At 63.0% G+C, this 55,400-nt stretch carries 50 protein-coding genes, 1 pseudogene and 1 riboswitch (1 of these 52 only partly in view); of the genes and pseudogenes, 32 read left to right on the top strand and 19 right to left on the bottom strand.

Annotated features, from left to right (window positions below):
* Positions 1 to 379: 379 nt before the first annotated feature.
* Complete coding sequence (locus E8A46_RS13505; protein WP_291561363.1) at positions 380 to 1,579, bottom strand: amidohydrolase family protein; 1,200 nt, start codon at positions 1,577 to 1,579, stop codon at positions 380 to 382.
* Between the two features lie 268 nt (positions 1,580 to 1,847).
* On the opposite strand from E8A46_RS13505, the gene E8A46_RS13500 reads away from it, so the two are divergent.
* The 5 genes from E8A46_RS13500 to E8A46_RS13480 all read left to right on the top strand — a co-directional run bounded on the left by E8A46_RS13500 (position 1,848) and on the right by E8A46_RS13480 (position 6,768).
* Positions 1,848 to 2,408, top strand: coding sequence for a gluconate 2-dehydrogenase subunit 3 family protein (locus tag E8A46_RS13500; RefSeq protein WP_291561361.1), 561 nt, complete (start codon positions 1,848 to 1,850; stop codon positions 2,406 to 2,408).
* Between the two features lies 1 nt (position 2,409).
* A complete protein-coding gene (locus E8A46_RS13495) occupies positions 2,410 to 3,978 on the top strand; it encodes a GMC family oxidoreductase (RefSeq protein ID WP_291561359.1) in 1,569 nt (522 codons plus the stop codon).
* 214 nt (positions 3,979 to 4,192) lie between these two features.
* Positions 4,193 to 4,414 carry a hypothetical protein gene (locus E8A46_RS13490; RefSeq protein ID WP_291561358.1) on the top strand — a complete coding sequence of 74 codons (222 nt, stop codon included), beginning with the start codon at positions 4,193 to 4,195 and terminating at the stop codon, positions 4,412 to 4,414.
* Between the two features lie 793 nt (positions 4,415 to 5,207).
* Entirely contained in the window at positions 5,208 to 5,495 is a 288-nt protein-coding gene (locus tag E8A46_RS13485) for a hypothetical protein (RefSeq protein ID WP_291561356.1), read from the top strand.
* Between the two features lie 91 nt (positions 5,496 to 5,586).
* Positions 5,587 to 6,768: an amidohydrolase family protein gene (locus E8A46_RS13480; protein ID WP_291561354.1), complete on the top strand. Its 1,182-nt coding sequence runs from the start codon at positions 5,587 to 5,589 to the stop codon at positions 6,766 to 6,768.
* Positions 6,769 to 6,777: 9 nt separating this feature from the next.
* Here the strand turns inward: E8A46_RS13480 and E8A46_RS13475 are convergent, their stop codons facing one another.
* The 4 genes and pseudogenes from E8A46_RS13475 to E8A46_RS30445 form a co-directional block, all read right to left on the bottom strand.
* On the bottom strand, positions 6,778 to 7,488 hold the full coding sequence (locus E8A46_RS13475; RefSeq protein ID WP_291561352.1) for an ABC transporter ATP-binding protein: 711 nt from the start codon (positions 7,486 to 7,488) through the stop codon (positions 6,778 to 6,780).
* On the bottom strand, positions 7,481 to 8,260 hold the full coding sequence (locus E8A46_RS13470; RefSeq protein WP_291561350.1) for an ABC transporter ATP-binding protein: 780 nt from the start codon (positions 8,258 to 8,260) through the stop codon (positions 7,481 to 7,483). The genes E8A46_RS13475 and E8A46_RS13470 overlap by 8 nt, the downstream gene beginning before the upstream one ends.
* A complete protein-coding gene (locus E8A46_RS13465; RefSeq protein WP_291561349.1) occupies positions 8,257 to 9,201 on the bottom strand; it encodes a branched-chain amino acid ABC transporter permease in 945 nt (314 codons plus the stop codon). The genes E8A46_RS13470 and E8A46_RS13465 overlap by 4 nt, the downstream gene beginning before the upstream one ends.
* A gap of 112 nt (positions 9,202 to 9,313) precedes the next feature.
* Positions 9,314 to 9,997, bottom strand: a pseudogene (locus E8A46_RS30445) (branched-chain amino acid ABC transporter permease); the annotation flags it as partial.
* Here E8A46_RS30445 and E8A46_RS13455 point away from each other — a divergent pair.
* A complete protein-coding gene (locus E8A46_RS13455; RefSeq protein ID WP_291561345.1) occupies positions 9,908 to 10,096 on the top strand; it encodes a hypothetical protein in 189 nt (62 codons plus the stop codon). The pseudogene E8A46_RS30445 and the gene E8A46_RS13455 sit on opposite strands and share 90 nt — an antisense overlap.
* On the opposite strand, the gene E8A46_RS13450 is transcribed toward E8A46_RS13455, so the two are convergent.
* From E8A46_RS13450 to E8A46_RS13425, 6 genes are all read right to left on the bottom strand, one after another.
* Positions 10,077 to 11,213 (bottom strand): ABC transporter substrate-binding protein, encoded by a 1,137-nt coding sequence (locus tag E8A46_RS13450; RefSeq protein ID WP_291561343.1) that lies wholly within the window; start codon positions 11,211 to 11,213, stop codon positions 10,077 to 10,079. The genes E8A46_RS13455 and E8A46_RS13450 overlap by 20 nt on opposite strands.
* Positions 11,214 to 11,394: 181 nt before the next feature.
* Positions 11,395 to 12,813 (bottom strand): cytosine permease, encoded by a 1,419-nt coding sequence (locus E8A46_RS13445; RefSeq protein WP_291561342.1) that lies wholly within the window; start codon positions 12,811 to 12,813, stop codon positions 11,395 to 11,397.
* A 67-nt stretch (positions 12,814 to 12,880) separates the two neighbouring features.
* Positions 12,881 to 14,077, bottom strand: a complete 1,197-nt coding sequence (locus tag E8A46_RS13440; protein ID WP_291561339.1) for a 2Fe-2S iron-sulfur cluster-binding protein — start codon at positions 14,075 to 14,077, stop codon at positions 12,881 to 12,883.
* Complete coding sequence (locus E8A46_RS13435; protein WP_291561337.1) at positions 14,074 to 14,913, bottom strand: FAD binding domain-containing protein; 840 nt, start codon at positions 14,911 to 14,913, stop codon at positions 14,074 to 14,076. The genes E8A46_RS13440 and E8A46_RS13435 overlap by 4 nt, the downstream gene beginning before the upstream one ends.
* Positions 14,910 to 17,297, bottom strand: coding sequence for a xanthine dehydrogenase family protein molybdopterin-binding subunit (locus E8A46_RS13430; protein WP_291561335.1), 2,388 nt, complete (start codon positions 17,295 to 17,297; stop codon positions 14,910 to 14,912). Before E8A46_RS13430 ends, E8A46_RS13435 begins: the two co-directional genes overlap by 4 nt.
* Before the next feature lie 35 nt (positions 17,298 to 17,332).
* Positions 17,333 to 18,610: an amidohydrolase/deacetylase family metallohydrolase gene (locus E8A46_RS13425; protein ID WP_291561331.1), complete on the bottom strand. Its 1,278-nt coding sequence runs from the start codon at positions 18,608 to 18,610 to the stop codon at positions 17,333 to 17,335.
* A gap of 167 nt (positions 18,611 to 18,777) precedes the next feature.
* On the opposite strand from E8A46_RS13425, the gene E8A46_RS13420 reads away from it, so the two are divergent.
* The 14 genes from E8A46_RS13420 to E8A46_RS13355 all read left to right on the top strand — a co-directional run bounded on the left by E8A46_RS13420 (position 18,778) and on the right by E8A46_RS13355 (position 32,163).
* Complete coding sequence (locus E8A46_RS13420; protein WP_291561329.1) at positions 18,778 to 19,263, top strand: MarR family transcriptional regulator; 486 nt, start codon at positions 18,778 to 18,780, stop codon at positions 19,261 to 19,263.
* Between the two features lie 289 nt (positions 19,264 to 19,552).
* A riboswitch (guanidine-I (ykkC/yxkD leader) is annotated at positions 19,553 to 19,659 on the top strand.
* 93 nt (positions 19,660 to 19,752) lie between these two features.
* Entirely contained in the window at positions 19,753 to 20,649 is an 897-nt protein-coding gene (locus E8A46_RS13415) for a nitroreductase family protein (protein WP_291561327.1), read from the top strand.
* Positions 20,650 to 20,728: 79 nt separating this feature from the next.
* Positions 20,729 to 21,583, top strand: a complete 855-nt coding sequence (locus E8A46_RS13410) for a transporter substrate-binding domain-containing protein (RefSeq protein WP_291561325.1) — start codon at positions 20,729 to 20,731, stop codon at positions 21,581 to 21,583.
* A 27-nt stretch (positions 21,584 to 21,610) separates the two neighbouring features.
* On the top strand, positions 21,611 to 22,258 hold the full coding sequence (locus tag E8A46_RS13405) for an amino acid ABC transporter permease (protein WP_291561322.1): 648 nt from the start codon (positions 21,611 to 21,613) through the stop codon (positions 22,256 to 22,258).
* Entirely contained in the window at positions 22,255 to 22,911 is a 657-nt protein-coding gene (locus tag E8A46_RS13400; RefSeq protein ID WP_291561320.1) for an ABC transporter permease subunit, read from the top strand. Before E8A46_RS13405 ends, E8A46_RS13400 begins: the two co-directional genes overlap by 4 nt.
* A gap of 9 nt (positions 22,912 to 22,920) precedes the next feature.
* Entirely contained in the window at positions 22,921 to 23,706 is a 786-nt protein-coding gene (locus tag E8A46_RS13395; protein ID WP_291561318.1) for an amino acid ABC transporter ATP-binding protein, read from the top strand.
* Positions 23,707 to 23,732: 26 nt separating this feature from the next.
* Positions 23,733 to 24,125, top strand: coding sequence for a RidA family protein (locus E8A46_RS13390; protein WP_291561316.1), 393 nt, complete (start codon positions 23,733 to 23,735; stop codon positions 24,123 to 24,125).
* 9 nt (positions 24,126 to 24,134) lie between these two features.
* The gene (locus tag E8A46_RS13385) at positions 24,135 to 24,767 is read left to right on the top strand and encodes an urea carboxylase-associated family protein (protein WP_291561313.1); all 633 of its coding nucleotides are present in this window, start codon (positions 24,135 to 24,137) and stop codon (positions 24,765 to 24,767) included.
* The gene (locus tag E8A46_RS13380; RefSeq protein ID WP_291561311.1) at positions 24,764 to 25,582 is read left to right on the top strand and encodes an urea amidolyase associated protein UAAP1; all 819 of its coding nucleotides are present in this window, start codon (positions 24,764 to 24,766) and stop codon (positions 25,580 to 25,582) included. The genes E8A46_RS13385 and E8A46_RS13380 overlap by 4 nt, the downstream gene beginning before the upstream one ends.
* A gap of 12 nt (positions 25,583 to 25,594) precedes the next feature.
* Positions 25,595 to 26,248, top strand: a complete 654-nt coding sequence (locus E8A46_RS13375; RefSeq protein ID WP_291561309.1) for an urea amidolyase associated protein UAAP2 — start codon at positions 25,595 to 25,597, stop codon at positions 26,246 to 26,248.
* Between the two features lie 274 nt (positions 26,249 to 26,522).
* Positions 26,523 to 27,626, top strand: coding sequence for an ABC transporter substrate-binding protein (locus E8A46_RS13370; RefSeq protein ID WP_291561377.1), 1,104 nt, complete (start codon positions 26,523 to 26,525; stop codon positions 27,624 to 27,626).
* Between the two features lie 3 nt (positions 27,627 to 27,629).
* Positions 27,630 to 28,499, top strand: a complete 870-nt coding sequence (locus tag E8A46_RS13365) for a branched-chain amino acid ABC transporter permease (protein ID WP_291561307.1) — start codon at positions 27,630 to 27,632, stop codon at positions 28,497 to 28,499.
* The gene (locus E8A46_RS13360; RefSeq protein ID WP_291561305.1) at positions 28,496 to 30,931 is read left to right on the top strand and encodes an ATP-binding cassette domain-containing protein; all 2,436 of its coding nucleotides are present in this window, start codon (positions 28,496 to 28,498) and stop codon (positions 30,929 to 30,931) included. The genes E8A46_RS13365 and E8A46_RS13360 overlap by 4 nt, the downstream gene beginning before the upstream one ends.
* Positions 30,931 to 32,163 (top strand): amidohydrolase family protein, encoded by a 1,233-nt coding sequence (locus E8A46_RS13355; protein WP_291561303.1) that lies wholly within the window; start codon positions 30,931 to 30,933, stop codon positions 32,161 to 32,163. Before E8A46_RS13360 ends, E8A46_RS13355 begins: the two co-directional genes overlap by 1 nt.
* Before the next feature lie 127 nt (positions 32,164 to 32,290).
* Here E8A46_RS13355 and E8A46_RS13350 read toward each other — a convergent pair whose 3' ends face one another.
* Complete coding sequence (locus E8A46_RS13350) at positions 32,291 to 33,307, bottom strand: formamidase (RefSeq protein WP_291561301.1); 1,017 nt, start codon at positions 33,305 to 33,307, stop codon at positions 32,291 to 32,293.
* 271 nt (positions 33,308 to 33,578) lie between these two features.
* Between E8A46_RS13350 and E8A46_RS13345 the strand changes: the two genes are divergently transcribed.
* Positions 33,579 to 34,409 carry an aspartate dehydrogenase gene (locus E8A46_RS13345; protein WP_291561300.1) on the top strand — a complete coding sequence of 277 codons (831 nt, stop codon included), beginning with the start codon at positions 33,579 to 33,581 and terminating at the stop codon, positions 34,407 to 34,409.
* Between the two features lie 13 nt (positions 34,410 to 34,422).
* Here E8A46_RS13345 and upp read toward each other — a convergent pair whose 3' ends face one another.
* From upp to E8A46_RS13330, 3 genes are read right to left on the bottom strand one after another with little or no spacing between them, the layout of a single operon-like run.
* Positions 34,423 to 35,052: a uracil phosphoribosyltransferase gene (gene upp / locus E8A46_RS13340; RefSeq protein ID WP_291561298.1), complete on the bottom strand. Its 630-nt coding sequence runs from the start codon at positions 35,050 to 35,052 to the stop codon at positions 34,423 to 34,425.
* Between the two features lie 18 nt (positions 35,053 to 35,070).
* Entirely contained in the window at positions 35,071 to 36,309 is a 1,239-nt protein-coding gene (locus E8A46_RS13335; RefSeq protein ID WP_291561375.1) for a URC4/urg3 family protein, read from the bottom strand.
* An 18-nt stretch (positions 36,310 to 36,327) separates the two neighbouring features.
* Positions 36,328 to 37,584: a GTP cyclohydrolase II gene (locus tag E8A46_RS13330; protein WP_291561296.1), complete on the bottom strand. Its 1,257-nt coding sequence runs from the start codon at positions 37,582 to 37,584 to the stop codon at positions 36,328 to 36,330.
* Between the two features lie 342 nt (positions 37,585 to 37,926).
* Between E8A46_RS13330 and E8A46_RS13325 the strand changes: the two genes are divergently transcribed.
* The 8 genes from E8A46_RS13325 to E8A46_RS13290 all read left to right on the top strand — a co-directional run bounded on the left by E8A46_RS13325 (position 37,927) and on the right by E8A46_RS13290 (position 48,161).
* On the top strand, positions 37,927 to 38,820 hold the full coding sequence (locus E8A46_RS13325; protein WP_291561294.1) for a LysR family transcriptional regulator: 894 nt from the start codon (positions 37,927 to 37,929) through the stop codon (positions 38,818 to 38,820).
* A gap of 148 nt (positions 38,821 to 38,968) precedes the next feature.
* Complete coding sequence (locus E8A46_RS13320; protein WP_291561292.1) at positions 38,969 to 41,062, top strand: hydantoinase/oxoprolinase family protein; 2,094 nt, start codon at positions 38,969 to 38,971, stop codon at positions 41,060 to 41,062.
* Positions 41,059 to 42,948, top strand: coding sequence for a hydantoinase B/oxoprolinase family protein (locus E8A46_RS13315; protein WP_291561291.1), 1,890 nt, complete (start codon positions 41,059 to 41,061; stop codon positions 42,946 to 42,948). Before E8A46_RS13320 ends, E8A46_RS13315 begins: the two co-directional genes overlap by 4 nt.
* A 39-nt stretch (positions 42,949 to 42,987) precedes the next feature.
* Positions 42,988 to 44,082 carry a ring-opening amidohydrolase gene (locus tag E8A46_RS13310; RefSeq protein WP_291561289.1) on the top strand — a complete coding sequence of 365 codons (1,095 nt, stop codon included), beginning with the start codon at positions 42,988 to 42,990 and terminating at the stop codon, positions 44,080 to 44,082.
* A gap of 117 nt (positions 44,083 to 44,199) precedes the next feature.
* Positions 44,200 to 45,144 (top strand): ABC transporter substrate-binding protein, encoded by a 945-nt coding sequence (locus tag E8A46_RS13305; RefSeq protein ID WP_291561286.1) that lies wholly within the window; start codon positions 44,200 to 44,202, stop codon positions 45,142 to 45,144.
* 7 nt (positions 45,145 to 45,151) lie between these two features.
* Positions 45,152 to 45,976, top strand: a complete 825-nt coding sequence (locus tag E8A46_RS13300) for an ABC transporter ATP-binding protein (protein ID WP_291561284.1) — start codon at positions 45,152 to 45,154, stop codon at positions 45,974 to 45,976.
* A gap of 7 nt (positions 45,977 to 45,983) precedes the next feature.
* The gene (locus E8A46_RS13295) at positions 45,984 to 46,739 is read left to right on the top strand and encodes an ABC transporter permease (protein ID WP_291561281.1); all 756 of its coding nucleotides are present in this window, start codon (positions 45,984 to 45,986) and stop codon (positions 46,737 to 46,739) included.
* Positions 46,740 to 46,751: 12 nt separating this feature from the next.
* Positions 46,752 to 48,161, top strand: a complete 1,410-nt coding sequence (locus E8A46_RS13290) for an amidase family protein (protein ID WP_291561279.1) — start codon at positions 46,752 to 46,754, stop codon at positions 48,159 to 48,161.
* Here the strand turns inward: E8A46_RS13290 and E8A46_RS13285 are convergent.
* The 4 genes from E8A46_RS13285 to E8A46_RS13270 are packed head-to-tail and all read right to left on the bottom strand — an operon-like array spanning position 48,152 to position 52,732.
* Complete coding sequence (locus E8A46_RS13285; protein WP_291561277.1) at positions 48,152 to 49,012, bottom strand: NmrA family NAD(P)-binding protein; 861 nt, start codon at positions 49,010 to 49,012, stop codon at positions 48,152 to 48,154. The genes E8A46_RS13290 and E8A46_RS13285 overlap by 10 nt on opposite strands.
* Positions 49,013 to 49,034: 22 nt before the next feature.
* Positions 49,035 to 51,377, bottom strand: coding sequence for a xanthine dehydrogenase family protein molybdopterin-binding subunit (locus E8A46_RS13280; protein WP_291561276.1), 2,343 nt, complete (start codon positions 51,375 to 51,377; stop codon positions 49,035 to 49,037).
* A 4-nt stretch (positions 51,378 to 51,381) separates the two neighbouring features.
* On the bottom strand, positions 51,382 to 51,864 hold the full coding sequence (locus E8A46_RS13275; RefSeq protein WP_291561273.1) for a (2Fe-2S)-binding protein: 483 nt from the start codon (positions 51,862 to 51,864) through the stop codon (positions 51,382 to 51,384).
* Positions 51,854 to 52,732 carry a xanthine dehydrogenase family protein subunit M gene (locus tag E8A46_RS13270; RefSeq protein ID WP_291561271.1) on the bottom strand — a complete coding sequence of 293 codons (879 nt, stop codon included), beginning with the start codon at positions 52,730 to 52,732 and terminating at the stop codon, positions 51,854 to 51,856. Before E8A46_RS13270 ends, E8A46_RS13275 begins: the two co-directional genes overlap by 11 nt.
* 325 nt (positions 52,733 to 53,057) lie before the next feature.
* Between E8A46_RS13270 and E8A46_RS13265 the strand changes: the two genes are divergently transcribed.
* The 3 genes in view from E8A46_RS13265 to E8A46_RS13255 are tightly spaced (each overlapping or abutting the next) and all read left to right on the top strand, a layout consistent with a single transcriptional unit that may run on beyond the window.
* Positions 53,058 to 53,882, top strand: coding sequence for an ABC transporter ATP-binding protein (locus E8A46_RS13265; protein ID WP_291561269.1), 825 nt, complete (start codon positions 53,058 to 53,060; stop codon positions 53,880 to 53,882).
* Positions 53,872 to 54,798 (top strand): ABC transporter permease, encoded by a 927-nt coding sequence (locus tag E8A46_RS13260; RefSeq protein WP_291561267.1) that lies wholly within the window; start codon positions 53,872 to 53,874, stop codon positions 54,796 to 54,798. The genes E8A46_RS13265 and E8A46_RS13260 overlap by 11 nt, the downstream gene beginning before the upstream one ends.
* Positions 54,795 to 55,400, top strand: partial view of an ABC transporter permease gene (locus tag E8A46_RS13255; protein ID WP_291561265.1) — the 5' portion only. Its footprint extends 519 nt past the window's final position; the window shows 606 of its 1,125 coding nt (coding positions 1-606); it begins with the start codon at positions 54,795 to 54,797; its stop codon lies beyond the right edge, outside the window. The genes E8A46_RS13260 and E8A46_RS13255 overlap by 4 nt, the downstream gene beginning before the upstream one ends.

Below are 55,400 nucleotides of genomic sequence, written 5' to 3'. Positions count from 1 at the left end.
TGAACTCGCTGTGAATACTCGTGTGCATCTACCACTACCATGCGCACACGAGGCTGCGGGTGCACTGGGCACCCGGCATTCCCCACGCCCTCTGTTGTCGAGGGCGAGAGGTTTCGGAACAACTCGGGCGCGTCGCGTCGCGGGAATGCGAAGTCATATCTGAAACTCGTCTGGCTGTTTGGAAAACTGAATCCGGAATAAAATTGATGTCGTCCCGGCCAAGCGAAGCGCGAGCCGGGACCCATAACCACCGATACTAATGTTATGGCAGGCCGGAGCTCCAATCTCTTTCGCTTCCAACATCAGTGGTTATGGGTCCCGGCGTTCGCCGGGACGACGAAGGCGATGACACGTGGCGCGCGTTATCGTCGAAGATCGACTAATGCCCAGCGACAATCTGCGGCACCTTGGTTGCCGGTGGCGTGTTGCGGCTGCGCTGGGTGCGGACGATGCCGTCGATGATGGTCATGCCGATGCCGGGGAGATCGCCGAGCTGCACGCTGTCGAGGATGTTCTTGCCGGCGGAATGTTGCGCCTTGTCCATGATGACGAAGTCAGCCGAACGTCCGACTTCGATCAGGCCGCAGTCCAGCGCGCGCATGCGGGCGGTGTTGCCGGTGGCAAAACAGAACGCGAGTTCGGCGGGCACCTCGCCGAGCGACGACAACAGCGACACCATGCGCAGAATGCCGAGCGGCTGCACGCCGGAGCCGGCGGGTGAATCGGTACCGAGGATGACGCGGTTGAGGTCGCCCATCTCGCGCGCAATGCGCAAGGTGTAAAGTGCCGAACGTTCGTTGCCGTTGTGGACCAGTTCGAGGCCGCGCTTGCAGCCCTCGCAGATGCATCGGATCTGGTCGTCGGGCAGCGCGGTGTGACCACCATTGATATGGCCGATCACATCGGTGTCGGCTTCCAGCACCACGTCCTTGTCGATCAGGCCGGAGCCGGGGATCGACGGACCGCCGGTGTGGATCGTGCTCTGGATACCGTATTTGCGCGCCCACCCCACCATCTTGCGCGCGGTCGGGCCGTCCTTGACGCCGCCGAGGCCGACTTCGCCGAGCAGCTTGACGCCGGCCGCGGCCAATTCCCGGAAATCGTCCTCGACCATTTCGCATTCGATCACGGGCGCGCCGGCATGAACCTTCACGCCGCCGGGACGCAGCGTCCAGAACGCGCGCTGCGCAAAGATCGCCATCGCCTTCAGGCCGACGACGTCGCGCGGCCGGCCGGGCATGTGAACCTCGCCGGCCGAGATCATGGTGGTGACGCCGCCATGCAGGAAGCTGTCGATCCATCCGATCTGGTTCTGCCGCGGCGTCCAGTCGCCGGCGACGGGATGAACATGGCTGTCGATCAGCCCGGGCGCCACCGTCGTGCCGTTGGCGTCGATGAGGGTGGTGGCGCCTTCGCTATCGACATCCTTGGCGCGGCCGATGGCCGTAATCTTGCCGTTGACGGCCAGAATCGTGTCGGCGTCCAGGATCGGCTTCTCCAGCGCGCCCGAGAGCAGCAGCCCGATATTGCGGATCACGAGCTTGGTCGGGCCGGCTGCCTGGGGCTCATCGTGGGCCATCGGTTTTTCCTTTTTGTTCAATGCGTTCGCGGCACAGGCGGGCATTTTGCGCGCGGCTCGACGCCGGGATCAAGCCGGTTTTTCATTTGTATACGAATAAATAGACACGGGGCAGCTTCAATCAGGAGCGTATTCCCTGTTTTCGCAACGCTCCTCTGACGGGATTGCCGGATTGATCCTCTTGACTCGGAGTCGGAGCTCCCCAGTAATGCCTCAAATTTCGCAGTCTGCTGCGAAAACAAAAAGCGAGCTCCGGGAGGAGAAGACCATGACGAACATGGGTCGACGCGGCTTCGTCAAAGGCGCGACCTTGGGGGCGCTGGCTTTCACGGTGGGTGGCGTCGAAGCCATCATGGCGCCTGGCGAGGCGCGGGCGCGCAACGTGCCCTTCCGGCTTCTCGATGCCCATCAGGGTGAGACCCTTGAGGCGCTCGGCGAGACACTGGTGCCCCAGGCGCGCGAGGCCGGGATCGCGCACTACATCGACCAGCAGCTTTCAGTGCCGCCGCACGAAGCTCTGCTTCAGGCCCGTATCTTCAACGTCCGTCCGCCCTTCGCCGATTTCTACCGAACCGCCATCGTTTCGATTGACGAGAGCAGCCGCAGGATTCTTGGACGGGATTTCGCCCAATTGTCGGCCGCCGACCAGCGCGAGTTCGTCGGTCGCATGCGGCAAAACAAGATCGAAGGCTGGACGGGTCGGCCGGGCGCGGCCGTCTACGCGGTGTTGCGCGCGGACGCCGTCGATGTCGTCTACGGGACGATGGAAGGCTACGAGGCGCTCGGCATCCCCTATATGCCGCATATTACACCGGAAAAGAGGTGGTGAGATGACCAACGAAAAAGTAGACGTCGTCATCGTCGGCGCGGGCGCTTCCGGCTCGGTCTATGCGTCGGTTCTCGCCAAGGCCGGCAAGAAGGTGGTCCTGCTCGAGTCCGGCCCGGACTGGCAGCTGACTGATCTCATCAGCTCCGAGATCTGGGGCCGCCGGGTCAAACCGGCCGGCGCGCCGATCCTGCTCGAAGGCAAGAATCCGATGGCTTACGCCGCGCAGGGCGGATGGGGCGTCGGCGGCGCGGCACTGCATTACTACGCCAATTTTCCGCGGCTGCTGCCGACCGATTTCCGGATGAAGAGCGAGCACGGCCGTGGCCACGACTGGCCGATCGCCTACGAAGACGTCGCGCCGTTCTATGACAAGGTCGCGCGCGAGATCGGCGTTTCCGGCGACGCCAGGGCCGAGGAGAAATGGCGACCGGCCGGCGAGGCCTATCCGATGCCGCCGATGAAGACTTTTCGGAACGGCAACATCTGGCTCAAGGCGTTTGAAGCGTCGGGCATTCCCATGGTACCGGCGCCGGTCGGCATGAACTCGGTCGAATTCAAGGGACGGCCGGCGTGCCTGTATGACGGATGGTGTCACGTCGGCTGTCCGATCGGCGCGCTCGCCAATCCGCAAGTGACCTATCTGGGCGAGGCGCGGAAGGCCGGCGCCGAAGTTCGCGCCTGGTCCACGGTGACGCGCGTTCTGACCAATCCGGCCGGCACGCGGGTGACTGGCGTCGAATATTACGACGACAAGCATCAGAAGCAGACCCAGGAAGCAAGCGTGGTGCTGCTGGCGGCATGGTCGGCGCAGAATCCGCGGCTGTTGCTGAACTCCGCGACCGACAAGCATCCCAAGGGTCTTGGCAATGCGAGCGGCCTGGTCGGCCACTTCATGATGTCGCATCACGTGGCCTCGACATGGGCGATGTTCGACGAGGATGTTCAGAACCACATGGGCACGATTGCCGTGCAGTACATGTCTTACGAACGCTATCCCAAGAAGAGTCACGACGGCGCGTTTGGAAGTTCGTTCGTCACGGCGGGGTTCGCGGTCAAGACGACCGATCTGGCCAATTCCCGGGCCGATCTGTACGGGCCGGAGCTCGCGGATTACATGAAGCGGGCCGCGCGCAATCTTGCGGGCATCAAGACGTTTGGCGAAGAACAGCCGAACGTGGAAAATCGCGTCGAGTTGGCCAGCGAAAAGGACGAATTCGGCATGCCGCTGGGCAGGCTGATCCACAGTTTCGATTCCGACGCGGTGGCGCTGTGGAATGCCAATTTCGAAGAGGGACTAAATGTCGCCAGAGCGAGCGGGGCGAAAGAGGCGTGGTCGGCGCGCGGAACGATGCCGACCAGCCATCTGCTGGGCGGCACCATCATGGGAACGAGTGCCGCCAATTCGGTCGTGAATAGCTACGGCCAGAGCCACGAACTCCCGAACCTCTGGGTTGCGGGACCCGGCATCTTTCCCACCGAGGGCGCTTCGAATCCGACGTTTACAATCTTTGCCCTGTCGCAGCGCGGCGCCGAGCGCATGGCGTCGCAATGGGGCACGTTGACGAATTGAACGATCTTTCGGATAGCGGCCGCTCCAACTGTCGGTCTCTCGACGGTCTCGGCCCCGGTCGATCCCGCGTCAGGATTTTCGCTGCCTCGATACCTCCAGCTTATCTCGGCGGGGCTGGCAGGAACATGTTCGCGTCATAAAAGCATTAAATGCCGGGAATAACGCTGCCCCCGCTGGAGTCTATAGGAGGCCGATAGTTCTGCTCGACTCTCCCATGAACCTGATCGTCGCAGTTAGCCTAACCATGAGCAAAGACAAACAACACGGGTCCGACAGAGTTGACCGGGAAATCCGCGCGGCAGATGCGTTGGAGCGGGCCCGCCTGCTGCCCCCGGGCCCGGAACGCAACGAAGCGCTCAAGCTCGCGGGCCTGCTGCGCAGCACGGTGGATTCACAGGGCCTCGTCTTTGCAAAGCGGGGCCGGCCGCGGAAGTGAATGCAAGGCAGCGGCGCGGGCGCAGACCCCGTCGTACCACGGTACATGTCAGCAGCCGCGGCAAATCCCCTTGATAATGCGGTCGACGTTTGGGTCTTCCTGGTCGAGAGTCTGCTCCGACGGAGGCGGCGATGCAGGAACATCATCTGCCTGCGGCTGGCGATGGTCGACCGGCGCGGACCAGGGTCGGGTTGTGGTTTCGCATCCTGCCGGCAGCGGCCGCGCGGATGGTGCTGGTGCCGTAACGCCGGCGGCGCCGGGGTCAGCGGCGCCGACTCCCGGCCCCAGAGATGAAAGAGGGCCCGCGCCTGACTCCCGGGTAACCGGTCGTGCGAATGCCGGCGTAGCTAACGTTACGGATAGAATTGCAGCGGTCCCAACTAGTGTAAATCTGGCCATCGTGTGTCTCCGAACAATTGCACGCTGCGCGTGAGCGCGCTCAGCAGACGGACTCCCGCTCGAGTCTTGAAATTCCTCCGAAGATCGAACGTTGCGAATTGTTAAACCGGTGCAGAAGGCCCGCCGCGCGCATTCACATTGATGCGTTGCCGGGAATAAAACCAGGCAGGCAGGGAGACTCCTCGATCAGCTTTGCCGCACGAGAAGAGCGTGGTTCCGCATCAACGCTCGGTGTTTATCAAGTGTTGTCCCGGTCCCCTTGTGCCGCGCCCCAGAGCGTCGCTGTTCTGCGATCCGATTTCCTCAACAGGCCCGCGGTGAAAATATTGGACGGAGCATGCAATGGATGCAAAATCGATGTGGCCACAGGAAAAACCGGACGAAGGGGAATCTAATGGTATCGATTGATCCGCTGACGGCCTCTGCCGTGCTAGTTGCAACAGCCGCGACCGATGCGGTCTATGTCATGTTCACCTCCGCCGTGGTGGCTCGAAGGCGGGTGCCGGCGGCGAGTTGGAGCAGCGTCTGGTATTTGCTCTCTTCCTACGCCGTCATCAGCTACACCGAAAACTGGGCCTATGTCGGCTTTGCTGCGGCCGGCTCCTGGATCGGGGCGTTTGTTTCAATCTCGTTTCTGCACCGGCCGCCGGGCGGCCCGCCGGTTGGTGCAGGTCCGGAATGAAATAATGACCATGGCTTTGCTCCTTGGGCCGAGCTTAGTCTGGCAGCCATAAAACGGACCTTTAGAGTCCCAGCGAGGGAGGATGTCGACCATGATGAACCGACGCCAATTGGTCTGCGCCACCGGCGCCGCGCTGCTTGCCAGCATTCCAAAAGCGCTTGCGGCGACCTATGACCTGATCATAAGGGGTGGACGCGTGGTCGATCCGTCCACCGGGCTCGACGCGACGCGCGACGTCGCGATATCGGGCGGCAGGATTGCGGCGGTTGAAGGCAGCATTTCAGCCGACGCCGCGGAGACGATCGATGCGCGCGGCAAGATCGTCGCCCCCGGCCTGATCGACATCCACACCCACGCCGGCCGCAGCAAGGAGGGCCCGCCGATGTGCCTGCAGGACGGCGTGACCGGCTGGGTCGATGCCGGCACGGGCGGAGCGGACAATATGGATGCGGTCGCCGCGATTGCCCGGGGCGCGCCGCAGATTGGCCGCTGCCTGGTCAACATCGCGCGCACCGGCGTCATCGCTCCCGGCGGTGAGTTGCACGACATCAACGCTGCTAACGTCGCGTTGGCCCAGGCCGCCATCGCACGCAATCGTGACGTCGTTGTCGGCGTCAAGGCCCGCCTGTCGGACAATGTCACGGGCGCCAACGACCTCGAAGCGCTGCGCCGCGCTCAGGAGGCCGCGGCACCGTTCAATCTGCCGGTCATGGTCCATGTCGGTCAGAATTATTCGCCGCTGCGCGCGATCCTTGCGCTGCTCAAGCGCGGCGACATCGCCACGCACATCTACGCGCCGGGGAAGAACGGCATCCTGGACGACAAGGGCATGCTGTTGCCGGAGGTCATGGCGGCGCGCCGCCGCGGCGTCATCTTCGACTTCGGCAACGGCGTCACCGATCACTTCGATTGGGACACGGTCGAGAAAGCAACCCGGCAGGGCTTGTGGCCTGACACCTTCTCCACCGACTGGAGCACGGCGTCGAAGACCACGGGAGTGGTCGATCTGCCGAACGTCATGTCGAAATTTATCATGTTCGGCATGCCGCTCAGCCGGATCATCGCTGCGGCGACGATCAACGCGGCGCGCTGCTTCCCGGCGTTCGACGACCGCGGCACCCTCAACGTGGGCGCGCCGGCCGACTTGGCGATCATGGAACTGCGGGACGGTACGTTCGAATTCCTCGACAACTACAAAGGTACGCGCACCGGCCGGCAGAGGTTGTTCCCGTCCGAGACGGTGCTCAACGGCAAGCATGTCCAACATGCCTGAGGCCCGATATCAGCCGCCAAGATAGGCTTCGCGGATGCGGGGATCGTCGGCGAGGACGGCTGAAGGTCCGGACAGGGTGATGACCCCGGTCTCGAGCACGAAAGCGCGGCTCGCTATTTCGAGCGCCATCGCCGAATTCTGCTCGACCAGCAGCACGCCGAGACCGGTGCGCCTGTTGAGTTCGCGGATGCGGTCGAACACCTGCTCAATCACGATCGGCGCAAGCCCCAGTGACGGTTCATCCAGCATCAGCAGGCTCGGGCGGCCCATCAGGGCCCGGCCGATCGCCAGCATCTGCTGCTCGCCGCCGGACAACGACCAGCCGCGTTGTTTCAGCCGTTCCTTGAGGCGCGGGAACAGATCGAACACCAGCGCGAGGTCTTGATCGACTTCGCGCCGGTTATGGGAGCGCGACGCGGTGCCCGTGATGAGGTTCTCGCGCACGGTGAGACCCGGAAAAATGCGCCGTCCCTCGGGGCAGTGGGCGAGGCCTGAACCGACGATGGCTTCGGCCGCGGCATTTTGGATGTTCTCGCCTTTCCAAGAGATGGTGCCAGCGCTAGGCCGGATCAGTCCGGAGATCGTGCTCAGCGTCGTGGTCTTGCCGGCGCCATTGCCGCCGATCAGGGCGACGATTTCGCCCATCTCGACGCTGAACGAAATGCCCTTCAGCACCTCGATGTGGCCATAGGACACTCTCAAGTTTTCGACCTTAAGCATGCCGGTGCCGCCTGCCGAGATAGGCCTCGATCACCAGCGGATCGCGCTGGACTTCGGAAGGCGCGCCTTCGGCGATCTTCTTGCCGAAATCAAGTACCGTGACGCGGTCGCTGATACCCATGACCAGCCGCACATTATGCTCGACCAGCAGAATGGTGATGCCGCGGCTCCTGAGCCTTGCGATGGTGTCCAGCAGCGTCATGCTTTCGGTCATGTTCATGCCGGCGGCCGGCTCGTCGAGCAAGAGAACACTCGGCTTTGAGGCCAGCGCCCGTGCGATTTCCAGCAGGCGCTGCTGCGCATAGGGCAATCGCGTGACGCGATCATCGGCGCGCTTGGCAAGGCCGACAGTTTGGAGCGCCTCGCGCGCGTCGCGATCGATTTCGGCCTCCAGCTGCCGTTGCCGATCATTCGATGTCAGGATATCGAACAACGACGCCGGGTTGTTGCAGGCCGCCGCCACCTTGACGTTCTCGATCACACTCAGAGTATCGAAGATCCTGATGTTCTGGAACGTCCGCGCCAGGCCAAGCCGCGCAATCCGGTGCGGCTTGAGACGAAAAATCTCGTGGCCGCCGATTCGAATCGAGCCGATGTCAGCATGCGAGGCTCCGCTCAGCGCGTTGAGCAATGTGGTCTTGCCTGAACCGTTTGGACCGATGATCGCCTGCACAATGCCCTTGGGCACGTCGAGGTCGATACCGTCGAGTGCGACGAGCCCGCCAAAACGCCGCGTCACACCCCGCGCGGAGATGATCGGTTCCGGGCTCAACGCGCGCCCGCCCGGCGTAGCTGCAGTTGCGATGCGAGCGATGCCAGACCTCCTGGCGCCAGCACGATGACGGCGATGACGCCGAGGCCGTAGAGCACGAGATACCACTGACCGAGAAATCGCAGCGCCTCGGGCAGGATCGTCAGGGCCACCGCGCCGGCGACGCAACCGGCGATCGAGCCCATGCCGCCGACGATGAGCATGGTCATCAGCAGGATCGCTTGCGTACCGGAGAAGCTGTCGGGACTGATGAAGCGGATCGAAGACGCATAGAGACAACCCGCGATCCCCGCATAGACCGCACCGATCATGAAGGCAACCAGCTTGGTCCGGGTGGTATCGACGCCGCACTGCTCCGCCGCGATCTCGCTGTCCTTGGTCGCGATCATCGCGCGGCCAAGAACCGAATGGCGAACGTGTGCTGCGACAATGATGGCGAGCACCAGCGTTGCGATCAAGAGATAGTAATGCTGTATTTGTCCCTGTGGTCCGATTCCGAAAATGCTGATGCCGGGGATCGCCCGCAAACCGGAGGTGCCGCCGGTGACCGGCTCCCAATGCACGATGATCAGCCGGATGATTTCGCCGAACCCGATGGTCGTCATCGCCAGATAATAGGTGCGCAGGCGCATGGTCGGCAGACCAAGCATGAGGCTCGCCGCGATCACGACGACGACCGACAAAAAGGGCGTCGCAACCCACGGCAGGCCGGACTTGGTTGCGATCGCCGTGGTGTAGGCGCCCAGTCCATAAAATGCGGCCTGTCCGAAGTTGATCTGACCGGTCCAACCCGTCACAAAGTTCAGCCCGAGCACGACAATCGCATTGAGGATGGCGATATTGAGGAGCTGGAGGATGTATCCGTCCTGAGCGATGGCGGGGACCGCCAAAGCAGCCGCGATGCCTGCCGCGAGAAGGGGCCAGGTCCTGTATTTCTTCATCCCAGACCTTTTCGCTGCTCTTCTCGCCGAACAGGCCGCGGGGCCACGCGATGAGAACGGTGATCATGACCATGAAGGCATAGGCGTCGCGAAAGTTCGACGAAATGTATCTGGCGCCGAAGGTTTCAATCAGGCCTAGAAACAATCCGCCGATCACCGCGCCCGGCAGGTTGCCGAAGCCACCGATCACGCTGACGACAAACCCTTTGAGGCCGAGACTTCCCCCCATGGTCGGTTCGGCGAGGAAAATCGGCGCCGCCAATAGCCCCGCGATCCCCGACAAAGCCGCGCCAAAGGCGAAAGCGACGGCGATGGTACGGTTGACGGGAATGCCGACCAGCCGCGCGGTGTGCAGGTCCTGCGCGGTCGCCTGCATCAGGATTCCGAACCGGGTCCTGGTCAGGAAGAAGTATTGCAGCAGCAGGATCACGGCGAGGGTGGCGAAGATGAAGAGTTGATGCATCGAAATGACGACGCCGGCAAAGCGTAGCGGTGGGCCGCGGACCGGGGATGGCAGCGATACCGGCAGCGGTCCCCAGATGATCAGCGCCAGGTTTTCCAGCACGATGCCCATCGCGATCGTCGTCAGGATGACCAGAAATGCCGGCCGCCCGCGCAACGGAAAATAGACCAGCACCATGAACACGACGCCGACCAGCGCCATGGCCACCATGGTGATGGCCCAGGCGGCCGCCACCGGCAATTCATGGGTCACGGCGCAGCTGATGCCGATGAAAGCTCCGAGCATCAAAAGCTGGCCTTGCGCGAAATTGACGATCTGCACCGTGTTGAAGATCAAGAGCAGGCCGAGTGCGACGAGAGCATAGATGCTCCCGAGCGCCAGGCCATTGATGACGAGCTGGCCCATGAAGCGATCAGTATCCGTTCTCTTTGATGGGGCCGGCTAATTCGGGCGTCTTGCCCTTGTTGCGATAGATGCCAAGCGTATGCGCAAGATCGCCTCGCGCATCGGCCTGATAGGAGATCAGCATGCCCTTCCAGTCCCTGGTGGCTGCCAGCGCATCGCGGATCGCCGGCTTGTCGCAGCCGACCTTCTCGATGATCGATTTCAGCATATGGACGGTGTCGTAATACGAGACCGTGAAATTGTCCGCCGGGACCTTGTATTTTTCCTGAACGCGCTTCGACCAATCGAGGATCTTCGCATCCGTCGAGGTTTGCGGGATCATGCCGCCGATAGCGTAGGTGCCGTCGGCCTCTGCGGCCGACAGGTTGTTGAGCGTGGTTTGCGCCACGATACTGGAGTTGCCGATCGTGGTCAGCTTGATGCCGAGATCACCCATCTGCTTGACGACCAGCGTGACGTCGGCAGGGCGGCCGAACAGGATCAGGCTGTCGGCGTCCTTGTCCTTGATCTCGAGCAGCTGCGCACTCATGTCCTTGTCGGACGGCGCATAAGAGGTGACCGCTACCGGCGATACCTTGAGCTTGGCGAGCGAGGCCTGGATACCCTTGGAGGCACCGAGGCCGTAATCATCCGCCACCGCCATGATGCCCGGCCTGGTCTTGCCGAGCGACTTCACCAGATATTCCGGAATGAGATCGGCGAGCTGGCCATCGTGAACGTGGGTGCGGAACAGCCATTTGCTGCCCTGCGCGGTTACCTTTGCATTGGTTGCGCCGACCAGGAAAGGCGTTTCCGATTTGGTGACGACGTCGGTTTGGGCAAACACGTGCGGGCTGATCATTGAGCCGAAGATGACAAGTGGCTTGCCTTCGAGAATGCGGTTCATCGCGTTCAGCGCATCGGTGCTGGAGGCTCCGGTGTCCTCCGTGGTCAGCGCCAGCTTCTTGCCGCTGATGCCTCCGCCGGCATTGATTTCATCGACCGCGAATTCGACGCCATTGCGCGCTTGCGTGCCGAGCAGCGCCAAATTGCCGGTGAGCGCCGTCGTCAGGCCCAGCGGTATCGGGGAGGGACAGCTGGCCGCGTCCGCTTTCGACTCGTGGGTGATGGCCATCGACAGGCAGATCGCAGTCGCGCCAATCATGGAAGTTTTTAGGGAAATAAAAGACATCATGTTCCTCTGTCAGAATAGCGCAATGAGCGTATAGCCAACGCCGATGGCAGGCTTGTCACGATTGTCTGACAAGCCCGCCATCTGCTTGTGAACCCCTGTCATCAGCCGATAATTCCCGGGAGCGCATCGCTGCGCAGGGAATTATCGCGGCTCACTTTCCGACAGCTCCGGTTGCGGCCAATGAGGGCGCAGCCACCGCTCGTCCACCAAAAGCCAGGTACACACCGCCGGAAACGACGATCCCGAACAGCCAGCTGAGATCCGCCCCACCCAGCAGTCCGGAGATTGGTCCCTGCAACGCGGGAACGAGCCCGTCCTGTACCGACCAGCCGGCGACCAGTCCTGCAAGAAACGCAATGATGCCACCCCAGTTGATGTCACCATAGGCGCTGGTTTCCGGCGAAGCGTAGAGTTCGGCGACATTGACCTGGCTCTTCCGCTTGATGAAGAAGTCGGCCATCACCACGCCGGCCCACGGACTCATCCAGAGCAGCAGGCTGATCATCCAGTTGTCGAACGCCTTGGCGAACGAGGGTGCGAAGATGAAGTAGATGGTGACGAGGTAACCGGCGATACCGACGATGAGCGCCAGCGCGGTCCGGGACAGCCGGATGCCCATGCTGAGTGCGGCGAGCGCCGCCGAATAGACGTTCAGGATATTGGTCGCGATCGGGCCGTGCAGCACCATCAGCAGCACCAGCAGACTGGCCACGCCGCCGAACACCGCGCTGACCATCTTGGCCGGGTCGGTGTCCAGGGTCACGCTCGCGATGGTTGCTCCGAGGATGGCAAGCCAGACCGACGGGACGAACATTCCGATGTAGCTATACCAGAAGACGGAGGTCGAAGAGACGCTTCGGGGCACGAAGCGGGAATAGTCCGATGCCCATGTCACCCAGGAGATTCCCCAGCCGACCCCGATTGCGGACATCAGGAGCGTCAGCATCGCCAGATGTGCGCCAGGCGGAAGGCTGCTGGCAAGATTCCAATTGACGACTCCGGGCTGGCTCCAGGCGAGAACGCTCATCAGCACCATGATGGCGACGGTTGCCGGCACCGTGTACTTCTCGAAGGTGCGGATCGCGTAGAAGCCGTAGATTCCGATGACGACCTGTATCACCATCACCAGGGTGATGACGATGAAGGTCGCCACCAAGGTGTCCGGTATCCCAAACTGGCCCAGAATCGCCATCGAGATCTTGACCGGGAAGTAGGTGTTCACGCCGATCCAGCCGAGCGTCATCAGGAACATCAGCAGGCTCGGCAGATACGCGCCGCGGCGGCCGAAGGCGGAGCGGCTAAGTACCATCTGGTTGACCCCGGTCTTGTGGCCCATCACCGTGAACGCGGCGAAGATGGCGCAGCCGAACAGGTTGCCGATGACGATGACGGCGATGGTCTCCCACAGGCCGAGTTTGAGGATAATGCCGAGCGCACCGAGCGCCCAGTTGACCGGCGCGATGTTGGCACCGGCCCAGATCCACATTTGCTGTGGACCGGTTGAGTCACGGTCGGCATCCGGGATCGGTTCGATACTGTGAACGTCGGATCGCAATTCAGGATTTGTCATGACGCCCTCTCTTTTCAGGAAATTTCCCGATCAGATCGAGCAAGAATCGTACCAAGGAGCGCGGTGATCACCTCGCCAGAAACCGGCGAATGGCTGTCGATACACGCTTTCGCAAGATGTCGATCAACATCGTCATGCCGTTTAGCTCTTGTCGTCCCTCCGTTATTACTGCCGTCTGATCGCCCGAAAGGTGGCGATCAAGGTTGCGCGCGAAATCCGCGGTCAGTCGTGCGGCAAGATCGCGCACCAGGCCGTCGCGGGCGATCTGGGCCAGCATCCCTTTGAGGCTGTAGCCGATCGAAAGCTCGACTCGTGTTGCCGCGCCTTGCTCCGATGGCACGAGGCGATAGCGGATCTCACCCTGGGTGGAAGAGCGGCTGCGCTGATCGCTGCCGATTCCGACGATCCGGCCAGACAAAGTATCGACGTCGCGCTCGATGCGCGCGGCGCCGCGGAAGTCGGCCGAAATCGGCCCAAGTTTTACGCGGATCGCGCCTTCCACACGCTCCGGCGTCGGCATATCGGTCAGCGATGCGCCGGGCAGGCAGGCGGCAACCTGCCTGACATCGCCGAGCATGTCGAAGACCTTGTCCGGAGGGTAGGGGACCGTGAAAGTCTCGCCGAAAGTCTTCGCGGGCGTAAAGTCCGGGATGGCGCTCGCGCCGCTCATTGGCTGCGGCGCTTCGGGCTTTGCCGTCGTTCCCCTTGCGCCGTCCGGCTGAGCAGAATTCGTGGCGTTGCCGGATCCTACGGGACCGAGCGTTTGTCGACCTCCACCCGCAACAGGCGCTATTCCCCGCCGGCGCCTTTGCTCGATAACCGCGCGCACCGCGCGTACGATGCCGACATATCCGGTGCAGCGACAAAGGTTGCCGCTCAATCCGGCGCGAACACTGCGCTCGTCGGGCTCGGCCAGGCGAAGCACGAGGTCACGCGCCGATATCAGCATGCCCGGCGTGCAGTAACCACATTGCAACGCGTGTTCGCGGGTGAAGGCCGCTCGAAGCTCGGCCGTGATTTCATCGTCATCGAGCCCTTCGATCGTGGTCACTTTTGCGCCGTCGCAGGCGACCGCGTAGGTGATGCAGGAGCGCGCCGGCATGCCGTCGATCAGCAAGGTGCACGCCCCGCACACGCCGTGCTCGCAGCCAAGATGGGTGCCGGTCAAATCGAGATTGTCGCGCAGGAAATCGGCCAGATGGGTGCGAGGCTCCACGGAGGCTTCGACCGGACGCGCGTTGACGGTGAGTCCGATCATGGTCATGCCGACGCCGCCTCACCGATCGCGCGGCGCAGCACGGCGACATGGATGTGCCGGTCGGCGGCGTTCGCCAGGCCTGCCTTCGTCAGGATGGCGTCGGCCACGCGCGCATCGAATTGTCGCTCGAAGTCGCCTGTTATTCGCCCGCCAAAGAGCGCCGCCGCATCAGCGAGGACGATGGGAGCGGCCTCCACGGCGCCGATGACCACACGCGCGGTCGCCTGTTCCGGATCGATCAGCACCGCCGCGATGGCATGGGCGAACTCGCCGATCTTGCGGCAGGCCTTGACATAGCCCCAGCGCGCCGACGCTGCCATCGCAGGCACGCGGACGGCCTCGACGATCTCGCCGGGCCGCAGCGCGGATTCGAGCGCCCCGGTGACGAACCGCTCGACAGGGAGATCGCGAGCCCCCGCAGCGCTGCGCAACGCGACCTGGGCGCGCAGCGCCGACAGAGCCGAAACCCAGTCCGCGGCCGGATCGGCGTGACTGAGCGATCCCCCGATCGTGCCGCGGTTGCGCACAGCCCGGTAGGCGATGGCACCCGCGACCCGTTGCATGGCGCCGCGGGTTACATCGGGTATTCGGCCATCCTCGATATCGCCATGCGTGACGCAGGCGCCGATGACAAGTTCATCGCCGCGGCGGTCGGCCCATTTCAGTTCGGAAAGCCCGGATATGTCGATGATCAGATCCGGCTCGACCAGCCGCAGGTTGAGCATCGGCCCCAGCGACTGACCTCCGGCAATGAGTTTGGCGGTTCCGTTTGCCCTGGCCATCAAGGCCAGCGTGGCGCTCAGGTCGGTGGGACGTTCGTAGGCGAACGCTGCCGCTTTCATGCGGCCGGTCTTTCCGCGCGACGCGCCGCCAGCACGGCCTCGACAATCCGGCGCGGCGACATTGGCGAGTGCAGGAGTTCAACCCCAAGCGGGCGCAGCGCATCATTCACGGCGTTGGCGATGGCCGCGGGGGGAGCGATCGCACCACCTTCGCCGATGCCCTTGACGCCGAACATCGTGTAAGGCGAGGGCGTTTCCATATGATCGAGGCGGGGCTCCGGAACCTCGGCGGGCCCCGGAAGCAAATAGTCGGCGAGGGTCGTCGCGAGCGGTTGTCCGGCGCTGTCGAATGGCATTTCCTCGTAAAGCGCGGTGCCGATGCCCTGCGCAAGGCCGCCATAAATCTGGCCGTCGACGATCATCGGATTGACCAGCACGCCCCCGTCCTCGACGATGACATAGTCGAGGATCTCGACCTCGCCGAGATCGGGATCGACCGCGACGGTCACCGCATGGGCCGCATAGCTGAAAGTGCCGCTGTCGCGCTGCGGCTTGTAGCCGCTCGTCGATTCCAGCCCGCCCGGATCGACATCGGGCGGCAAATCCTGCGGACGGCGGTACCAAGTATGGGCGACTTCGGCGAGCGCAATGCTGCTATTGGGTCCGCACACCCGGCCGTCGCGCAGCGTAACCATCGCCGGATCAAGCTGAAGCAGTTTGGCGCCAATGCGCTTGGCGCGTTCGCCGATCTCGATGCATGCGGTCGCAACGGCGCCACCGGCCATCACCATCGAGCGCGAACCCCAGGTACCGGTCGAGTAGGGCGTCAGCGCGGTATCGCCATGCACGACGCGCACCTTATTGGTCTCGATGCCGAGGATTTCGTAGGCGATCTGAGCGAGCGTGGTCTCCAGACCCTGACCGTGCGAATGCACCCCAACCCGGATTTCGAGCCCGCCGTCGGGCGTCATGCGCGCATTGGCCTGCTCGTGTCCGGGCACCATGGGAATACCCCAGCCGGCATAGACCGAGGTGCCGTGCGCGGCCTGCTCGCAATAGATCGAGAGGCCCACGCCGATCAGCCGCCCATCGGCCTCCCTGGTGCGTTGGCGCGCCCGAACCGACGCGATATCAATCGCGGCGAGGGCGCGCCGCATCGCTTGCGGATAGTCGCCGCTGTCGAAATGCTTCCTGGTGATATTATCGAACGGCATTTCATCCGGGCTCACCAGATTGCGCAGCCGGACCTCGCCGGGTTCGATTCCGGCCGCAACCGCCACGGCATCAAGCATGATTTCCAGCGCGAAGCAGACGCCGGTGCGGGCGACGCCGCGATAGGGCAGGATCGGGCACTTGTTGGTCGCGACCGAGAAGGTCCGGCAGCGATAGGCCGGCATCCGGTAGGGACCCGGCAGGATGCTTGCGACCTGCGCGGCCTCCAGACAGGCGGAAAACGGATAGGACGAATAGGCCCCGGAATCGACGGTCGCTTCGCAGTCGATCCCGCGCAGGCGGCCATCGCGATCGGCGTAGACCGTGATCCTGTAGTGGTGCTCGCGGCAATTGGCGCTCGCGGTCAGATGCTCGCGCCGGTCCTCGATCCAGCGCACGGCGCAGCCTTTGCGCATAGTCAGCCAGGCCAGGCAGACCTCTTCGGGCAGCAGAATTCCCTTGTGACCAAATCCGCCACCGATATCAGGCGAAACGATGCGGATCCGGCCCTGCTCGATATCGAGACAATCGGACAGGCCATTGCGAACGATGTGCGGCATCTGCGCGCCGGTATAAAGCGTCAGTTGATCGAGGCGGTGATCGAAGGTGGCGACCACGCCGCGCCCTTCCAGCGGCGACATGCATTGGCGCGCGGTCGATATTTCGCGCGTTACCTTGATCGGCGCATCGAATGCGCGGGTGATATCGACCTCGAAGGCGCTTTCGAGAAAGACATTGTCGCCCCAGTGCTCATGGACCAGCGCCGTGCCTGCGTCGCGTGCCCCAAGCATATCGTAGACCGCCGGAAGCTCTTCGAGGTCCAGCGTCACCGAGGCCGCGATATCCTCAGCCTCCGCCCGGCTCGGCGCCACGCACATGGCGACGAGCTCGCCGACGTGACGTACCTTGCCGGTCGCGAGAACAGGTTGCTCGGAGATCTTGAAGCCGGGCAGGCCGGATACGGCGCGGATCGGCTTGACCCCAGTCAGATCCGCAGCCGTAAAGACGACATCGCGAAAACGCTCCAGCACGTGGATGCCCCTGATCCGGGCATGCGCCAAAGGGCTGCGGACGAAGGCTATGTCCTGCAGGCCCGCGATCCGGATATCGGCCACGTACTGGCCGCGCCCGCGCATGAAGCGATCGTCTTCCTTGCGGGTTAGACGCGCACCTACGCCTTGCGCGATGCCGGCAGTTGCGTCCGAGGGGAGATGGCCTTCAGCATGCGACATAGACTGCCGTCTCCACTCGAACCCGCCATCGGCGGCTACGCAGCCACCGCACGCGGCAAGATCGGAGCGATAGCATCATGGCGCTCGCCCGCGCGCAAGCAGAACGCCGGCTGCAGCAGGCTGTCGGCAACCACTTCCGTATTCTCATTGTCACGCAGCACATAGCGACCGCGCATCTGCGTGAGCACCGTGACGTCGGCATCCATGCCGGGCCGCAGTGCGCCGATGACATCCGAAAGCCCGAGCATTTCGGCCGGATGCGACGTCACCATCGGCACCACCTGCTCCAGCGTCAGGCCCAGCGCCATCATCGAGCTCATCGCCTGCACCAGGCTGAATTTGGCCTGGCCCGCGAAAGGATGGTTCTCGTCGTCGGCAGGCTGATCGGGCGTTCCGGCCGGCGCCGGCACGTGCGTGTTGTAACCATGGATATCGGCGCCCAGCGTGGTCGGAACGATACCTGCGGCGATCGCCTTGCGGGCCAGGCGGTAGGAAAAGTGGCTGCCATGGCCGACGTCGACCTTCAATCCCTTGTCGAGCGCCGCCTGGATCACGGGATGCACGTCACCCTCGCGGTTGACGAAGCCGCCGGGATGACGCGTAAACGGATGCGCCAGCACGTCGCCGGAGCGAAGCAGCGGGATCACCCGTTCCAGTATCGTATCGACGTCTTCCCCATTGGTGCCGCTCTCCGGCAGACCCCACAGCTGCCCGAAATGCACATAGACCGGAAGGTCGGCGCGCCGGCCGATTTCGGCCGCCATCTCGATCACGCGGATGCCCCAGCGCGCGAAGCCGCCGATTTCGGCATGGGCCTTGATGCCGCGAACGATGTCGCGGTTGGCGTTGGCCGCTTTGACGGTGGCGTCGATATCGACGCAGTCGGGGCTGTAGAGGTTGGGGTAGTAGTGTCCCTCCAGCCCTCCCACCAGATAGGCCGAGAGAAAGGCGTAGGTCCGCGACCTCGACCTCTCGGCAATGAAGTGACGGAAGCCCGGCAGGGTCATGCACGACGGCCCGCCCTGATCGACCAGTGCGGTGACGCCGGATTGCACGCCCACCATGTCGGCGTTTACACCGAAGCGGCCCGTCACATATTGATAGACATGCGCATGGGTATCGATCAGTCCGGGCAGCACGATCTTGTCGGTAACGTCCACAATCTCTCTGGCGCTGGTCGGCAAAATATCGGATTGAACGGCAGCAATTTTGCCATTGCGGATGGCGACATCCTTCAAGCCGTCGATGCCCGAGGCTGGATCGATGACGCGCCCTCCGCGCAGAAGCAGGTCGAATGTGGTGCTCACGGACATGGCCGGTTTCCTCTCCAGGTACCGGCGCGTCGCGCCGGCGGACTACGAAGCGCCGGCGGTATTGGGCCGGCCAAATACGAAGTATGCTTCGTAATTTCATACAGCAACTATCATGCCATGGATTGCATCAAATTCGTGCAGCGTAGGCAAGGACAGAGTGGTTAGAGATGGCCAAGAAAGCAGTGCACAAGAATAGTAATTCCTGGCCGCTCGGGCAAAGACCGGGATTTCTGATCCGGCGGCTGCATCAGATCCACGTCGCGCTGTTCCAGAAGAAATGCGCGGCCTTTGATGTCACGCCGCTGCAGTATAGCCTGCTGTCGGCGCTGGCCCGACGCGGAACCGCCGACCAGACCACGCTGGCGGCGGATGTCGCCCTCGATCGCACCACCACCACCGGTGCGCTTAAGCGTTTGCAATCTCGCAAGTTTATCGAGCGCACCATTCATCGCCGGGATCGCCGGGCGCAGATATGCGGGCTGACCAAGGCCGGCGCAAGCCTGCTGCGCCAGATGGAAGCGTCGGCGCGCGCCGCCCACCGCGAAACCGTGGCGGACTTGAGCGAGGCGGAGCAGAAGCGTTTCATCGCGATGATGCAGCGCATCGTGGCTGCCAGTTCCGGCGGTGAGAAGGCGACGACGGCTACCGCTTGAAGGGACCGATCGGGGGGGCACCGGTCGGGCGATTACAATCTGTGCACCGTGCCTCAAAAATGGCAGCGCTGGAAAACCGGCACCGGCCAAGGCGTAAAGGCCATGCCGCAATGCGAAGTACTCTTCGCATTTCTTGGTAGCCGACGCCGGAGCGGATCGGCGGTTTTCCCTCGCAATCCCTAGGCACTTGGCCAGGGCATCGCGACTAAGCGGCAGCGAAACGGCGGGGCTAAGACAATCGGGCCGTCGATCGCCGAGTCTGGCATGTCCTTTGCTCCATTCTTCGCATTGAGTTGGTGGCTAGGGTTCCGCATCGGCTTTGATGGCTGGTCCAAGAGCTGCCGCCTGCGCAGGAGAAATCTGCACAGGGCACGGCGGGATAAAATCCCGGGAGACCTCAGTGGCCAGGAATTGGCATCTCTCAGGTCCATGCCAATTCCCCAGGGTTTGTGAAGTGGAGTTGGCGATGAACGTCTCAAATTTCCAGGAATGGTCGATGATTTCCGAGGTCCAGCCGCCGACTGCTGGTGCGACCGGTTGGGGATCGAACTGATGGCGGCCTGCGCGGATGCGATCGAACGGCGCTTTGGCGATGGCGGTCCGTCCGGTGAGGGGACTGCCGACAACGAATTCATCCGACGCGTTCTCGCGCGAAAGACCGTACGCCGCTACAGCGATGTCATCCCGAGCGATGGCCTGCTTGATCTGCTCGTCGCAGCGGCGTTGAGCGCGTCGGCCAAGTCGGACTTCCAGCAGGCCTCGATCCTGCGGGTCAGCGATCCCTTGCAGCGTGCCGCGATTGGCGCGCTGTTTCCGGGCATGCCGTGGATCGGCGTGTCGCCGGTGTTCTTCGTATTTCTGGGCGATGCCAGACGACTGCAGCGGATCGGCGAATTGCGCGGAAAACCGGTCCGCAACGGAACGCTGGAAGGCTTCTTCAATGCCAGCGTCGACGCGGCTCTGGCGATGCAGACCATGATCCTGTGCGCCGAATCCGCCGGCCTGGGCGTCTGTCCCATCAGCGTCATTCGCAACGAGGTCGACAAGGTAGCCGCGATCCTCGGTTTGCCCCATCTGGTTTTTCCGGTCGCGGGACTTTGCCTCGGTTATCCGCAGGCCGAGGGTTACGTCAGTCTGCGCCTGCCGCGCCGCGTGACGACACATCGTGATCGCTACGATGACCGAGATCTGCCGGGCGCCATCGACGATTACGACCGCCGGCGGGATGCTTTGCACGCAATTCCACGCGAGCAGCAGCGATCCAACGCGGAATTTGGCGAGGCGGCGTTCTACGGCTGGTCGGAAGACAAGGCCCGACAGGCCGCCAAGGCGGAAGGCGCGGCATTCCCGCCCTATCTGCGTTCACACGGATTCCATTTCGATTGAAAGGACTACTACCCGCGACACCGCGCAAAATTGTTCCGCAGACCACGACAGGCCATCACCCAACAGAGGAAAGCTTACCATGAAAATACATTCTTTCGCTCACTCCAGTTTCCTGACGCGTCGCGTGGCCTTTGGCGCGATGGCTGCGCTGTTGGCGATGCCAGTGGTGATCGGCGTCGCGAGCGCCGCGAGCATGGAAGAGATCAAGAAGCGCGGCCTCATCGTGGCGACCGAGGACGATTTCCGTCCCTTCGAGTTCGTCAAGGACGGCAAGCCGATCGGCTTCGACAACGAGCTGATCGAGGATCTGCGCAAAGCGGCGCCGTTCGAGATCAAGCAGGAAATCCTGCCCTGGACCGGCATCCTGGCCGGCGTCAGCACGGGCAAGTACGACGTTGCCATTACCGCTGTAATCATCACCAAGGAACGCAAGCAATCGCTTGACTTCACCAGCCCGATCGCCGACGCGACCCACTACTATGTGAAGCGAAAGGACGACAAGTCCATTTCCTCGATCAAGGATTTGAACGGCAAGACCGTCGGCGTTCAAGCCGGCAGCGCGCTGCTCGGCCGTCTTCCTGAACTCGGCGCGATGCTGGAGAAGACCGGCGGCAAGCTCGGAAAGGTCGTCGAGTACACGTCCTATCCCGAAGCCTACCAGGATCTGGCGCTAGGCCGGGTGGATTATGTGGTCAACACCATCATCAATCTGCAGACGCTGGTGGCTGAAAAGCCGGTATTCGAGGTTGGCCAGGCGGTTTCGGGACCGTCGTTCCCGGCCTGGGCGGTCGCCAAGGACAGCACGGAACTGCTCGCCTTCCTGAACGAATTCATCGCCAAGGAAAAGGCCAGTGGCCGGTTCGCCGAGCTCCAGAAGAAGTGGTTTGGCGAGGCCTTCCCGAATCTGCCGGTCAAGTTTGAACCGGAATTTTGACGGCCGGCCTGACAGAGTCGGTCTGTCATGAGCGGCGGCGACATCGCAGCCATCTTTCAGGGTGCCATCGTGACGGTAACGCTGTCATTCATCGGCATCTTGATCGGGCTGCCGATTGGCCTTGGGCTGGCTTTGCTGCGATGGGCCAATGTTCCCTTCGCGGCGAAGGTCGTCACCCTCTATGTCAGCATTTTGCGCGCCACGCCCCTGGTCACCCTGCTGCTTCTGTTGTTTTTCGCCCTTCCCAATATCGGCGTGCCGATCAATCCGATCTCGGCGGCGATCCTTGCCCTTGTCATGAATACGTCGGCCTTCAATTGTGAAGTGTGGCGGTCGGCGCTGATGAATTTTCCAAAGGATCAATACGAGGCGGCACAGTCCGTCGGGATGACAGCCGAACAGCGCTTTCGCAGGATCGTGCTGCCGCAGATCGTGCGGGTGAGCCTTCCCGGCCTCGTCAATGAAATGTCGCTGCTGATCAAGGTCACGCCGGTGCTCGCGGTGGTGGGCGTCGTCGATATCACCCGTGCCGCGGTAAGGATCGGCGCCCAAACCTACGAACCGCTGCCACCGTTCCTTGTGGCGGTAGCTCTGTACGCGCCAATCGTCTTCGCGCTGGTTTCGCTGCAGCGCTGGATCGAACGCCGCCAGGTCGCGGCCGAGGCCGCCGCATGATTCACGACTTTGGCATTGTCTGGGGTGAACGCGCGCTGCTTCTGAGCGGGCTTGTCAACACCGCGATCCTGTCTGCGCTGTCGGCGGTGGCCGCGCTGCTGCTGGGTTTTATCGTGACCCCGGCGCTGATGTCGAAACGGCCGGCGGTTTCCGGCGCAGCTCGCCTGTTCGTGGACGGGATGCGGTGTGTGCCGTTTCTGCTGTTTGCCTATATCGTCTATTACGGTTTTCCCTCGTTCGGCATCAGGCTGGACAACTGGACTTCGGGGCTGGCGGCGCTGACGATCTACAATGCCGCCTACATGGCGGAAATTCTGCGCGGCGCCTGGGCGGTGCAGCCGCGGGAACCGATCGAGGCGGGCATCGCATTCGGCTTTTCTGACATCCGGCTGTTTCGCCGCATCATTCTTCCGCCGCTGCTGTTATCGGCAGGTCCCGTGATCGGCAATCAGATGATTCAGATCATCAAGGACAGCGCCTTCCTCTCCATCATCGCGCTGCCGGAACTGACGCATGCCGCCAGCTCGATCCAGTCGCGGCACTACGTTCCGTTCGCGGCCTTCATCACCGCGGTGTTTCTATATTGGGGACTCTGCCTCATCATCGAGGCTGGCGTCGGTTCGATCGGCCGCGTCGCCGAAGCACGCCGATAGGGACGCGTAATGGCGGAAACCAGCAAAGTTCTCGACGTGGCCGGGGTCTCGAAGCGGTTTGGCGATATCGAAGTCCTCTCCGACGTCAGCTTCCAGGTCGACAAGGGTGAAACCATCTGCGTGCTCGGGCCGTCGGGTTCGGGAAAATCGACCCTGCTACGCTGCATCAACTGGCTCGAACGGCCGGACGCCGGACAAATCTATCTGAACGGGGAGAGGATCGGCATCAATAACGCCGGTATCGTCATGGGCGACCGCGAGTTGTCGAAGATCAGAACGCGCATCGGCATGGTATTCCAGCATTTTGCGCTGTGGCCCCACCTCACGGTGTTGCAAAATCTGATGGAGGCGCCGGTCCAGGTGCAGAAGCGGCCGAAGGCCGAGGTCTACGACGAGGCGCTGGCGTTGCTTGCCAAAGTAGGGCTGAGCGACAAGCGCGACGCCTTTCCGGCGAAACTGTCGGGTGGACAGAAGCAGCGCGTCGGCATCGCCCGCGCATTGGCGATGCGTCCGGATCTCCTGCTGTTTGACGAACCCACGAGCGCGCTCGATCCGGAACTCGTCGGCGAGGTGCTGGTCGTGATGCGGGATCTCGCCCGCGAGGGAATGACGATGGTGATCGTCACCCACGAGATGGCTTTCGCGCGCGATGCGGCAACGCGGGTGCTGTTTCTCGATCGCGGTCGGGCCGTCGAAACCGGATCGCCGGATCGATTTTTCTCCAATCCCGAGACCGAACGGGCGCGGCAGTTTTTGCAACGCTACGCCGGTGACACCGCCAATAACAAACGCTGACGACAACCTGCCAGGAGGACGCCATCATGCATCCCATTTTCCATCTCTTGCCCGATGCTCCGAAGCCGGTCGCGCCCTACAGCCACGCCGTCGAGGCTGGAGGATTTGTTTTCGTGACGGGACAGCTCGCCACCGACCCGGGCGACGATTCCCTGCCCATCCCGTCCGGCATCGAGGCGCAGACGCACAAGGTCATGGATAATCTGATCCGTGTGCTCAAGGGTTGCGGGCTCACGCTTGGGAATGTGGTCTGCGTTCGCATCTTCCTGACCGACTTCAACGGCGACTACGGCAGGATGAACGAAATCTACGCGACCTATTTCGCCGCCGACAAGCGTCCGGCCCGGACTACGGTCGGGGTGACCGGCCTCGCCCGCGGCGGGATCATCGAGATCGACATGATTGCGATCAGACCGTGAGGCACGGACATGACTGATCCACTGATCGAAATTCCCGCACGGCGCGGCAAGGCCGCCTTTGTGTCGGCCGGGCAGGTGATCACCGTCGTTAATACCCATGGTGAACAGGTGGTCGATAGCTGGGCGTTCAACCGCGCCGATCTTGGCGAGTTCATGTCGAATGAGCACACGCGCGCGCACAGCCTGCACCTTGTTCCCAGGCCCGGCGACGTCCTGCGCACCAACAAGCGTCGGCCGATCCTGACCTTGATCGAAGACACCTCGGGTGGAATTCACGATACCCTGATCGCAGCCTGCGACCGCTACCGCTACGCCTTTCTCGGGGTCGAGAATTATCACGACAACTGCACGGATAATCTCTTTGCCGGAATGCGGGAGCTTGGGCTGGTGCCGGCGGAAGTGCCAAGCCCACTCAACCTCTTCATGAACATTCCCTGGAGCGCCGATGGTACGCTTGGCTTCGCCGCGCCGCCTCGGCCCATACCTGGAGGCTACGTTCGCCTGCGGGCCGAGATGGATCTGGTGATCGCATTTTCCGCCTGTCCGCAGGACATCCTGCCGATCAACGGCAAGGCCGGAAAGCCGGTCGAGGCGCATTTCAGGATAGACGAAGAAGATTGTAAAGTCGGAGCGGCGACATGACCACGGTACAGACCAGGCAAGAGATGGCCGAGGCCAATCGGCGGCGCTACGAAGAACTTCGCGCGGCGGGACAAGAGACGACGCCAAAAGGCCTGCCGGATGCGACCCCGCTGAACGGCGCTCCGATCGCGCCCAACGCCGTGATCAGCCGCGAGCAGGTCCCTGCCGGATGGTACACCACCGTTCGTCTGCGGCGCGGCGAGGCGCTGCGGATTGTCGACGATTCCGGCCGCGCCAGCGTCGCGCTGATCGGATGGCGGGAAGAGGACACTTCCGAGCGGATCAATTGCGCCGATACCGTCAAGGTGCAATGGAGTGCCGCGATCTCGAAGGGCCGCGTCCTGCTCTCGGACATGGGTCGCGTATTCCTCTCGCTGGTCGAGGACACCAGCGGTGCCCACGATCTCCTGGTGGGGGGATCCACGCCTGGCTCGACGCGCGCTGCCTTTGGCGCGGCCACGCGCAACACGCATGAGAATTTCCTCGCCGCCGCTGCGAAGATCGGGCTCGGTCTGCGGGACATTCCGCCCTGTGTGACGTTTTTTGCGCCGGTATCACTCGATGCCAACGGGCGCTTCCTCTGGACGGCAGGCCGAAAGCACCCAGGCGACTTCGTTGACCTCCGCGCGGAGATGAGTCTGGTGCTGGTGCTGTCGAATTGCGCGCATCCGCTCGATCCGGCGCGGCCGGCCGCGGCCGATCCCATCACGTTCATTCGCCACCGCGCCGCGCCGCCGGCACCGGACGACCCTTGCCGGACGACATCGCCGGAAATCGTTCGCGCCTTTGAATTTACCGACCGGCTTTACGCCTGAGGAGTGACGTCAATGACTGGTCTCACAGCTCCGATCTCAGCTCCCGATGCATCCGACGCGGTCTATAGCCATGACATCCCGGCGGAGCGGCCCTGGTCCCGGATATTGAAACAGGGACAAACCCTGCGGATCGTCGATAGCGAGGGGCAGCAGGCGGTCGATGCGCTGCTCTATTGCGCCGACGACCCGGCGGAGCGTTACAGCAGCCAGGACACCTTGCGGGTTCAGGGATCGGCTTATGTCGAACTCGGAACGCGGTTGATCTCGAACAAGGGCCGGGTCATGGCCCATCTGACCGCCGATTCCTGCGGACGGCATGACACGTCGGCGGGTTGTTGTTCGTGTGAGAGCAACGCGGTCCGTTTCGGCGAAGCGACGAAGTACCAGCATGCCTGCCGCGAGAACTTCATTCTTGAGTTGTCGAAACATGGATTGAGCAAGCGCGATATCGTCGCCAATCTGAATTTCTTCATGAACGTGCCGATCGATCCCTCCGGAGCGTTTACGGTGGTCGATGGCATCTCGGCACCTGGGAATTACGTCGACGTCACAGCCGATATGGACGTGCTTTTCGTCATCTCCAACTGTCCGCAGGTCAACAACCCCTGCAACGGCTTCAGTCCGACGCCGATACGGGTCATGATCTGGAATTCACCGGAAACCTAGCGGGGGGACGGAGGCCGATGCACTATCACAATGCCGCGCGCCGTTGTGATTTCTGCGGTTGTGGCATACCGTTTGCTTGGAAATTGAACTGGGCTTGGGCGTAGGGAGCTTCCTAGCTTTTGGCTACGCCACGATAATGCAGCTGGCATGAGCCAGCGGAACAGTCCGACGAAACTCAAGGGGAGTTGCTCAAATGCCGACAAAATTCACGCGTCGCCAAGCTCTTGTTCTTCCCGCCGGGATCGCATTGGGAAGCCTCGCCGGCCGTGCGGCGATGGCCGCCGAACCCGTCAAGATAGGCCTGGTTGCGGCGCTTTCCGGAGCCTCCGCCAAGTCAGGCGAGGGGATCACCCGCGGGCTCACGATCGCGATCGACGAGATCAATGCCAAGGGCGGGGTGCTCGGTGGCCGGATGCTTGAACTGGTCCGCCGCGATGACGAATCCAACCCTGTCAAGGGTCAGACCGCCGCGCGGGAATTGATCGACAAGGAGGGCGTCGCCATCCTGTTTGGCGGCATTGACAGTCCGGTATCGCTGGCGATCGTGCCGGTGGCGAATGCGGCACAGGTGCCCTTCATGGGCGTGTGGGCGGCCGCCACAAATATTACCCGCAACGGCGCCAACCCGAACTTCATATTTCGTGTCTCGGCGGTCGACGTACTGGTTGACCGCGCCTTGATGAAGTACGCCACGACCAAGTTCGGCGCGAAGACGCCCGGACTTATGTTGGTCAACAATGGTTGGGGCGAGTCCAATCTCGCCGGGCTCACGGCCGCCGCGGAAGCCGCGGGCATCAAGCTCGCCGGCGCCGAGAAATTCGACGACAAGGACGCGGATATGACACCGCAGCTGCAGCGCTTGCGCGACGCCGGCGCGGACACGGTGATCCTGGTTGGCAACGCTGCGCCGGGTGCGCAGGTGATCAAGTCGCTGCAGCGGTCTGCCTGGACGGTGCCGATCGTCTCGCATTGGGGTATCTCGGGCGGGCGTTTCCCCGAGCTTGCGGGATCCTGGGCGGGGAAGGTGCATTTCATTCAGACCTACAGCTTCTTCGGGCCGCAAAACGATGTCGGCAAGCAGGTGCTGGCGGCGCTGATGAAGAAATATCCGGATATCAAGGGCCCCGGCGACGTCACGCCGCCGGTCGGCGTGGCCAATGCCTACGACGCGATGCAGCTGACCGCGCTGGCGATGGCCAAGGCCGGCTCGACCGAAGGTGCCAAGCTGCGCGAGGGATTTTTGGCCATCGAAAGTTATCAGGGGCTGATCAAGAATTACACCAAGCCCTTCACCGATGCGAACCACGACGCCTTGAATGAAAATGATTACGTCATGGTCCGCTATAACGGAGATCAGATCGAGCCTGTCACCGGTTAAGCCATGCTCGCGACCGCACTTGTCTCGGGGCTCAGTCTCGGCAGCATCTACGGCCTGATCGCGCTTGGGTTCACATTGACGTTTGCTGTTTCGGGTACGGTGAACTTCGCCCAAGGCTCATCGGTGATGCTTGGCGCGGTGGTTTGCCATGCACTCGCAGTCGGGCTGCACTGGCCGATGGTGGCCGCGGTACCCGTGGCGCTGCTGGCTTGCGCGGTCTGGGGCCTGGTGGTCGAACGCATTGCGGTCCGGCCCTTCGTCGCGCGCGGCACGAATTCGTGGCTGATGGCGACGGTGGCGCTTGGAATCCTGCTCGACAATGTCGTCATGGTGCTGTTCGGCAAGGAGCCGCGCGCGCTTCCGTCGTCCCTGGCGGATGATCCCTGGGTCATCGGCAATATCGGCATCTTTCCGTTGCAGGTCGTGGTGCCGCTGGTTGGACTGGGGCTGGCGCTGCTGGTGCATCTTGGCATGCACCGCACAGAACTTGGGCTGAAACTGCGCGCCGCGGTCGAGAACCCGGATGCCGCGCGGCTCATGAGCATCGACGTAACCTTGCTCATCGCGCTCACTTACGCCGCAGCCGCGCTGCTTGCCGGGATCGGTGGCATCCTGATTGCGCCGGTGTACAACGTGGCGTATGACATGGGCACGTTATTCGGTATCAAGGCCTTCGCGGTGGCGATCCTTGGTGGCCTCACCAATCCCTGGGGTGTCGTGATCGCGGGCCTCGGCTACGGCCTCGTGGAAGCCTGCGCCACCACGTGGCTTGGCTCCGGCAGTACCCAAATCGTCACATTCTCTGCCGTCATTGCCGCCCTTGTGCTCGCGCCGTCCGGACTGTTCGGTCGCCGGACCAGGGTGCGCGTATGAAAGCCATCGTCACCATCGTCGCCGCGGTGCTGGTCGGCGCCGCCGCGGTCGCCATCTGCCTGCTTGCGCCGGGCTATTACGCGTATCTGCTGGGAACGCTGGCGACCACGGCGTTGGTCGGTGTTGGGCTGAATGTGCTGCTCGGCCTCGCCGGTGAGGTCTCGCTCGGCCAGGCCGGATTCCTGGCGCTTGGCGCCTATGGGGTGGGAATTCTTACCACCAAGGCAGGGCTGAACTTCTGGGCAGCCTTGCCGCTCGCCGTCCTGCTGGTCGCGGCGATATCGGCGGCACTGTCGATTCCCGCACTTCGGGTCACGGGTCCGTATCTGGCCATGGTGACCATCGCCTTCGGCTTCATCGTCGAATCCGTCTCGGTCGAGTGGCGCGATCTCACCGGCGGCTCCAGCGGCCTCGTGGGAATTCCAGCGCCGTTCGGCACCGGAGGCACGGCGCTATTGGCCTGCGGCCTGTGCGGCCTTGCGCTGCTCTGGTTTCACTATTTTGCACGAAGTCCGCTTGGCCTGGCGATGCAGGCCATTGCCTCGGCGCCGGCGGCGGCGCGCGGCGTCGGGATAAGCGCGTTGCCGGTCCGCACCGCCGCGTTCGTATTGGCCGCCGTGGCGGCGGGTCTGGCGGGCGGTCTGCAGGCGGCGCTCACAGGCTTCATCGCACCCAGCTCATTTCCATTTTCGCAGTCGATCCTCTTTCTGCTGGTCGTGGTCGTAGGCGGCGCGGGTCGCACCCTCGGGCCGCTGGTCGGGTCGGCGGTGGTTGTTTTCTTGCCGGAAGTGCTCGCGGGCCTCGCGGAATACCGCCTGCTGGTTTTCGGCGCCGGCTTGCTGATCGTGCTGTGGGCGGCCCCGGGCGGCATCGCGGGCGCCGTCGCCCGTCTTCTGATGCCGCGGCAATCCGCACCAAACCCGAAACCCGATATCGATCTCGCTCTGGCCCATATCACGGGCGCACGCGGCAGCCTCGCAGCCGAAGGCGTGCGCGTCGCGTTCGGCGGCGTCATTGCGGTCGCCGGCGTTGACATGACCGCGCAGCCCGGGCGGGTAACCTCTGTGATCGGTCCCAACGGCGCCGGCAAAACCACGCTGCTCAATCTGGTCAGCGGATTCCAGCGCCCGGATTCGGGGATTGTCCGCGTCGGCGGCCGCGAAATCACGGGCCAGCCGGCACACGACGTCGCGCGGGCCGGTCTTGCCCGCACCTTTCAAACCGCGCAACCCTTTGCAGGGTTGAGCGTGCTGGACAACGTCCGCCTTGGGCTGCTGCGCGGCTCTTGGCGCGGCGAGGCGCCGGCGAACCTGGCGCGCGCGCTATTGTCGCTCGTCGGCTATTCCGGATCGCAAACCGCGCTCGCCGCCACACTGCCACATGTCGATCGCCGGCTTGTCGAGATCGCCCGCGCTCTTGGCACCGCGCCCGCCGTGCTTCTTCTGGATGAGCCGGCCGCCGGACTGAACGACGCCGACACGGCGAAGCTGGGCGGTCTGCTGCAACGGCTGGCGCGCGCGGGTCTCGCCGTCGTGCTCGTCGAGCACGACATGTCGCTGGTGATGTCGATCTCCGACGAGATCGTGGTGCTTGATGCCGGCCGCCGCATTGCGGCGGGGCCGCCTGCGGTGGTACGCAACGATCCCGCCGTCAAGGTGGCCTATCTCGGAGCCGAGGTGCCGGCGGGCTCGGCCGCGCCGCGGCCGGCCGGCGCGCCCTTGCTCGAGGTAGGCGCGCTCGGCGCTGGTTATGGGCCGCTTGCGGTACTCGATCAGGTCAGCCTGAAGGTGGGCCGGGGAGAGGTGGTCGCGCTGTTCGGCCCTAACGGCGCCGGCAAATCAACCCTGATGAAAGCCCTGAGCGGGCTGATCCGTCCGGTGACGGGCACCATACATCTTGGCAGCCTTGAGCTTGCCGCGCTTCCAGCCCATCTGGTCGCGCGCGCCGGCTTGATCCTGGTGCCGGAGGGGCGGCAGGTATTTCCGCAATTGACGGTCGCCGAAAATCTTCGTCTTGGCGCGACCCGCCGCGGTGATTTCGTGTCAGCCGAGATCGAAACGATGCTGGTTCGCTTTCCGCGGCTGCGCCCGCGCCTGAACACTGCTGCGGGCCTGCTATCCGGCGGCGAACAACAAATGCTTGCCGTCGCCCGTGGGCTGTTGGCCCGGCCCGAAGTCCTGCTTCTGGACGAACCGTCGCTGGGTCTGGCGCCGACGGTGGTGGCCGAGCTGTTCGAACAGTTTACGCGGCTGCGGGATGAGGGCATGACCTTGCTGATCGTGGATCAGATGGCGGACTATGCGCTGGCCATTGCCGACCGGGGTTATGTGCTCGGCGGTGGCCGGGTGGTGGCGCAAGGCAACGCCGCGGAACTGCGCGGCGCGATGCTCGACGATGCGTATCTTGGGGCGGTTCCTGCGGTGGTGAACTGATGGACCTGATTATTCGCGATGCCCGCATTCTGCGCGAGGGCGGGCTCGTCAGCACCGATATTGCCATTCAAGGTCAAACGATCGCGGCCGTCGCTCCGGCGCTGAAGGCGGATGGGCCGGAACTGAAAGCGGCGGGCTGCCTGGTGATATCAGGCATGATCGAGACGCACATCCACCTCGACAAGACCTGCATCCTCGACCGCTGCCGCATCGAGGAAGGCACCGTCGCCGAGGCCGTCCGGGAAACCGCGGCCGCCAAGCGCGGCTTTACCGTTGAAGACGTTTATGCGCGGGGCAGTCGAACCCTGGAACGCTGCATCACGCAGGGCACGATGCGCATGCGTACCCATGTCGAGCTCGATCCGGGAATTGGAATGATCGGGTTCGAAGCGGTCGACCAGCTCGCGCGCGATTACGCCTGGGCGATCGACGTCGAACTGTGCGTTTTCCCGCAGGAGGGCCTCACCAACAATCCCGGCACCGAAGAACTGCTGATCGAGGGCTTGCGCCGCGGCGCGCGGGCCATCGGCGCCGTCCCTTATTTCGACACCGATCCGCGCGGCCAGATCGATCGAATTTTTGCCTTCGCGCGCGATTTCGACGCCGAAATCGACATGCACCTCGATCTCGCCGAGACCACGGATGGCATGCAGATCGAATATGTCTGCCGCAAGACCGAGGAATTTGGCTGGGGCGGCCGGGTGGCCGTCGGCCACGTGACGCAAATGTCGCTGCTGCCGCCGGCCCGCTTCAACGAGATCGCGACCAGGCTGGCCAGCGCCGGTGTCGCCGTGACGATATTGCCATCGACCGACCTGCACTTGATGGGCCGCAATCACGACCATGCGGTGCCGCGCGGCGTCGTCCCGGCAGAGCCGCTGCGCAAGGCAGGGGTGACCTGTTCGATCTCGACCAACAATGTCTTGAACCCGTTCACGCCGTATGGCGATGGCTCGCTGATCCGGATGGCGAATCTCTATGCGAATGTCTGCCACGTGTCGCGGCCGGATGACCTCGCCGGGTGCCTCGACATGATCACCGGCTCCGCGGCGCGGCTGATGCGCCTCGGCGATTACGGCATCGCGGTCGGAGGACCGGCGGATCTGGTTTGTCTCGATGCGGGCAATCCCACCGATGCGGTCGCGATGCTTGCGCAACCGCTATGGGGCATCAAACGCGGCCGCGCGTCCTTCACCCGGCCTCGTCCGCAACTGCATCGGCGCGGGAGTTAAAGTTCGGTGGCTTCATCCTTCGAGGCGCTTGCTTCGCAAGCTCCTCAGGATGAGGTCTCAGACCCTCATGGTGAGGAGCGCGGCAACGCCGCGCATCTCGAACCACGAGGCCACCGAATGTTATCGGCTATTCCGCCGCCTTGCCGGTCTTCGCGCCAAACATCCGCGTCGGCGCCGGAAAACCGCAAGGTGTGCCGTCGGTGACCTTGACCTGATCCTCCCAGGGAAGCCTGAACGTGCCGGCCACCATGTCCTGCATGAAGGTGTAGGGACAATCCATCGCGCCGCCCTTCACGGCGACGTAACCGCGGTGCCAGAGCTGATAGATGTTGTTCTCGACACCCCAGTGGATTCGTGCCTCGCGCACCAGATCGGGGCGGACCTCCGCGGTGATGATCTCGTCGGGACGTCCCGTTGTGCCATGGGCGAGGGTGCTGCCGTCGAAATTCACGATCATGCCTTCGCCCATCGAGTCGAACGAGCCATCCGATCCGCACATGCAGACGTTCGCGGTCACCATCAGGTTCTGGAATGCGTTGGCCTGATTGGTGAAGCGCCAGCTGTCGCGGATCGGCGCGGTGTAGCCGGCGGTGCGGATCATGATTTCCGCGCCCTTGTAGGCGCATTCCCGCGCCATTTCCGGGAACATGCCGTCGTGGCAGATGATCAGTGCGATCTTGGCGCCCTTGGGGCCCTCGATCACGGGAATTCCAATGTCACCGGGCTCCCACGGCTCGACCGGAATCCACGGGTGTAATTTTCGGTAATAGAGTTTGATCTCGCCGTGATCGTCGATGATCAGGCCTGAATTGTAAGGGTTGCCTTCGGGGTTGTACTCCATGATCGAAAAGCAGCCCCAGATCTTGTTGTCGACGCAGGCCTTCTTGAACGCCGCGACTTCGGGGCCGTCGAGCCGGCACATGATCGCGGGATTGGTGTCCATCGACAGGCCGTGCAGCGAGTATTCCGGGAACACCACGAGATCCATGGTGCCGAGGTTGCGGCGTGCCTTGCCGACCATGTAGACGATCCGGTCGGTCTGCCGGGCGAGGTCGGCCTTGGTGGCAACAACGGGCAGCTGCAGTTGCACGAGCCCGATCACGACGCCTTCGGGCGATTTGTTAAGTCCGCCAAGTCCGTTCATGTATCGCTCCTTGCAGATGAACCCGGGTTCGCGCACCGTTGCGCGAAAAGCCGGACGCAAGCAAACCCGATTTTTGCGAAGATAAAAAGATCATTTTTCAGGCTATGGGGGTGAATGGCCCGGGGCGCGGCTTCGATATCCGGGCAAGGGCAATGGAGCCGGCGCGGCCGAGAGGGATTTCACGGGGAGCCATGACCGCTAGTATGGTTCCCACGAGAATTGTGTGACAAGCATTGACTGTGCGATCAAAGCAAAAGAAAGCAGCCAACGAATGGCAAATTTGTCAAAAAGCTCGGCCGCAAACCTGCGGGTGGCGATTGCCGGACTTGGGCCGATCGGAAAGAAGGTCGCCGAGGCGCTGGATCGGGGCATAGACGGACTGGTTTTGACCGCGGTCTCGGTCCAACACCCCGAAAAGCATCGAGACTGGCTTGGCCATTTGAAAACGCCAGCCGTCATCCTGCCGATCGAAAAGCTTGTCGATGTCGCCGATATCGTGATCGAGTGCGCACCGGCGAAGCTCGTGAGGTCGATCGTTGCGCCCTTCGTCACAAATGGAAAAACCGCGATCGTGCTGAGCGCCGGCGCGCTTCTTGAAAACGAAGACCTGATCGGACTGGCAAAGCAGAACGGCGGACAAATCGTGGTGCCGACCGGCGCCCTGATCGGCCTTGACGCCGTGACCGCGGCGGCTGTCGGAGAGATTCATTCGGTCCGGATGGTCACCCGGAAGCCGGTTCAGGGCCTCGCCGGGGCACCTTATCTTGTCGAGAACAACATCGACATCGAGCAAATCACCGAGCCGCTCAGGATATTCGAGGGCACGGCGCGGGAGGCGGCGAAAGGTTTTCCGGCAAACCTGAACGTGGCAGTCGCGCTGTCGCTCGCCGGGATAGGTCCTGACCGGACCAGACTGGAGATCTGGGCCGATCCCGCGCTGACGCGCAACGTGCACCGGGTCGAGGTGGAATCCGACTCTGCGCGTTTTTCGATGTCGATCGAGAATATCCCGTCGGAAAATCCAAAGACGGGGCGCATCACCGCGCTTTCCGTCATCGCGTTTCTTCGCAAACAGCGTGCGCCTCTGCGCGTCGGGACCTGAGCGCCAGAGCGGCCTACTTGGTGCCGTAGGCCCGGTCGCCGGCGTCGCCGAGACCGGGCAGAATATAGGCGTTTTCGTCGAGCCCGTCGTCGACCGCGGCGAGCCAGATCGGGACATCAGGGTGAATGCCGCGCATCCGCTCGATGCCTTCCGGCACGCCGATCAGGCAAACCAGTCGAATGTCGTTCGCGCCGCGCTCCTTCAGCCGATCGACCGCCGCGACCGCGGAGTTCGCCGTCGCCAATACCGGAGAAATCACAATCACCAGTCGCTCGTGCAGATCGCTCGGCGCCTTGAAGAAATACTCCACCGCCACGAAGGTCTCCGGTTCGCGGTAGAGGCCGATATGGGCGACCCGCGCGTTCGGCACCAAGTCGAGCATGCCCTCCGCGAAAGTGACGCCCGCCCGCAGCACCGGCGCGAACACCAGCTTCTTGCCCGCGATCTGCGGTGACTTCATGTGTGCGAGCGGGGTTTCGATATCGACGTCGGCCAGCGGGAGATCGCGGGTGATCTCGTAACACAACAGCATCCCGATCTCCTTGAGGAGCTCGCGAAACGACTTGGTTGAAATGTTTTTTTCCCGCAGCAGCGTCAGCTTGTGCTGCACCAGCGGGTGGCTAACGATCGTGACGCCGTCCATTGGTATTATCCCAAAACTCTAGAATACGGTGCCGTCGCTTGTGACTTTCACGGGAGGCGAGGCGTCGGGGCGACGCTCGCGCGCCAGCCGACGGCCTGCGGCCCAGGTGCCACCTTCAAGAACTTTGGCCAGCGGCAGCGAGGTGGCGTCGAGCCCGAGCCGTTGCCGAACACCTTCGGCGACGCGGTCGAGCAGCGCCACCGTCAGCGCGCGCCACTCCACCACCAGCGACGACGCCACCTCGTGCTCGCGCCGCGCATCATCGGCGTCGCGAAACGCGAGCACGCCGCCATCGACGAACAGCCCACCGTTGCGGTATTCCGCAAGGCCCGTCAGGCCGTCGATATCGCTCACGCGGATGCCGGCTGTTTGCAGCGGTTCGATGAGCGAGTAGGCCAGCCATTGCGAGAGCTTGTGCAGCGGCATCAAGCCGCTGGTCGCATCCTTCGTCGTCAGCGCCGGATGCCGCCAGCAGTCGCCGAGCGCGATCCCACCCAATGTCAGCCGCGATGGCCAGATCGGTCCGAGTTGCTGCAAGAGTTCGGAGAGAATCGCAGGCGCGGGCAACTGCCGCTTGTCCGCCAGCATCGCCAGTCGGTCGAACAGGCCGCCGGGTCGCGGGGTGTCGAGGCTGCCGAATATGTCGGGCTTCAAGGCCACCAGGGCGCCGAGCCGGCGCAACAAATCAACGCGGCCTTCAAGGCCAACCAGCGGATTGCTATCGGAGACCTGCAAGCCGCGCTCAAGATCGGCGACGGACAGAGTTGCAAGGACATTGGCGTCGACTCGCAAGGGTTGAAGCGGATTGGCCGAGAAGGCGCCGCTTTCGAACATGGCGAGGCTGGCCAGTCCTAATCCTTCCGAGCGGCCGATGGCCAATCCCGTTTTTGGATCGTGATAGCGCCATGATGGGCCGGCGCCGGCATCCAGGAAGACGCTGACGATCGCCAGGTCGAATTCGGCCCGCGCGCGCGCCGCAGGATCGGGCCATCGGGTTTGGCCAGCGATATCGGCCCAGCGGTTGTCATTGCCAGCGACGAAGTGCCGCCACCGCGAATGAAAGGGTATATCGAGCGAGGGGTAGGCCTTGCGTGTGGTTTCCAGCACCAGGTCGACCGCGCCGTCCATGCGGTCGAGATGGATGCGGAAATTTGGCAGCTTGTCCTCAAGGCCGATCGCCAGCATGCGGTGCGCGCGCTCGCGAACCGCCTTGGCATTCAACAACGACAGCGCGGCCGACGTCTCGGGATTTGCCACGGACACGGCGGCCCTCTCTCAATAATTTTCAAGCGGGCGGCCGACCGAATTGATCAAGTCCTGCGGCTGTGGCGGCTCGGGGCTGTAGTAGCCGGCGGCCTTCTTGGCCGCGATTTCCACATGCGCGTCGGGCGGGACGAGATCGTCGGGGATCGGTACGCGTTCGACGATCTCGATGCCCTGGCTGGTCAGCGCATCATGCTTCATGTCGCTCATGGAAACGAAACGATCGATGCGCTTCAGGCCGAGCCAGTGGATGACGTCCGGCATCAATTGCTGGAATCGCGCATCTTGCACGCCGGCGACACATTCGGTGCGCTCGAAATACTGGGCCGCGGCATCGCCGCCTTCCTGGCGCTTGCGCGCATTGTAGACCAGGAATTTGGTGACTTCGCCGAGCGCGCGGCCTTCCTTGCGATTGTAGACGATGATGCCCAACCCGCCGGTTTGGCCGGCGCGCGCGCACTCCTCGATGCCGTGAAGCAGGTACGGACGGCAGGTGCAGATGTCGGAGCCAAACACGTCGGAGCCGTTGCACTCGTCGTGCACGCGGCAGGTGATCTTGGTGCGGTGATCCGGCAGCTTGGCAACGTCGCCAAACAGATATGCCGTCATGCCGCCGATCGGCGGCAGGAAGACCTGCAGGTCGGGGCGCGTCACCAGCTCCGGAAACATTCCCGCGGTCTGTTCGAACAGTTGACGGCGCAGATTGTTTTCGGTGGTCGCAAAGCGCTGCGCGAGGCCTGGCAGATACCATACCGGGTCGATCGCGATCTTGACCACGGAGACGCTGCCGCTCTCGTGCACGACCTCGCCATCCTGCTTGAGCCGGCCGGCTTCGATCGCCGCCCTCAGTTCGGGCAGGTCGAGGCGGGCGCGGGTGATCGCGATGCTTGGGCGGATATCGATGCCTTCGGCGATCTCGGTTGCAAAGTTTTCCGCGGCGAGATGTCCGAAGGGATCGAGCGAGACGATGCGCTGCGGGTCGGTCCATTGCGGGAACGGCCCGATGGTTTCGGCCGGGTGGGTGTTGGTCAGATCCGGCCGCCGGATCGGATCCAGCGCGCCCGACGAGACTGCTAGCGCGCGGTAGACCGAATAGGAGCCGCCATGGGAGCCGATCACGTTGCGATCCTGCGGGCGGGATACCGTGCCAATCACAGGTCCGCGTTCGCGCGCGCTGGCTGCTCCCCAGTGGATCGGGAAGGTGAGTTTGGCGCCCGGTGCCGGGTGCGAGGTAATCCGGATATGGTCAACCCGGTTCGAACGAGTCATCGCCATGTATCCTTACGTCAGGGACCCTTAAACGGCGACGGCCCGCCTAAGCAGACGGGCCTGGTCACCTACACTGAAAATTAACTGCACGGCCGCGAGGCCGAGCACCAGAGTATAGCGACATCGCGACCAAACACAACGGCGATTCCCGTCCGACCTTTGCTGGGATGCCTTGGCCGTTAACCTCTTCGAGTGCGCGGCTTGACCGGGACGGGCAGAAATCGGCTGCGTATCGCCAAGATTTGATCGATGGATTACATTGTGCGGTGCGCTCAGCGCGGAGCTGGGCCGACGACGTTGGATCGTCTTGTTGCAGCGCCCGCTAGATAGGGGATTTTCGACTTGGATTTCCGCCAATTGCGTTACGCGCTTTCGGTCTACAAGGAGCGCAGCTTTACCAAGGCCGCGAAGCGACTCAATATTTCGCAATCAGCCGTCAGCGAGCAGGTAAAGCTGCTCGAGGAAGAGATCGGCTTTGAGCTGTTTCGCCGCACGTCCGGCGGCGTCGAATCCACCGACCGCGGTCGCACCTTCCTGTACGAGTCCGAACGGGTGATGGGCGATCTGCTCAGTCTCTCCGATACCGCCCGAAGATTGCGCGGCGCGTTGTCCGACACGCTTACGATCGGCATGGGGTCGGGCATGGCCCAGATCTTCATTCCGCGGATGTTCGCCGATCTCAAATCCGATCTTCCCGGTGTGCGGCTGGATATCCTGACGGCGCCGACCAAGAATATCTTCAACGAACTTCACGAGGAACGGATCGACGCCGGTATCGCGATTGAATCCGATCCCGATCGATTGCCCTCGGGATTGATATTTGATCGCCTGATCGACGTCGAGATGGCGTTGATCACCCATCCAAAGCATGCGTTGACGCGCTCAAAACAGCCTGTCGATATCGGACGCCTGCTCGCCGAGCCTTTCATCATGAGCGAGCTGACCGTTGGATATGGCCAGGTGGTCTTCACGCTGTTCACTGATCTCGGAATCCGGCCCAATATTCTGGCAGTGGTGGACAATATTGAGACCATCAAGATGATCGTGCAATCGGGCGGCGGAATCGCCATCGTGCCGCGTGCCTGCGCGGAAAACGAGGTCGCTCTCGGATTGTTGAAGGCCTTCTCGATCGCGCCGGCGCGCAATGTCGCGTTCAGCCTGTTTCGTCGGCGTGAGCCGTTGTCCCGGCGCAAGGAGGCTGCGTTGCTGAAGTTGCGCGAGATGCTGAAAGCCTAGGCATTTGCTGGATTTGCTAGATCGGATTTTCCGATAACGCCATCGATAATCGGCTTTTGACTTGGGTCGAGTGTCCGACCCATGCTGCTAAGGTGCGGTGGCGCTGGCTGACACGCGCACGCTCCCGTTTTGTCGATGGTACCAAAGAATGTCATCTCGATTCACCGCCGCGCGCTATCGCATCGGCATCGACACCGGTGGAACATTCACCGACATCGTGTCGGTCGACACGCAATCCGGTGTGACACAAGTGACCAAGGTTGCCAGCACGCCGGCCAATCCGGCGATCGGTTTGCTGCGCGGGATCAACGAAATTCTCGCCGCTGCCGGCGCGACCACCAATGATGTGGCCGGCCTTGCCCACGGCACCACGGTAGCGACCAACGCCTTGCTGCAGGGTGAGATCAATTCGCTGGGTCTGATCGTCAATGCCGGCTTCCGGCACATCCTCGAGATCGCCCGGCAATCGGTGCCGGAAGGCTATGGAAATTCCTATTTCTGGGTCAAGCCCGATCGCATCGTGCCCTTGCAATTCGTCCGCGAAGTCGGCGGCCGGCTGGATTTTCGCGGTAACGAATTGCGGCCGCTCGACGAGACCGGCGTGCGCGAGGCGGCACGGTACTTTCGGGCCCACGGCATTCGCGCCATCGGTATCTGCCTGTTGCATTCCTACGCCAACGATACGCACGAGCGCCGCGTCGCCGAAATTATGGCCGAGGAATATCCGGACGCGACGTTGTCGTTGTCGTGCGTGGTATTGCCCGAGTATCGCGAATACGAGCGGGCGGTGACCACGCTGGTGGACGCCTTCGTCAAGCCGCATATGGAACGTTATCTCAAACGGGTACATCAGGAGCTCGGCTCAGGCCTTCAGGACAAGCCGTTTCTGGTCATGCAGTCGAGTGGGGGCGTGGCCAGCGCCGATCAGGTGGTGCGCAAACCGATCACCACGGCGCTCTCAGGCCCGGCAGCCGGTGCGCTTGGAAGCGCCGTCATTGCCGAGATCGCGGGCTTCCCCGATCTGGTGACCCTGGACGCCGGCGGTACCTCGACGGACCTTTGCCTGATCGAGGGCGGCAAGCCGCACGTCACCAACGGCGGATCGGTCGGTCCGTTTCCGGTGCGCATACCGATGATCGATATCGAGACCATCGGCACCGGCGGCGGCTCGATCGCCTGGATCAGCCGCGAGGGTCATCTCAAGGTTGGTCCACGCAGCGCCGGCGCCGAACCTGGACCGATGTGTTATCCGAACGGCGGCAATGAGCCGACCATCACCGACGCCAATCTGGTGTTGGGGCGGATTCCGCCGTCGCTGATCGGCGGCGGTATCGCGCTCGATGTCGAGCGCGCCAGGGCAGGCATCGCCGCACTGGCGGCAAGGTTGCCCGGCGGCATGAGCATCGAGCAGCTCGCCAGCGGCATCATCGAGATCGCGAACTGGAGTCAGGCTAACGCGATCAGGCAAATGACGATCCAGCGCGGCATCGATCCGCGCGCGTTCGCATTGCTGTCGTTTGGCGGCGCGGGCCCGGCTCAATCCGCCGCAGTGATGGAGCTGTTGGCGATGAAGGCCTGCATCGTGCCGCCGAATCCCGGCAATCTCTCGGCTTTCGGCCTGCTCGCGGTGGACTGGCGCACCGATCACATCATTACCAAAGTGATGCACGAGGATGCGGTTGATCTCGCCGATGTCGCTGCGCGATATGCGGCACTGGAGCGCGACGCCATTGCAACGCTCGAGCGCGACGGTATCGAGGCCTCGCGCATCAGGCTGGTCCGCGAAGCCGATATTCGCTATGCGGGCCAGTCGATGGAGGTGCGCGTCACCGCACCTGGCGGCGCGGTGGATGTGTCATTCCTTGCCGGATTGATCGGCGCCTTCAATGCGGCCCACCGCAGGACCTTTGGCTATGATTACGCCGGCCAGCAGAAGATCGAGCTGGTGAACCTCTGCGTTTCCGGCTTCGGCCTGATCGAGCGGCCGCAGATGCCGAGGCTTGCCGGGCGTCCGGCCAATGCCGCATCCAGGGCCAGCCGGGCAGTTTATTTTGGCACGGGTTTTCGGGATACGCCGGTCTTTGATCGCGCCTTGCTGCCGCCGGCCAGCCGGATCAATGGACCAGCCGTGATCGAGGAATTCGGTTCGACGACGGTGGTGTTTCCCGGTCAATCCGTCGAGGTCGATCCGCACGGCATTCTCGTCATTCGCTCCGTATCGCCGCAGGAGGCGCCACGATGAACATGCATCCCGCGTCGCATCCGTGGCCGACCGCGCCCTCGCGCGAAACCGCGTCGGTCGACCCGATCGTGCTGCAAATCGTCGAGGGAACCCTCAACTCGATCGAGGCCGAAATCGAATTCGCCATCGAGCGCACGGCGCGCAGTCCGATGATCCGCGAAGCCCATGATTTCCGGGTCGGGCTGTTTGACCGCTACTGCCGCAAACTGACGGGACGCTCCTATTCGGCGATGCCGAACGGCGTGGTGCGGGATTTCGCGCCCGAGACCATGAAGCCCGGCGACGTATTCCTGATGAACGATACCTATCTGACGGAAGGCTCGATCGGGCACTTGCCCGATCTGTGCAGCACCGTGCCGGTATTTCACGATGGCGAGGTGGTCGCCTATATCCAGGCGTTCGGTCATCACGATGATGTCGGCGGCAGGGTCCCCGGCTCGATGCCGGGTACCGCGGCCACCGTGTTCGAGGAAGGCATCGCCATTCCGCCGGTGAAGATCTACAGCGAAGGCGTGCGAAACGACGCGGTCTTCACCATTGTCCGCCGCAATACAAGGGTGCCGGAGATGCTGTCGGCCGATCTCGATAGCGAGATCCAGGCCTGCCTGATGGGCGCGCGGCGGATGAGTGGATTGTTCGAGCGCTTCGGCAGGGAGCAGGTCGAGGCCTGCTTTCAGGCGATCCTCGACAAGTGCCGTGACATCTATCGCAATGAGCTGCTCGCAAAGATCGCCGATGGCGAATATTCTTGGGAAGATTACGTCGAGCACGACGGTATTACCGATCCGAAGCTGCACAAGATCGCGCTGAAGATGACCAAGAAGGGCGGCAAGATCACGCTCGACTTCAACGGCACCGATCCGCAATCGAGCGGTCCGATCAACTGGCCGGCGGACTATGCCGACGGCGCGTTTCTGATCAAATGGATCGCGCCGATCCTGCGCAATCTTGCCGACACGCCCGAACGCGCCGCCGAAATCCACGTCAACGAAGGCGTTTGCGACGTCTTCGAGGTGATCTTTCCTCCAAAGGGCACGCTGATCACGCCGGAATGGCCGGCCGCGACCAATGCGCGGTCCTTCGTGCTGTTGCGCTGTCTGGGTCTTCTGGCCGGTGTGGTCGCGCAGGCGGTCGACGGCCGCATGCCGGCCGATCAGGAGACTATCCGCTATACCGGCTTTTTCGGCACCGATCTCGAAGGCAAAACGTTCTTGTCGCGCGAGGTGCTCGGCGGCGGTTCCGGCGGCCGCTATTATGCCGACGGCAACGACGCGATTCATATTGTGCCGGATTCGCGCAACCAGCCGGCGGAATTTACCGAGACAAAATTTCCGTTGCTGGTGGAAAAGCTTGCGCTGCGAACCGATTCCGGAGGCGCGGGCCTGCGCCGTGGCGGGCAGGGTTATGAAAAGCATTATCGTGCGCTGGTCGATTGCCGCACCATCGTGACCGCCGACCGGGTGCGGCTCGGTTGCTACGGCTTGAACGGCGGCAAGGCCGGCCAGCCATTTTGCGTGACGGTGGACGCGGAAGGCGAGGGTTACGACCTTGGCGGTCTTGTCGATGGCGAACCGGTCCTGAAAGGGCAGGTCGTTCGCGTCGTGACGACCGGCGGCGGTGGCTGGGGTGATCCGCTGCAACGTGAACTGGAGCTGGTGCTGCGCGACGTCATCGAGGGCAGGGTCTCGCTCGCGAGCGCCAGGGCAGATTACGGCGTGGTGTTCGGGCAGGGGACCGTGGGCGAGCGGCCCGTCATCGACGAGATCGCGACCAAGGCGCTGCGGGCCGGGTCGGGGAAGGCGGGAAACATACCGCCTGCCATGATCGACCGCGGTGAAGGTTATGAAAAGATGCTGCGCGGCGAGCACCGGCCGCGGATGCGATGAACGATAGTTGAAACCAAGGCAGCGCGGAGTTTCCCGGGAATGGCGATTGAAGTTGCGAAGGTCGAACTGAAAACCGTTCAGGATGCGAGCGGCCTTGAGGGATTGATCGCGGCCGGCAAGTTCGGCGCCGACGAGGTCATCGCGGTGATCGGCAAGACCGAAGGCAATGGCGGGGTCAACGATTTCACCCGCATTCTGGCCGACCAGGCGTTTCGGCGCGTGCTGCTCAAGCTCGGCACGCGCTCCGAAGCCGAGATCCACAACGTGCCGATGGTTTGGTCGGGCGGCTGTGATGGTGTCATCACGCCTCACGCCACGATCTTCGCGCGCAACAGCAAGACCGGACCCGCCGACAAGTCGCGGCTGGTGATCGGAACGGCGCTGAGCGCGGAACTGCTGCCCGAAGACATCGGACGTCCTGCGATGGTTCAGAAGGTCGCCGACGCCGTCAAGGCGGCGATGAAGGATGCCGGGATTACCGATCCGAAGGATGTGCATTACGTCCAGACCAAGACGCCGCTGCTGACCATCGAGTCGGTCCGCGATGCGGAAAAGCGTCACCAGACGCTGGCTTGCGAGGTCCACGATTCCATGGGCGTTTCCAACGGCACCACCGCGCTCGGCATCGCCGTGGCGCTGGGCGAGCTGCCGATGCCCAGGGCCGAGCAGATCTGCAAGGATCTCGACCTGTACTCTTCGGTGGCGTCTTGTTCCTCCGGCGTGGAACTGACCCAGGCGCAGATCGTGCTGCTCGGCAACAAGGCCGGCGCCGGCGGGCGCTACCGCATCGGCCATTCCGTCATGCGCGACGCGCTCGATATCGACGGGATCTACGATTCAATTCGCGACGCCGGTATTCAGTTGCCTGAAAGACCGCGGTCGGAAGACCTCAAGGGGCGTGTCGTCAATTGCTTCATGAAATGCGAGGCTGACCGTACGGGCATGTTGCGCGGACGGCGGCAGATCATGCTCGACGATTCCGACGTCCATCACCACCGGCACTCCAAGGCAGCGGTCGGCGGCGTGGCAGCGGCGGCGATCGGTGATCCCGCCGTGTTCGTGTCGGTCGATGCCATGCATCAGGGCCCTCATGGCGGCGGTCCGGTGATCGCGATTGTCGAGCTGGACGAATAGAAACCGGCACGTTCCTTGCTCGAATGTGGACGCAGGCCGGCCCTCTCGCCGGGAGGCTGCCATAGCGTGGACGACAGGAGCGCATCAATGAAGCCGCTGAATCTCGGGATATGCGTAATGGCCGCACTGGCCCTGGGCGCCATCGCGACGGGTCGGGCGGTCGCGCAGGACAAGGTGTCGGTCGGGGTATTTCCGATCAGCTCGTCGCTGCCTTATTTCGTGGCCCTGGAGCGCGGGTTCTTTAAAGAACAGAACATCGCGCCGGAAATGACCAGGCTGATGGGTGGTCCGCCGAACGTCGCGGCGATGATGACCAACCAGATCGAGGTTTCGGCGGTTCTGGTGACGCTCGAGGGGTTAAACGCCGATGTGAAGAAGCCCGGCGTGGCGATGTATATCGCCATGCACAGCCAGACTAAAGTCTGGAAGATGGAGCAATTCGTGGTCCGCAATGGCTTCAAGGCGGAAACGATCGCCGATCTGAAAGGCGCCAGGCTGATGTCGGCGCCGGGACCGGCCAACGTCAACACTGCCAAGGCCATTCTGGCCAAGAACGGACTGAAGGAGGGTGATTACACCATCGACCAACTCGACATGGGGCAACACGTCAACGCCATGACGGCGGGGACATTCGATGGCGGATATACGCTTGAGCCCAGCGCCTCGATGATGATCAAGGCCGGGGTCGCGCGGTCGCTCGAGGCCGGGCTGATCGCCAAATATATCCTCGGCGATGAGGCCGCGGATGCCTATGCGGCGGGCTGTGCGATGACCAGCGAATTCATCCAGAAGCGGCCCGAAGTCGCCAGGCATTTCGCCGCGGCATGGAGCAAGGCGATCGATTTCATCAACAAGAACCCGGATGAGGCGCGCAAATACCTCGCCAAGAACACGTTCACGCCCGACAACGTCGTCGATATGGTGCCGATGCTCGGATATGTCATGGTCGGCGACATGACTCCGAAGCAGATCGCAGACTTGCAGAAGTTTGCCGACTTCGGAAATTCGATCGGAGTGGTTCCTGAAAAGCTGGACGTTACCAAAGTCCTGCAGAAGCTCTGAGGCGCCGGTGGCCGGAGCACAGCCCGCCGCGAGCATCGAATTGACAGACAATGCCCGCGAAGCCGCGCGGCGCACGGCTCCCCACGTCACCATCCGCGGGCTGACCAAGCGATTCTCCGACGCCACCATCTACGACAATTTCGACTTCGATATCCCGCGCGGCAAGCTGATGTCGGTGTTCGGTCCCAATGGCTGCGGCAAGAGTACGCTGATCAACATGATCGCGGGGCTGTTTCCGGTCGATGCCGGAGAAATCCTGTTCGACGGACAGCCGCTCAGCCAGATCAAGTTCGGCTATGTGTTCCAGAATTATCGCGAAGCGATGTTTCCCTGGCTGCGCGCCTTCGACAATATCGCCTATCCCCTCAGGGTGATGGGGGTGCCGAAGGCCGAGCGCATCACCCGCGTGGAGAAGATCGTCGCCGGCCTCAATGTCAAGATCGACCTCAATCTATACCCCTACCAGATGTCCGGCGGTCAGCAGCAGCTGGTCTCGATCATGCGGGCGCTGATCGTCGAACCCGAAATCCTGTTTCTCGACGAACCATTTTCCGCGCTGGATTATGAAATGACGCTGTTCATGCGCGAGCAGCTGCAGCGCATCTTTGTAGAGACGTCCACGACGACGGTCCTGGTTTCGCACGATCTGGAAGAGGCGGTGTACCTTTCGGATCGGATCCTGCTGCTGTCGCGCCATCCCGCGCGCGCCGTCGAATTCGTCCATTACGACGCGCCACGGCCGCGAACCCCCGGGACGATGTCGGAGGCCGACTTCATCAGCACCAAGGCGCACTGTCTCGAAATATTCCAGCGCGAGGTTCGCAAGGGATGAGGCGACCATGAAACGTTTGCAGGGATTGCTTCCATTTGTCGGCGTCGCGGTGCTGCTCGCGGTCTGGTCGCTGACGGTCTGGGCGCGGGTGGTTGATCCCGTTTTGCTGCCGTCGCCAATCGCGACATTCCGCGCGATGTGGATCGGGATGACCAGCGGCAAGCTGGGCGTCGATTTCCTCAAGACCGTTGAGCGCACGGTCTACTCAACGGCGATTGCCGCGGTCATCGCGATCCCGCTCGGTATTTTGCTGGGATCGTCGGAAAAGGTCTATCGCTCCGTTGAATTCCTGATCGATTTCTTCCGCTCGACGCCGGCTTCGGCGATGTTTCCGCTGTTTCTGGTGCTGTTCGGCGTCGGCGACCGCACCAAGATTTCGGTGGCCGCTTTCGGCGCGGCGCTGGTGATTCTGTTCAATGTCGCCTACGGCGTGATGAACGCGCGCAAGACGCGAATTTTGGCGGCGCGGGTGATGGGCGCATCCCGCCTCAGGGTGCTCTGGGACGTGATGCTGCTGGAATCGCTGCCGCAGACCTTTGTAGGCCTGCGCAACGGCGTGTCGCTGGCACTGGTGATCGTGGTGGTTGCCGAGATGTTCATCGGCTCGACCGATGGACTTGGCCAGCGCGTGTTCGAGGCGCAGCAGCTATTCGACATGCCCGACATGTATGCGGCGATCTTCGCTGCCGGCGCGCTCGGCTATGGTCTTAATCTCCTGTTCCTCACGATCGAGCGTCGCTTCGTGCACTGGTCAGGCAAGTAACGGAAAACCGATATGACCAAAAATCTGAGCCGCAAGACCGCCGTCGAACTGGCGTCGATGGTTGCTGCCAAGGCGGTGAGCCCGGTCGAGGTGCTTGACGCCCATCTCGCGACCATTGCGCGCGTGAACCCGAAGCTCAATGCCATCGTGACGCTGGTGGCCGATGCCGCGCGCGCGTTGGCAAGGGACGCTGAAGCGGCCGTGATGCGCGGGGATGCGTTGGGCGCGCTGCACGGATTGCCGGTCGCGATCAAGGACGTGACGCCGACGGCGGGCATCCGCACCACCTACGGCTCGCCGCTGTTCAGCGACAATGTGCCGACCGAGGATGCCGAAGCGGTACGGCGCCTGAAGGCGGCCGGCGCCATTGTGCTCGGCAAGACCAACACGCCCGAGTTTGCCGCCGGCGCCAATACCTTCAACGACGTGTTCGGGGTAACCCGAAATCCCTGGAACCCGGCATTGAGCCCCGCGGGGTCTTCCGGGGGATCGGCGGTCGCGGTGGCGACTGGGATGGTGCCGTTGGCGCAAGGCACGGATTTCGGCTGTTCGATCCGCATGCCGGCGTCGTTCTGCGGAATCGTCGGCATCCGGCCGACCCCGGGATTGACGCCGAACTGGCCGATGCCGTTGGCCTGGGACCCCGGCCAGGTTCACGGTCCCTTGGCACGCACGGCGGAGGATGCCGCGCTGATGCTGGATGCGATGGTCGGCTTCAGCCGCGCATCGCCGATTTCGGTCGCGCCGCCCTGGGCCAGCGCCCGGGCGATCGTGGCGAGGGCCCATGACGTGAAGGGCCTGCGCATTGCTTATGTCTCCGATATCGCGGGCATCGGCGTCGAACCGGAGATCGACGACATCTGCCGGAAAGCCGCGATGTCGCTGCGCGATGCCGGCGCGACGGTGGACGAGATCGCGTTCGACATCTCTGACGGCAAGTCGCCTTATCAGGCGTGGCGCGGGCTTTGGATGGTCGGGCAGCAGTTCGCCAATCTGGAACATCTCGAAGAATTCGGCGCCAATTTGAAGGGCAACGTCAAGGCGGGCCTCAAGGTGACCCCGCTGGATTTTGCGGCGTCCGAGCAGAAGCGTGCGCAGTTGTTTCAGCGTTTCGCGGAATTCTTCGAACGATATGATCTGTTGATCACGCCGCAGTCGCCGGTAAAGCAGTTTCCGGTGGAGATGAATTTTCCGACGCTGGTCAACGGCAAGAAGCTCGACAATTACACCGACTGGATCGCCGGCTCGTTCCTGATCACGCTGATGAGCCTGCCCGGCGGAAGCGTGCCGGCCGGCCAGACCGCCGATGGATTGCCGGTTGGAATCCAGGTCGTCGGCCCACGTTTCGAGGAACCGTTGATTCTGTCCGTCATGAAGATCGTGCAGCAGCTCCACCCCGTGGGCTGGCCGCCTCATGCCTGAGCTGCGGCGATGCGTGCCGCGAAACCGGCAAGCGAGGTTGGCGGACGTCCGAGCAGCCAGCCGAGCACATTGCAATTGCCCTTGAGGCCGTCGCGCGCGTAGGCGCGAAACATTTTTGTCAGCGTCTCGCGCGAATGGTCGTCCATGCCGGCTGCGCGGGCGCGATGGTCCCAGCTTTCGTTGGCCTCGGCTTCGGCGCAGACGGGCTTCTTCAGTGCCTTGCCGAAGGTTTCCGCGATCTCGATCTGGCTGAGCGGCGGCGTGCCGACCAGTTCGTAGGTGGCGCCGGAATGGCCGGCGTTGGTCAGGACGATGGCCGCTACGTCCGCAACATCATCGAGGTCGACAAGACTGAGCCGGGTTTCGATCGGATAGGGCACGCGATAGATGCCGTCTTTGACCATGCGATCCCATTCGGCGAGGCAGTTCTGCATGTAGGCGGTGGGTTGCAGGATGGTGATGTCGAGCGGGGAGGTGAACAGCATCTCCTCGACCCGCAGCTTGCTCCAGTGATGCGGCATTGCCTCGATCTGCGGATGCAGGACGGAATGATAGACCAATCGGGGCACGCCGGAACGGGCAGCGCTATCGACGAGCGCCTTCGCAAAGGAGACTTCGTGCGGACTGACGTTCGGGCAGATGTGATAGATCGCTTCCGTTCCCCGTGTCGCCTGGGACAACGCTTGCGGGTCGTCCATCTCACCCGTGACGGTTTCACGAACACCGAGGGCTTTCAGGGCGACCTCATGCACGGGATTTCGGACGAAGGCGCGCACCGGCGCGCCGCGGGCGACCAGCGCCTTGATAATCGCCTTGCCGGTCTTGCCACCCGCACCGGTGATGAGGATCATCTGTGTGGCATCCTGAGGATTGCTAGCCCGGCGCGTTGCGGGTCAGTTCAAACAGCCGGCTCGGGCTGAGCGGAATCTCCAGCAATTCGACGCCACGGCGCTCCAGATCGAGCGCGTCCTCGATCGCCTGCGCGAACAGCGGTCCGACCGGAATCGCCCCCGCTTCGCCCGCTCCCTTGATGCCCATCGGGTTGAGCGGCGACTTCGTCACGGTGTGGCCAAGTTCCACCCGCGGCACTTCGAGTGCGGTCGGCAGCAGGTAATCCGCCAGCGAAGCGTTCAGGAGCTGGCCCTGGTCGTCGAACACCAGTTTTTCGTAAAACGCGTTGCCGATTCCCTGCGCCACGCCGCCATGGATCTGGCCCGCGAGGATCATCGGGTTGATCACGGTGCCGCAATCATGCACCACGACATATTTCAGGATCTTTAGATCGAAGGTCCGCGGGTCCATTTCCACGATCATGGCGTGGACGCCATTCGCCGTCGCGCCCATCGGCGGTCCGAAATACTGCGTCGATTCCAGTCCCGGTTCGGTGCCCGGCTGGACCGCCCCGCGCATCGGGTTGGCGCGGCCTGCGAGATCGCCAAGGCGAACGAATTTTTCGGGAATTCCGACGATCGAAACCTTGCCGTCCTCGAGCACGAGGTCTTCCTCGGCGCATTCGAACAGGTCGCTTGCAAGCTTCAGCGCCTTTTTCCGCACCACCTTTGAGGCTTCGTTGACGGCATTGCCGGCGACCACCGCGCCGCGGCTGGCAAAGGTGCCGGCGCCCCAATAGAACTGATCGGTATCGCCGGTGACGACGTCGACATCGGTGACCGCGACGCCCAACTGATCGGCGGCGATCTGGGCAAAGACGGTGAAGTGGCCTTGTCCCTGGGTGCCGATCCCGGTGGCGATGCTGACTTTGCCGTTCGATTGCACCTGAACCTTGGCCCCTTCATAGGGTCCGATGCCGGTGCCTTCGACGTAACAGGCCACGCCGATGCCAAGATGGCGGCCTTGCCGGCGCGCCGCGGCCTGCTCCTCCCTGAAAGCGTTGTACCCGATCGCCTTCAGCGCCATGTCGAGCACCGGCTCGTAATTGCCGCTGTCATATTCGAGCGGCTGGAAGTCCTGAAAGATGATTTCATTCTTGTAAGGGAACGCATCGGCCGGGATCAGATTCCGCCGCCGGATCTCGGCACGATCGATGTTCAATTCATGCGCGGCGAAGTCGAGCAAGCGCTCCATGACGAATACGCCGTGCTGGCGTCCGGCGCCGCGATAGGGCGTCACCAGCGTCAGATTGGTGAAAACCTGCGTGAAGGTGCTGTCGTAGTTCGGCACGACATAGGGGCCGAGCAGGGTGCACTGGCTGTTGATCGGCACCGTCAGGCCGTAGGGATCGTAGGCCCCGCCATCGTGCAGGAACACGTCCTTGATGCCGAGGATCCGGCCATCGCGCGTCAGCGCCATTTCGGCATCATGGATCTGTCCGCGCTCATGGGTGGTGGCGAAGAAGTGCTCGAGCCGGTCCTCGATCCATTTGATCGGCCGGTTCAGCTTCATCGACACCCAGGGCAGCAGCACCTCCTCGGGATAGAACATCATGATCTTCGGCCCGAAGCCGCCGCCGACGAAGGGCGCGATCACGCGAACCTGCCGTTCGCTCAGTCCCAGCATGCCGGCAAGGCCGTTGCGGATGAACACCGGCGCCTGGGTGGTGTCCCATATCGTCATCTGGTTGGCGCGCTTATCCCACTGTGCGACGACGCCGCGGGTTTCGATCGGCGATGAAATGCCGTGCTCATAGCGGAACTGGCGCTTGATGATGTGATCGGCCTTTGCCGCCGCGGTGGCATAATTGCCCTTGGTTTGGCGGACATGGGCTGACACGTTGGAATCCAAATCCTCGTGCACCAGCGCCGATCCGGCTTTCAGCCCTTGTTCGATATCGACCACGGCCGGCAGCTGCTCGAGCTCGATGTCGATATCGTCGAGCGCGTCCTCGGCGATATAGCGGCTTTCCGCGATCACGATGACTAGGGGCTCGCCGACATGGCGGACCTTGTTCTTGGCGAGCGGGACCTGGGTGCGCTGGTTGAAGACGATACCGGCTATCGGGGGAGGGGGCACCAGCAGGGGGCCGGGCTTCCAGTAGTCGCCGAGGTCGTCGGCGACGTAGGCGGCGACCACGCCGGGCCGCCGCAGCGCCCGCGAGACATCGATCTTGCGAATTCGCGCATGCGCGACCTGGCTGCGCAGAAACGCCGCGTGCAACATCCCCGGCAGCTCGACGTCGTCGATGAACAGCGCCTGGCCGGTGAGAAGCCGGCGGTCCTCGTTGCGCTTGATTGGCTCTCCGAACGTGCGGGTGGACATGAGGTTAGCCCCGCATCCGCTTCGCCGCCGCCATCACGGCATCGACGATGTTCTGATAGCCGGTGCAGCGGCACAGGTTTCCCGAGAGTGCCTCCCGGACCTCCTCTTCGCTGGGTGAGCGGTTTTCCTCGAGAAATGCCGTCATGGTCATGAGAATGCCGGGCGTACAGTAGCCGCATTGCAGGCCGTGATGATCGTGCATCGCCTGCTGCAGCGGGTGATATTCCCCATCCCCGCCCGCAACGCCCTCAACGGTCGAGATTTCGTGTTTCTCGGCTTGCACGGCGAACATCAGGCATGAGCGCACCGGCTGGCCGTCGAGCAGGACGGTGCAAGCGCCGCACACGCCGTGCTCGCAGCCGACATGGGTACCGGCGAGGCCCAGATCGTGGCGAAGGAAGTCGCTCAGCAGCATGCGCGATTCGACGCGGCGCTGGTATCGCACGCCATTCACAGAGATCGTAATTTCGTGGTCGTCAATGTCCATGGCGCGCCCGCTGATAAGCCGTCTGCAGGGCCCGCTCGGTGAGCACGCCGGCAATATGGCGCTGATAATCGGCGGTGGCATGAACGCTGCCGCTCGGGTCTATCATTGCCTGTGCGGCCGCCGCGACGTCGCGAATCGCTTGTTCGGTCGGCGCGTGTCCCCTGAGAATTTCGGCGACCGAACTAGCGTCGGCAGGGGTTTCACCCACCCCGCAAAAGACCAGCCTGACATGGATACATTCATCACGTTCGCCCAACGTCATCGTCGCCGCGACGCCGGCAATGGCAAAGTCGCCGCGACGGCGCGCAATCTCCATGAAGCACGAGCCGGTGCGCGGTTTCGGCGCCGGCAACTCGACCTCCACCAGCATTTCATCGGACTGAAGGTCGGTGGTAAGCCCGCCCACGAAAAAATTCGATGCATCACACCAGCGTTGTTGTTTTGTCGACTGAACGTGGAATCTGGCACCGAGCGCGACGGCGACCGCCGGGAGTTCCGACGCCGGATCGGCATGCGACAAATTTCCCCCGATCGTGCCGCGGTTGCGGATTTGCGGATGCGCGATATGCGGCAGCGCTTCGGCGATCAAGGGAAACATGCCGGCGAAGCCTGCATCACGTTCAAGGGTGCGATAGCGGGTCAGCGCACCAACCCGCGCGCCGCCGCCATCGCATGGCCGGGTCGCTCCGAGGCCGTCGATCCGGTTGAGGTCGATGAGGATGGCCGGCCGGGCCAGGCGAAAATTCATCGTCGGGATCAGGCTTTGTCCGCCGGCCAGAAATTTCGCGTCATCGCCGTATTCCGCCTTCAGCGAGAGCGCGTGCTCGAGCGAGGTCGCGGAAATATATCTGAAAGAAGCAGGCTTCATGGCGCTCGCATGCAAGCCATCAGAACGCGATCCTGCGCTGTTGGCGGTCCGCCATCAAAGTATGAGGCGCGTCCCTGCACAAGTCAAAAACCGATCGGTTTTTTCCTATCTGAAAATCCGATAGGGGCATGTTCGGCCCCGATGGTTGTTCTTGCCCATTAATATCTCCGCATGCGCAAACATTGAGCGCGCCATTTGCAGCGGTGTTTGCCAGTATTTGCCGATGACGCTGCAACAGCAGAAAGCATTGAAGCTGGACGATCGGGACGTTACGCTATGGCGAGACGTGCGGGAATCGTATGTTGCTCCGATCGAGCCAGTAGCCATGAACAGCGCAGCGGATGCCAGGGCCGAATTGATTTCTTCGCAGCAGCGCCTGGCGGTGGACGTTCGCAATGTCTCGCTGACGTTTGAAACTGCCGATGGCAAGGTCGATGCGCTGTCGAATGTCAGTCTGCAGATCGCGGACGGCGAATTTGTCTCGTTCATCGGTCCTTCCGGTTGCGGCAAAACAACAATGCTGCGCGTGATCGCCGATCTGCAGCAACCGACATCCGGCACGCTTCTTGTCAACGGCGTGAGCGCGGAGCAGGCGCGGCTGGAGCGCAGATACGGCTACGTGTTTCAGGCGCCCGCGCTGTTTCCGTGGCGCACGATCGAGAAGAACCTGAAGCTGCCACTGGAGATCATGGGTTTTTCCGATAGCGAGCAGCGGCAGCGCGCTGCGCGGTATCTGGCGCTGGTCAACCTCACCGGCTTCGAGCGCAAGTTTCCCTGGCAGTTGTCGGGCGGGATGCAGCAGCGGGTGTCGATCGCCCGCGCGCTGTCGTTCGACCCGGAGCTGCTGTTGATGGACGAGCCGTTCGGCGCACTCGACGAGATTGTCCGCGACCATCTCAATGAGCAGTTGCTGCAATTGTGGGACAAGACCGGAAAGACGGTCCTGTTTGTAACCCACTCGATTCCGGAAGCGGTGTTCCTGTCCACCAAGATCGTGGTGATGTCGCCGCGACCCGGACGCATCATCGATATCATCGACTGCAATTTTCCGCGTGTCCGCACCCTGGAAATTCGTGAGACGCCGGAATTCCTGAAGATCGCGCAGCGGGTGCGCGTTGGCCTTCGGGCGGGGCATTCCTATGACGAGTAGCTCCCTCTCTCTCCCCGTTTCCCGCGCCGGGACGTTGCGGCGCCATCGGCTGGCAGAGCGCTACGCGCCGATCGTAACGATCGTTCTGGCGCTGATCGCGATCTGGTACATCGGGGCCGTCCTGATGAACCTGGCGCTGGTCCGCGACGGGTTTGAGCGGGAGGAGACGCCCTATACGGTGTCGGACTTGATCGAGGGCACCATGAGCGCGGAGCGGCCGTTGCTACCGGCGCCGCACCAGGTGATTACCGCCTTCGTCGATTCGGTTTTCGGTTATGCACCGACCGCGCCGCGCAGCCTGATCTATCATTCCACGGTGACCCTGTCGGCGACGCTGCTCGGCTTCGTGCTGGGCGCGCTATTGGGCATCGCCCTGGCGCTGATGATCGTGCACAGCCGCGTGCTGGAAAAAAGCCTGCTGCCGTGGATCATCTGCTCGCAGATGGTTCCGATCCTGGCGCTGGCGCCGATCTTCGTCGTGGCGCTAGGCGCGATGGGACTGCAGGGTCTGCTGCCGAAGTCGATCATTTCCGCCTATCTGAGTTTCTTCCCGATCACGATCGGGATGGTGAAGGGTTTCACCGCGCCCGATCCGATGCAGCTTGATTTGATGCGGACATGGTCGGCAACACCACGACAAGTGCTGTCGAAACTGCGCTGGCCATCGGCCGTGCCCTATCTATTCGCCAGTCTGAAGGTCGCGGTTACGATTTCATTGATCGGTGCCATCGTCGCAGAGCTGCCGACGGGTGCCGAAGCCGGGATTGGCGCGCGGCTGCTGGCCGGCTCCTACTACGGCCAGACCATCCAGATATGGTCGGCGCTGCTGGCGGCGGCTATCCTCGCCTCTGGTTTGATCGCTCTGGTGGATCTGACCGAACGCGGCGTCGCGCGACAAATGGGGACACGGTCGTGAACCCAAGCAGGCGCCGGTTGGGCTTTATCCTTGCCGCGGCAGGCATGTTCGCGGCCATGGTCTTGCCGCTCTCAAGCGAGGTCGCGGCGGCCTTGCCGGCGCGGCCGGTGCTGTTGGCGTTCACCCTCGCCGCGGGGCTGCTGTTGGCCATTGCCGCCGGGATCCGCGGATACCGGTCGGTGGTGCCTGGTTTTGCTGGCGTTCTCTGCGGAGCTACGACAACGCTGGCGTTGCTGCGCGATCCCGGCGTTGCCGGCTCCGCCGCGGTGGGCTTCTGGGCGATGGTGCTCGCGGTCTGGCTCGGCGCCGCGCTATGCGTGGTTCAGCTGGCTTCGATGCGCCCGCGCCACAAGGCATCGCGCCGTGTTCTCAGTCTTGCGATTCCGCTGCTGTTTGGCGCGGTGGTCTTCTATCTCTGGGAAGTAATGGTGCGCGGCTTCGGTGTCTCCCCGGTCATCCTGCCGGCGCCGAGCGCGGCGGCGGCGAGGTTCGCCGTGTCCTTGCCGACGCTCGGGCAGGATTTTGTGCAGACCTTTATTCGTGGCGTGCTGATTGGCTACGCCATCGGTTGCGGCGCCGGTCTGCTGGTCGCGATTGTCGCG

It is taken from the genome of Bradyrhizobium sp. (assembly GCF_004799445.1).
Lineage (GTDB): Bacteria > Pseudomonadota > Alphaproteobacteria > Rhizobiales > Xanthobacteraceae > Bradyrhizobium.
This window is presented reverse-complemented; position numbering and strand designations above follow the sequence as displayed.

Coding starts and splice junctions, on each gene's coding strand:
- E8A46_RS13505 (WP_291561363.1), bottom strand. CDS start 1,579: ATGGCCCACGATGAGCCCCAGGCAGCCGGCCCGACCAAGCTCGTGATC.
- E8A46_RS13500 (WP_291561361.1), top strand. CDS start 1,848: ATGACGAACATGGGTCGACGCGGCTTCGTCAAAGGCGCGACCTTGGGG.
- E8A46_RS13495 (WP_291561359.1), top strand. CDS start 2,410: ATGACCAACGAAAAAGTAGACGTCGTCATCGTCGGCGCGGGCGCTTCC.
- E8A46_RS13490 (WP_291561358.1), top strand. CDS start 4,193: ATGAACCTGATCGTCGCAGTTAGCCTAACCATGAGCAAAGACAAACAA.
- E8A46_RS13485 (WP_291561356.1), top strand. CDS start 5,208: ATGGTATCGATTGATCCGCTGACGGCCTCTGCCGTGCTAGTTGCAACA.
- E8A46_RS13480 (WP_291561354.1), top strand. CDS start 5,587: ATGATGAACCGACGCCAATTGGTCTGCGCCACCGGCGCCGCGCTGCTT.
- E8A46_RS13475 (WP_291561352.1), bottom strand. CDS start 7,488: ATGCTTAAGGTCGAAAACTTGAGAGTGTCCTATGGCCACATCGAGGTG.
- E8A46_RS13465 (WP_291561349.1), bottom strand. CDS start 9,201: ATGAAGAAATACAGGACCTGGCCCCTTCTCGCGGCAGGCATCGCGGCT.
- E8A46_RS13455 (WP_291561345.1), top strand. CDS start 9,908: ATGGGTCACGGCGCAGCTGATGCCGATGAAAGCTCCGAGCATCAAAAG.
- E8A46_RS13450 (WP_291561343.1), bottom strand. CDS start 11,213: ATGATTGGCGCGACTGCGATCTGCCTGTCGATGGCCATCACCCACGAG.
- E8A46_RS13445 (WP_291561342.1), bottom strand. CDS start 12,813: ATGACAAATCCTGAATTGCGATCCGACGTTCACAGTATCGAACCGATC.
- E8A46_RS13440 (WP_291561339.1), bottom strand. CDS start 14,077: ATGACCATGATCGGACTCACCGTCAACGCGCGTCCGGTCGAAGCCTCC.
- E8A46_RS13435 (WP_291561337.1), bottom strand. CDS start 14,913: ATGAAAGCGGCAGCGTTCGCCTACGAACGTCCCACCGACCTGAGCGCC.
- E8A46_RS13430 (WP_291561335.1), bottom strand. CDS start 17,297: ATGTCGCATGCTGAAGGCCATCTCCCCTCGGACGCAACTGCCGGCATC.
- E8A46_RS13425 (WP_291561331.1), bottom strand. CDS start 18,610: ATGTCCGTGAGCACCACATTCGACCTGCTTCTGCGCGGAGGGCGCGTC.
- E8A46_RS13420 (WP_291561329.1), top strand. CDS start 18,778: ATGGCCAAGAAAGCAGTGCACAAGAATAGTAATTCCTGGCCGCTCGGG.
- E8A46_RS13415 (WP_291561327.1), top strand. CDS start 19,753: ATGGTCGATGATTTCCGAGGTCCAGCCGCCGACTGCTGGTGCGACCGG.
- E8A46_RS13410 (WP_291561325.1), top strand. CDS start 20,729: ATGAAAATACATTCTTTCGCTCACTCCAGTTTCCTGACGCGTCGCGTG.
- E8A46_RS13405 (WP_291561322.1), top strand. CDS start 21,611: ATGAGCGGCGGCGACATCGCAGCCATCTTTCAGGGTGCCATCGTGACG.
- E8A46_RS13400 (WP_291561320.1), top strand. CDS start 22,255: ATGATTCACGACTTTGGCATTGTCTGGGGTGAACGCGCGCTGCTTCTG.
- E8A46_RS13395 (WP_291561318.1), top strand. CDS start 22,921: ATGGCGGAAACCAGCAAAGTTCTCGACGTGGCCGGGGTCTCGAAGCGG.
- E8A46_RS13390 (WP_291561316.1), top strand. CDS start 23,733: ATGCATCCCATTTTCCATCTCTTGCCCGATGCTCCGAAGCCGGTCGCG.
- E8A46_RS13385 (WP_291561313.1), top strand. CDS start 24,135: ATGACTGATCCACTGATCGAAATTCCCGCACGGCGCGGCAAGGCCGCC.
- E8A46_RS13380 (WP_291561311.1), top strand. CDS start 24,764: ATGACCACGGTACAGACCAGGCAAGAGATGGCCGAGGCCAATCGGCGG.
- E8A46_RS13375 (WP_291561309.1), top strand. CDS start 25,595: ATGACTGGTCTCACAGCTCCGATCTCAGCTCCCGATGCATCCGACGCG.
- E8A46_RS13370 (WP_291561377.1), top strand. CDS start 26,523: ATGGCCGCCGAACCCGTCAAGATAGGCCTGGTTGCGGCGCTTTCCGGA.
- E8A46_RS13365 (WP_291561307.1), top strand. CDS start 27,630: ATGCTCGCGACCGCACTTGTCTCGGGGCTCAGTCTCGGCAGCATCTAC.
- E8A46_RS13360 (WP_291561305.1), top strand. CDS start 28,496: ATGAAAGCCATCGTCACCATCGTCGCCGCGGTGCTGGTCGGCGCCGCC.
- E8A46_RS13355 (WP_291561303.1), top strand. CDS start 30,931: ATGGACCTGATTATTCGCGATGCCCGCATTCTGCGCGAGGGCGGGCTC.
- E8A46_RS13350 (WP_291561301.1), bottom strand. CDS start 33,307: ATGAACGGACTTGGCGGACTTAACAAATCGCCCGAAGGCGTCGTGATC.
- E8A46_RS13345 (WP_291561300.1), top strand. CDS start 33,579: ATGGCAAATTTGTCAAAAAGCTCGGCCGCAAACCTGCGGGTGGCGATT.
- upp (WP_291561298.1), bottom strand. CDS start 35,052: ATGGACGGCGTCACGATCGTTAGCCACCCGCTGGTGCAGCACAAGCTG.
- E8A46_RS13330 (WP_291561296.1), bottom strand. CDS start 37,584: ATGACTCGTTCGAACCGGGTTGACCATATCCGGATTACCTCGCACCCG.
- E8A46_RS13320 (WP_291561292.1), top strand. CDS start 38,969: ATGTCATCTCGATTCACCGCCGCGCGCTATCGCATCGGCATCGACACC.
- E8A46_RS13315 (WP_291561291.1), top strand. CDS start 41,059: ATGAACATGCATCCCGCGTCGCATCCGTGGCCGACCGCGCCCTCGCGC.
- E8A46_RS13310 (WP_291561289.1), top strand. CDS start 42,988: ATGGCGATTGAAGTTGCGAAGGTCGAACTGAAAACCGTTCAGGATGCG.
- E8A46_RS13305 (WP_291561286.1), top strand. CDS start 44,200: ATGGCCGCACTGGCCCTGGGCGCCATCGCGACGGGTCGGGCGGTCGCG.
- E8A46_RS13295 (WP_291561281.1), top strand. CDS start 45,984: ATGAAACGTTTGCAGGGATTGCTTCCATTTGTCGGCGTCGCGGTGCTG.
- E8A46_RS13290 (WP_291561279.1), top strand. CDS start 46,752: ATGACCAAAAATCTGAGCCGCAAGACCGCCGTCGAACTGGCGTCGATG.
- E8A46_RS13285 (WP_291561277.1), bottom strand. CDS start 49,012: ATGATCCTCATCACCGGTGCGGGTGGCAAGACCGGCAAGGCGATTATC.
- E8A46_RS13280 (WP_291561276.1), bottom strand. CDS start 51,377: ATGTCCACCCGCACGTTCGGAGAGCCAATCAAGCGCAACGAGGACCGC.
- E8A46_RS13275 (WP_291561273.1), bottom strand. CDS start 51,864: ATGGACATTGACGACCACGAAATTACGATCTCTGTGAATGGCGTGCGA.
- E8A46_RS13270 (WP_291561271.1), bottom strand. CDS start 52,732: ATGAAGCCTGCTTCTTTCAGATATATTTCCGCGACCTCGCTCGAGCAC.
- E8A46_RS13265 (WP_291561269.1), top strand. CDS start 53,058: ATGAACAGCGCAGCGGATGCCAGGGCCGAATTGATTTCTTCGCAGCAG.
- E8A46_RS13260 (WP_291561267.1), top strand. CDS start 53,872: ATGACGAGTAGCTCCCTCTCTCTCCCCGTTTCCCGCGCCGGGACGTTG.